The sequence below is a fragment of the Sphingomonas sp. genome, from assembly GCF_017304615.1.
Taxonomy (GTDB): Bacteria; Pseudomonadota; Alphaproteobacteria; order Sphingomonadales; family Sphingomonadaceae; genus Sphingomonas.
This window is the reverse complement of sequence record NZ_JAFKLZ010000003.1, coordinates 283,081-337,790: the sequence shown is the minus strand read 5'-3', so window position 1 is coordinate 337,790 and position 54,710 is coordinate 283,081. Positions and strand designations below refer to the sequence as shown.

Genomic DNA, 54,710 nt, shown 5'->3' with positions numbered 1-54,710 from the left:
TCTATTCGGCAGGCGCGACGTTCATGTCGGCGTTTCCCGTCGAGCACCGATTCCTAACCCACGGTACGCGCCTGCTGCTCCACGAGCGCCAGATCACCAAGACGATCAACCTCAACGGCCCGCTCAGGATGGTCGTCGCCTCGTTGCAGGCGGCGCTCAACGAAGTTGAAACGTCGGTGGCGATCGAGGAAGAGGGCTTTCGCGACCTGATCAAGGGCAGCAAGGTGCCGTTCGACGAGCTGCACGAAAAGGCGCCGAGCAATTGGTATATCGAGGCCGAGGAAGCGCGCTCCCTCGGCCTCGTGCTCGACATTATCTGATCAGGCCGCGATGCCGCCGTCGATGGTCAGCGTCGTGCCGGTGATGTAGCTCGCATCGGGTCCCGCCAGGAACGCGACCGCGCCGGCAATCTCCTCGACCGTGCCATAGCGCCCCAGCGGCACGAACGCGGTCATCTGCTTGGCGAATTCGCCGTCGGCTGGGTTCATGTCGGTGTCGATCGGGCCGGGCTGGACGGTGTTGACCAGGATGTTGCGGGCGGCGAGGTCCTTTGCCCAGCCGCGCGCCAGCGACGCCACCGCCGCCTTTGTCGCGCTATAGACCGAGGTCGCCGGGAACGAGATCTCGCCGGACACGCTGCCGATCAGGATGATCCGCCCGCCATCGGCGAGGTGCGGCAAAGCGGCGCGTGTACCGACATGCAGACCCTTCACGTTGACCGCGAACTGGCGGTCGTACGTCTCGTCGGTATCCTGATCGATCGGCGAAAATTCCGCGATCCCGGCATTGTGGACCAGGATGTCGATGCCGCCCAGCGCCGCGGCCGCCTGTTCGATCCCGGCGCGCTGCGACGCCGCGTCGGCGGCATCCGCCTGGAATGCGAAGGCCTTGCCACCCGCACCCTCGATCGCGGCGACGGCGGCGTCGGCCGCCGCCTTGTTGCCGGCATAGGTGATCGCGACGGTCGCGCCGTCCGCGGCGAGCCGCTTGGCGATGGCGGAACCGATCCCGCGCGATCCGCCGGTAACGATGGCCTTCTTGCCCTGAAGTGACATGTGAATTCTCCGAAAAATATTCCGCCCGCGATCACGCCATCGTGCGCTGCCAGCCGGACGCCATCTGGGATGCCGATTTAATAGTTCAATATTCCCGAACTATTAAATTGAAGAACCATTCCTATATCTGACCCATGCCCCGTTTTACCCACCCCCGGCTGGAAGACGTTCCGCTCGACCTCGCGCTTCACGCGCTGGCCGATCCGAACCGGTTGGGGATGGTCGCGCGGCTCGCCGAGGCGGAGGGATTGAGCTGCACCAACGCGGCGCCGTGCGACGCCATTCCCAAGAGCACGCTGTCCAACCACCTCAAGCTGCTGCGCGCCGCCGGGCTGATCGAGACGACGCAGGCGGGCCGCGAAATGATCAGCACGCTGCGCCGCGCCGAGTTCGACAAGCGTTTTCCGGGGCTGCTCGACGCCGTCCTTGCCAATAACCAAGTGTGACGGGGTTGCGCTCGGCTCGCGAAAGGCATAGCCGCACCGCAGCATTCCAACGGGGACGATAGTCGATGGCCGAGTTCCGCCTGCCCAAGAACAGCCGCATTCAGAACAAGGGCAAGGTCCACAAGGCAGCGCCGGGCGCGACCAACATCCGCAAGTTCAAGGTCTATCGCTACGATCCCGACGCGGGCGAAAACCCGCATTACGACATTTTCGAGATCGACCTCGACACGTGCGGCCCGATGGTGCTCGACGCGCTCATCAAGATGAAGTCGGAGCAGGATTCGTCGCTCACCTTCCGCCGTTCGTGCCGTGAGGGGATTTGCGGGTCGTGCTCGATGAACATGGACGGCAAGAACGGCCTCGCCTGCACGACAGCGATTGAGGATTGCAAGTCGGAGGTGACGATCACCCCGTTGCCGCACATGGAAGTGATCAAGGACCTGGTCCCCGATTTCACGCATTTCTACGCGCAATATTCGTCGATCAAGCCGTGGCTGCAGACCGTCACCCCGGCGCCTGCGGGCAAGGAGCGGCTGCAATCGCCAGCCGACCGCGAGAAGCTCGACGGCCTTTACGAATGCATCCTGTGCGCCTGCTGCTCGACCTCGTGCCCGAGCTATTGGTGGAACAGCGACAAGTTCCTGGGGCCGGCGATCCTGCTCCAGGCATATCGCTGGCTCGCCGACAGCCGCGACGAGATGACCGGCGAGCGGCTCGACCAGCTCGAAGATCCGTTCCGCCTCTATCGCTGCCACACCATCATGAACTGCGCCAACGCCTGCCCCAAGGGCCTCAACCCGGCGCGGGCGATCGCCGAGATCAAGAAGATGGAAGCCGAGCGGGTTGTCTGAGACGCCGCCAGTATCGCCGTTTTTCAGCTATGACGACGACCCCGATGCACCGGGGTGGAAGACATGGGCGTTCCGCGACAACACGCGGTTCAACGCGTTCCTCGAGCCGCTCCAGGTCCGGCTCGAAGGCGACATCGCCCGCGTGCGGATGATGCCGCGGCACGAGCATTCGAACATGCGCGACAATGTCCATGGCGGCGCCCTGCTTGGCTTCATGGACGTCGCCCTGTTCGCCGCGAGCCGTGCGTTCGGCGTATTGTCGGCGGGCGGCGCAGTGACGCTCGATTTGTCGGCGCAGTTTATCGGCGGCGGGATCATCGGCGAGCCGCTGGAGGCGCGGATCGAATTGCTGCGCGAGACCAGCCGGATGATCTTCCTGCGCGGGCTGATCGTTCAGGAAAACACCCCGACCATCGCCAGCTTCACCGGCACGCTGCGCAAATCGAGCCCGCCGCCCGGCCTCGCGTGACGAGCGTCCTTCCCCGCTATCACGCCCTCGTCGCGGCGGGCGAGCTCCGCGCCGACCCCGATCAGGAGGCCGCCGCCAGACGCCTCGACCGGCTTCAGCACGAACTCGAAGCCGTCCCGAAGCGTGGCTCGATCCTGTGGCGCGCGCTCGGCAAGCGGCCCGACAGTCCGCGCGGCGTCTATCTTTGGGGCGATGTCGGGCGCGGCAAGTCGATGCTGATGGACCTGTTCTTCGGGTGCCTGAACATCGGCCGGAAGCGCCGCGTCCACTTCAGCGAGTTCATGCTCGAAGTGCATCAGCGCATCGCGGAGGAACGCAAGAGGGAAGCCGGCGACCCGATCGCGCCGATCGCCGCCGCAATCGCCGACGAAGCGCGCTGCCTGGCGTTCGACGAGATGATGGTGACCAACTCGCCCGACGCGATGATCCTCTCACGGCTGTTCACTGCGCTAATCGAGGCGGGCGTGACGGTGGTGACGACGAGCAACCGTCCCCCGCAGGACCTCTACAAGAACGGCCTCAACCGCGAGCATTTCCTGCCGTTCATCGACTTGATCGAAAGCCGGCTCGACGTGCTGCCGCTCAACGGCCCGGTCGATTACCGCCGCGACCGGCTCGGCCAGCAGGAGACGTGGCTGGTCCCCAACGGCCCGGAAGCGACCGCGCAGCTTTCCGCCGCCTTCTTTCGCCTGACCGACTATCCGCCGGAGGACGCCGCGCACGTTCCGGCCGAGGATATTCCGGTGCAGGGCGGCCGCACGCTCCACGTCCCCAAATCTCTCAAGGGCGTCGCGGTGTTCAGCTTCAGGAAACTGTGCGGCGAAGCGCGCGGGAGCGCCGACTATCTCGCGGTCGCGCGGCGCTATCACACCGTCATCATTGTCGGCATCCCCAGGCTCGGCCCTGAAAATCGCAACGAGGCCGCGCGCTTCGTCGCGCTGATCGACGCGCTCTACGAACACAAGGTCAAGCTGCTTGCCGCGGCCGACGCGGAGCCTTCACACCTCTACGAAAAGGGCGACGGCCGCTTCGAATTCGAACGCACCGTCAGCCGCCTGGAAGAGATGCGATCCGACGAATATCTGGCACAAGGACACGGCCAGGCCTAAAGTCGAAGGATGACCGACGAAACGCGCGCCGTGCTGAGCAAGGTCCCGGCGGTCGCGCTCGGCTTCTGGATCGTCAAGATACTGGCCACCACGCTCGGCGAGACCGGCGGCGACGCCGTGAGCATGTCGTGGCTGGGCGAGACGACGCCGGAAGCGGGCGCGAGCGGAATCAACGGTTATCTGGTCGGCACCGCGATCTTCGGCGTGCTGTTGGTCGGGCTGGTCTGGGCCCAGATCGCCGCGAAGCGCTTCAACCCCTGGCTCTATTGGGCCACGATCATCGCTTCGACCACCGCGGGCACGACGCTGGCCGACTTCGCGACGCGCTCGCTCGGCATCGGTTACACCGGCGGGTCGGCGCTGCTGCTCGGTCTCGTGCTGGCGAGTCTCGGGGCCTGGAAGGCGGCGCTCGGCAGCGTCGACGTCAACGACGTGACGACACCGCGCGCCGAGGCCTTCTACTGGCTGACCATCACTTTCTCGCAGACGCTCGGCACCGCGCTCGGCGACTGGGCGGCGGACACCGGCGGGCTCGGTTATCTGGGGGGCGCGACGATGTTCGCGATCGCGCTGGCGGTGCTCGCGCTCCTTTATTTCACGACCCGCGCCAGCCGGGTGGTGCTGTTCTGGGCGGCCTTCATCCTGACACGCCCGCTGGGCGCGACGGTCGGCGATTTTCTCGACAAGCCGCTTGCGAAAGGCGGCCTCGATCTCAGCCGCCCGATCGCCTCGGCGGCACTGGTCGCGGCGATCCTGATCCTCATTCTGGTCGTGCCGCAACGCGCCGGCGGGCATCCGAAAAAGACCGGGTCATGACATTATTGCTTTTGCGAATTAGTCGCGTTACGAGATGTTAATTCTCGCCCTTTAGCGGTTGCCAGCGAGTAGCGAAGCGCCTAAGCGCCGTCGCGTCTCGCGCGCGCTTGTTCTTGTTTTCGACGGCCCGCGCTCACGCGCTCGAAGCTGAAGGAGAGCTCATGGCCCGCAAGAAGATCGCGCTGATCGGCGCCGGCAATATCGGCGGCACGCTCGCCCATCTCGCCGCGCAGAAGGAACTCGGCGACATCGTGCTGTTCGACGTCGTGGAGGGCGTGCCGCAGGGCAAGGCGCTCGATTTGTCGCAGTGCGGCCCGATCGAGGGCTTCGACGCGAAGATCACGGGCTCGAACGATTACAAGGACATCGCCGGGGCCGACGTGATCATCGTCACCGCCGGTGTCGCGCGCAAGCCCGGCATGAGCCGCGACGACCTGCTCGGCATCAACCTGAAGGTGATGAAGGCGGTCGGAGAGGGCATCAAGAACAACGCGCCCAACGCGTTCGTCATCTGCATCACCAACCCGCTCGACGCGATGGTGTGGGCGCTGCGCGAATTCTCCGGCCTGCCGCACAACATGGTGGTCGGCATGGCCGGCGTGCTCGATTCGGGCCGTTTCAGCCACTTCATCGCAGAGGAATTCGGCGTGTCGGCGCGCGACGTCACGACCTTCGTGCTCGGCGGCCATGGCGACACGATGGTGCCGGTGGTGCAATATTCGACGGTCGCGGGCATCCCCGTCCCCGACCTGATCAAGATGGGCAAGTCGACGCAGGAGCGCATCGACGCGATCGTGAAGCGCACCCGCGGCGGCGGCGGCGAGATCGTCGCGCTGCTCGGCACCGGCTCGGCCTATTACGCGCCCGCGACCAGCGGCATCGCGATGGCCGAAGCATATCTCGGCGACCAGAAGCGCGTCCTGCCCTGCGCCGCCTATGTCGAGGGCCAGTACGGCGTCGACGGCCTCTATGTCGGCGTGCCGGTCCGGATCGGCGCGGGCGGCGTCGAGGAAATCATCGAGATCGCGCTGGACGACGAAGCCAAGACCAACCTCGGCGTGTCCGTCGATGCGGTCAAGGAACTGCTGGTGGCGTGCAAGGGCATCGACTCAAGTCTCGCGTAATGCTGCTCGCCGCCGCCTTGCTTGCTTCCCAGGCTGTCGGGGGGAACCTCGCAGCGTTCGATAGCTATTGCGCAAAGCTTGACGGCATCGATCTAATGGCAGGTCGGCTGAAGGACGCGGGTCTGACGAGTTTCGCACCAGAGCGAGAAACTGAGTTGTCACGTCTCGTTACGGCTGTCGTTGGGCCTGATCCGAAATTCAATGTCGATGTCCGCACATTTCGCGGTGAAGCCGCTCCGGATACCGTTGTGCTGATCGCTCAAATGAAGGCGCCGGATGGGACTGGATCGATTGAATGCAAAGTGTTGGATGAGAAGGCGCCACAACCCAGTCTCGATGAGCTAGTTGCGTGGGCTAGTCGCTCACCCGCCAAGAAGTTTGTTCAAAAAGACGGGGTCATGCTCTGGGCGTTTCAGCCCGGCCAAAGCGCAGACCAGCGATTTGTCGCTATCACCTACACACCGGTCACCTCTCGGCCCCAATTTCCCGGGGTTGGATTGTCGATCAGCACCGTAAAATTCCTGCCTTAACTCGCACAAGGGATCGAAATGAGCATCCTCGTCGACAAGAACACCAAGGTCATCACGCAAGGGATGACCGGCAATACCGGCAGCTTCCACACTCAGGCGGCGCTCGATTACGGGACGCAGATGGTCGCGGGCGTGACCCCGGGGAAAGGCGGCACGACGCATCTCGGCCTGCCGAACTACGACACCGTCGCCGAAGCCGTCGCCGCGACCGGCGCGACCGCCAGCGTGATCTACGTCCCGCCCCCCTTCGCGGCGGATTCGATCCTGGAGGCGATCGACGCCGAAGTGCCGCTGATCGTCGCGATCACCGAGGGCATTCCGGTGCTCGACATGGTCAAGGTCAAGCGCGCACTGTCGGGCTCGAAATCGCGCCTCATCGGCCCGAACTGCCCCGGCGTGCTGACCCCTGGCGAGTGCAAGATCGGCATCATGCCGGGCAGCATCTTTTCCAAGGGGTCGGTCGGCGTTGTTTCGCGCTCCGGCACGCTGACCTATGAAGCGGTGTTCCAGACCACCAACGCCGGGCTCGGCCAGACCACCGCGGTCGGGATCGGCGGCGATCCGGTCAACGGCACCAACTTCATCGACGTGCTCGAACTGTTCCTGGCGGACGACGCGACCAAGTCGATCATCATGATCGGCGAAATCGGCGGCAGCGCCGAGGAAGAGGCCGCGCAGTTCCTGAAGGACGAGGCGAAGCGCGGCCGCAAGAAGCCGATGGCAGGCTTCATCGCCGGCCGCACCGCACCGCCGGGCCGCCGCATGGGCCATGCCGGCGCGATCGTGTCGGGCGGCCAGGGCGGCGCCGAGGACAAGATCGCGGCGATGGAAAGCGCCGGGATCAAGGTGTCGTCGAGCCCGTCGCTGCTCGGCGAAACGCTGGTCGAAGTTCTCAAGGGGTAACACGCGCCCGCCCAGCCGGGGCGGGACAACGCATCTCTTCTCCCCAGGGATGCCCGAGGAAAAAGCCGATGGGCTACGAAGGTCAGGATTTCAGCGAGATCGCCGGCGGCGTCAGCCCGGCGTTTGTCGAGACGCTCTACAAGCGGTTCCGCGAATCGCCCGACAGCGTCGAGCCGTCGTGGCGCGGCTGGTTCGAGGGGCTGGAGGCCGGTCCTTCGGGGGCGAGCTGGGCGAACCCCGCCTGGCCGCCGTCGTCGACCGACGACCTGACCGCCGCGCTCGACCCGACGCAGATGGAACCGGCGCCCAGGCCCGCCAAGGGCGGCGCCCCCGCCGCTGCCGCGCCCAAGCCCGCCGCCGCGCCGTCGCAGGACGCGATCGTCGCCGCCGCCGCGGACTCGATCCGCGCGATGATGCTGATCCGCACCTATCGTGTGCGCGGGCATCTGGCGGCACACCTCGATCCGCTCGGCCTCGCGCGCCAGGACCTGCCGGCCGACCTCACCACCGAATATCACGGCTTTTCCGACGCCGACATCGACCGCCCGGTCTATCTCGGCGGGCAACTCGGCATGCAATGGGCGACGATCCGCGAGCTGGTCGATACCCTGCGCGCCAATTATTGCGGCAATGTCGGCCTGGAATACATGCACATCGCCGATGTCGAGGAACGCCGCTTCCTGCAGGAACGCATGGAGGGCAAGGACAAGGCGATCGCCTTCACCCCCGACGGCAAGAAGGCGATCCTCAACAAGGTGATCGAGGCCGAGCAGTGGGAACGCTTCCTCGGCAAGAAATATGTCGGCACCAAGCGCTTCGGCCTGGACGGCGGCGAAGCGATGATCCCCGCGCTCGAAAGCGTGATCAAATATGGCGGCCAGATGGGCGTCAACGAGATCGTGTTCGGCATGGCGCATCGCGGGCGGTTGAACGTGCTCGCCAACGTGATGGCGAAGCCGCTGCGCGTCATCTTCCACGAATTCGGCGGCGGATCGGCAAACCCCGAGGATGTCGGCGGATCGGGCGACGTGAAGTATCACCTCGGCACCTCGACCGACCGCGAATTCGGCGGGCACAAGGTCCACATGTCGCTGGTCGCCAACCCCAGCCACCTCGAAGCCGCCGACCCGGTGGTGCTTGGCAAGGTTCGCGCGATTCAGACGATGGCGCAGGATTTGGTGAATCATACCGGCTCGCTCCCCGTGCTGATCCATGGCGACGCCGCGTTTGCGGGCCAGGGGATCGTGTGGGAGTGCCTCGGCTTTTCGGGCATCCGCGGCTACAATACCGGCGGCTGCATCCATTTCGTCATCAACAACCAGATCGGCTTCACGACCAGCCCGCAATTCGCGCGCTCGTCGCCCTATCCGTCCGATGTGGCGAAGGGCGTCCAGGCGCCGATCTTCCACGTCAACGGCGACGATCCCGAAGCGGTGACCTTCGCGTGCAAGATGGCGATCGAATTCCGCCAGACCTTCCATCGCGACATCGTGATCGACATGTGGTGCTATCGCCGCTTCGGCCATAACGAAGGCGACGAGCCGAGCTTCACCCAGCCGCTGATGTACAAGGCGATCAAGGGCCATCCCGGCGTCAGCGAAGTCTACGGCAAGCGACTGGTCGCGGAGGGCGTGGTCGATCAGGCGTGGATCGACAAGACTACGCACGAATTCGAAACCCTGCTCGAAGGCGAGTTCGAGGCGGGCGCATCGTACAAGGCGAACAAGGCCGACTGGTTCGCGGGCCGCTGGTCGGGGCTGCACGCCCCCGCCGACGCCGAAACCGCGCGCCGCAACGTCGAGACCGGCATCGAAAAGAAGCTGTTCGACAGCCTCGGCCGCACGCTGACGACGGTCCCGGACGATCTGACCGTCCACAAGGCCCTGACTCGCGTCATCGACGCCAAGCGCAACATGTTCGCGACGGGCGAGAATTTCGACTGGGCGACCGGCGAGGCGCTGGCCTTCGGGTCGCTGCTGTCGGAAGGCTATGGCGTGCGCCTGTCCGGCCAGGATTCGGGCCGCGGTACGTTCAGCCAGCGTCATGCGGTCTGGGTCGACCAGAATGACGAGCACAAATACGTGCCGCTGTGGAATGTCGAACATGGCGAGTTCGAGGTACTCGACTCGCCGCTTAGCGAATATGGCGTGCTCGGCTTCGAATATGGCTATGCGCTCGCCGACCCCAAGACGCTGGTGATCTGGGAAGCGCAGTTCGGCGATTTCGCCAACGGCGCCCAGATCATGATCGACCAGTTCATCGCGGCGGGCGAGGCCAAGTGGCTGCGCGCCAACGGCCTGGTGATGATGCTGCCCCACGGCTACGAAGGCCAGGGGCCGGAGCATTCGTCGGCGCGGCCCGAACGCTTCCTGCAACTGTGCGCGGGCGACAATATCCAGGTCGCGAACTGCACGACGCCGGCCAACATCTTCCACCTGTTGCGCCGCCAGATGCATCGCACGTTCCGCAAGCCTCTGGTGATCTTCACGCCCAAGTCGCTGCTGCGTCACAAGCGCGCCGTGTCGAAGGCGGCGGACTTCCTGGGCGAGAGCCATTTCATGCGGATCCTGAGTGATCCCGATGCGGCGGCGGACGAGCAGACCAAGCGGCTGGTGCTGTGCACCGGAAAGGTCGCCTACGACCTGTTCGACGCGCGCGACGCGGCGGGCGACACTACGACGCAGATCGTCCGCATCGAACAACTCTACCCCTTCCCGACCGAGGCGCTGGCCACCCGCATCGCGCGGATGACCAACCTCGAACACGTGGTCTGGGCGCAGGAAGAACCGAAGAATAACGGCGCGTGGTTCTTCGTCGAGCCGATGATCGAGGAAGCGCTGGCGCAGGCCAAGGCGAAGGTCGCGCGTGCGCGCTATGCCGGTCGCGCCGCGGCGGCGTCCCCCGCCACCGGCCTCGCCAAGCGCCACCAGATGGAACAGGCCGCGCTCGTCGCCGACGCGCTCGGTCACAATGTCCGCGAAGAAATCCGCCGGACGCGGAAGAACTAAGGGAAGACCATGGCAACCGAAGTTACCGTCCCCGTTCTGGGTGAATCGATCGTCGAAGCGACCGTCGGCGAATGGCTCAAGCAGCCGGGCGACCCGGTCAAGCAGGACGAGCCGATCGTCTCCCTCGAAACCGACAAGGTCGCGGTCGAGGTGCCCTCGCCCGTCGCGGGCGTGATGGGCGCGCATGCGGTGCAGGTCGGCGACAATGTCGCGGTCGGCGCGCTGCTCGCCACGGTCGAGGCCGGTGGCGGCGCGGCCGCCCCCTCGCCCGCTCCGGCACCTGCACCCGCCGCGGCCCCTGCCCCAACGCCGGCCCCCGCCGAAGCCGCGCCGGCCGCGCTGTCGCCCAGCGTTCGCCGCGCGGTGCTCGAAACCGGCGTCGATCCCGCGACCGTCACCGGCACCGGCAAGGACGGCCGCCTGACCAAGGACGACGTGCTCGCCGCCGCCGCCAGCCCGGCGCCTGCCCCTGCCGCCACCGCGCCGGTCCCGACTCCCTCGGTCGCTGCGTCGACCGGCCGCAAGGAAGAGCGCGTCCGCATGACGCGCCTGCGCCAGACCGTCGCCAAGCGGCTCAAGGACGCGCAGAACACCGCGGCGATGCTGACGACGTTCAACGACGTGGACATGTCGGCGGTCATCGAGGCACGGACCAAGTACAAGGACCTGTTCGAAAAGAAGCATGGCGTCCGGCTCGGCTTCATGGGCTTCTTCGTGAAGGCCGCGTGCATGGCGCTGAAGGACGTACCGAGCGTCAACGCGCAGATCGACGGCGAGGAAATCGTCTATCACGATTATGCCGACATTTCGGTCGCCGTCTCCGCGCCGCAGGGCCTGGTCGTGCCGGTGATCCGCGACGCCGACCAGCTTTCGGTTGCGGGCATCGAAAAGACGATCGGCGATTTCGGCAAGCGCGCCAAGGACGGCACGCTCAAGATGGAAGAAATGAAGGGCGGCACCTTCACCATCTCCAACGGCGGCGTGTTCGGTTCGCTGATGTCGACCCCGATCATCAACCCGCCGCAGTCGGCGGTGCTGGGCCTCCACCGTATCGAGGACCGCCCGGTGGTCCGCGACGGCCAGGTCGTCGTGCGCCCGATGATGTACCTCGCGCTCAGCTACGACCACCGCCTGATCGACGGCCGCGAGGCGGTGACGTTCCTCGTCGCGCTGAAAAATGCTATCGAGGACCCGACGCGGATTTTGATCGACCTGTAATCCGATGCTGCGGCCGGACATCCAGGCGCGTGAGAATCGCAAGACGCTCGATCTTCTCGGCTTCGCGCTCCGGCGGGCGGGGGTCGACCAGCGCGCGTGGCAGATCGCGGCGTCGTTCGACGCACTAGCGGCCTGTGACGATTGTGTCTGCCTGTACGCCGCCGACGGGGTATGGGTGGTCGCCTATACCGAACGCGGTCAGTGGCGCGAGACAGGCCGCTTTCAGAATACGTCCGACGCGAGCAAATTTTTCTATGCTCAATTTCTTCCCGGCCCCTCCCCATATGACGTGCGGAACGAGTGGGAAACGGCGACCGGGCAACAGTTTTCGATGATGGATTGAACGGCCCAATGGCCGCGGAGCAGAAACATGGCTGACTATGATTTCGACGTCCTGGTGATCGGTGCCGGCCCCGGCGGGTATGTCGCGGCGATCCGTGCGGCGCAGCTGGGGCTGAAGACCGCGTGCGCGGAAAGCCGTGAAACGCTGGGCGGCACCTGCCTCAACGTCGGGTGCATTCCGTCCAAGGCGATGCTCCACGCGTCGGAATATTTCGACCACGCCGCCAACGGCACTTTCGCCAAGATGGGCATCAAGGTCACGCCTGAGCTCGACCTCGACACGATGCACGGCCAACGCAAGGACGCGGTCAAGCAGCTGACCGGCGGGATCGAATTCCTGTTCAAGAAGAACAAGGTCGAGTGGCTGAAGGGCCATGCCGCCTTCACGGGCAAGGACAGCGTCAAGGTCGGCGACCGCACCGTCCGCGCGAAGAACATCGTCATCGCGACCGGCTCCAGCGTCACCCCGCTGCCCGGTGTCACGATCGACGAGAAGACCATCGTTTCCTCGACCGGCGCGCTCGAACTGCCCAAGGTGCCGGGCCACATGGTCGTGATCGGCGGCGGCGTGATCGGGCTGGAGCTCGGCAGCGTGTGGCGGCGGCTCGGCGCGAAGGTCACCGTGGTCGAATTCCTCGACCAGATCCTGCCCGGCTTCGACGGCGAGGTCCGCAAGGAATCGAACAAGATCATGAAGAAGCAGGGTCTGGAGTTCAAACTCTCGACCAAGGTGACGGGCGTGACCGTCAGCGGCGGCAAGGCGACGCTGACCGTCGAGCCGTCGGCCGGCGGCGCGGCGGAAACGATCGAGGCCGACACCGTCCTCGTCTCGATCGGCCGCAAGCCCAACACCGACGGCCTCGCGCTCGACAAGGCGGGGCTTGCGACCAACCAGCGCGGCCAGATCGAGATCGACCACGATTTCCGCACCGCCGTCCCCGGCATCTGGGCGATCGGCGACGTCGTCCCCGGCCCGATGCTGGCGCACAAGGCCGAGGATGAGGGCATCGCGGTGGCCGAGAACATCGCCGGCCAGCACGGCATCGTGAACCACGACGTGATCCCCTCGGTCGTCTACACATGGCCGGAAATCGCCGGCGTCGGCCTGACCGAGGAAGCGGCCAAGGAGCGCGGCGACGTGAAGGTCGGCAAGTTCCCGATGCTCGCCAACAGCCGCGCCAAGACCAACCACGAACCCGACGGTTTCGTGAAGGTGATCGCCGACGCGAAGACCGACCGCGTGCTCGGCGTGTGGATCATCGCCAGCGTCGCGGGCACGATGATCGCCCAGGCAGCCCAAGCGATGGAGTTCGGCGCGACCAGCGAGGACATCGCCTATACCTGCCACGCCCACCCGACGCACTCGGAGGCGATCAAGGAAGCGGCGATGGCGGTGACGGGCAAACCCATTCACATTTAGCCGAGCCGGCGAAGCGATTAGCGTATGCTAATCGCAAGCGAACCAGGCTCGGCCGGCCGACGCGGCTTTGCCGCGGCGGGGGCCTGTTGATCTCTCGATCGACAGCTTGCGACCCAATTGCTGACGTCGCCGTATTGTGTTTAGTTGCTCGAGGGCGTCGTCGCGGCTGCAGGGGGATGAAGGATATGAAGACTTTTGGATCGGCGAGCATACCAGTGGTCGGTTTCCTGATGCTGGCGGTGGCAGGATACAGTTCTCAGGCCAAGGTCCCAGCCATGCCGTCGTCGGATGTGGTCACCGCTGAGGTCAAGCGGGCCATTCACACGCAGGTCGAAGCCTATGTTTCGCGAGACCAAACGAAGGCAGCCAGCATCTTGGCGCCTGACGTCAAGACATTTTTCCACGGCGAACCTAACGTCGTCGGCATAGCGGCAGCTAAAGCCGCGATTCAGGCACAGTTTGCGCTTCCGGACGTCAAACTAGAAGTTTCGGAGGAGACCGTGGATGTTGCCGCATCTGGCGATCTGGCGATCTATCATGCAACGTATCGGTTCAGCTTCACCAACCCCGCGACCAAGAAGCCGTTTATTGAGGTCGGCAATTGGGTCGCAATATTCAAGCGTCAGCCGGATGGTGTGATGCGGCTAACCACGGATATCGTTGCAGACACGCCCCCGCCAGCAAGCTCCGCGTCTTAGCGCGGCTATCTACGGCTATGCTGCCGATGCCCGCAATCCACCCAAAAAGCAGCCCCCTTCAACACCTTCCACCGCGCGCGGCCGTCCTCCGGCCACACGCCATCGCTTGACGGGTAAAACGCCTCGAACGCCTTCGCGCCCTCAGGCAGCTTTGCCGGTGCTAGACGCCCATCATCCGCTCTGCGGCCGCATGCCACCACGGCTTGTCCCAGGCAAAGGCGACCAGCGCCGCCACCGGTAAGTAAATCGCCAGCCACACCGTGTAAGCTTCGTGCACGCGTCGGTTGCGGACGAGGTCCCACACGAACATCGGCGACACCGCTAACAGGATGTAGAGGTCCGTCGCCCAAGGCGATGCCGGCATGCTCGAAGGCAGCCACTCCATCCGATCGATCGCCGCACCAAGCGGCACGGCGGTCGCCAAGAACATCATCCTCTTGTGCACCCCCGGCGCGGTCGCCCGCGCATTCAACGCGATGCCGATGAACACGGCAAACAACACGCCGGCGCTGATCTGCAACAATAAGATATTCTCGAGTATCGGCACGATCGGCGCCAGCGCCATTCTAACTGCTGGCGGCCCGAAATGCGCCCCACCCCACGCCTGGTGAAACATCGTAGGAGCCAAGATAAGCCCGGCAACGACGAGCGCCGGCACCAGGATGAACGCGGCGATGCCGACTTGCTTATGAAGAGCGCACCGCCCCGTCGCGACCATCAATGTCTGGGCCAGCAACAGCAGCAGAAATGATCCCATCAGGACCGCATGGACGTGAAGGATTGTCGGGAATGGCGGTCGCATGCCGGCCTTAACAATCGCCACCTTCATCATCGAATCCGGCACGAAGCCAACGAGAACGATAAGGATGAACCAAACGGCCATCCCCACAAAAATCCAGCGATCGATCGGTTGCGCTCGCTCCGTTCCGGACAGATTGTCCAACTTATGCAGGCGCGCGAAGCCACTTTCGGCAACTGAAGCCATTTGAATTCCCCCTTCTCAGCCGGCGCCCCCGCGTCGACCAACCAAATACACAATATCATGCAGCGCGTTTGCGCGGGAGTCCCCACGCCAAAAGGCCAACGCCGTCGTTCGAACGGCAGGTGCGAGTTCCGTGGAAATGCATGGGGATGATCGCGGTGCGCAGCGCCCGCTTCCGCGAGCGATCCGCTAGATTATTGCGAAGCGGTGGGCCTGCTGACGACCCAATAGCGAACGTCGCCTGCTGAAGCTAAGACGCAGCATGGACGATATTCATGATTTGAAGGCTCTGTTGGCGTCGCTCGTGGCGTTTCGTGACAATGTGGGCTTCCAGTTGATGGAAGAGGTCCCGCTCCCGACGGACCTATCAGAACCGCTATGGCCAGCGCTCAAAGCAGTATGCAGCACCATTGAGCTACTAGCGGTCGGCTACGGCGTCACCGAAAGCTGGACGTGCTGACGATCTACGCACCCGAACGTCAATGCGGTGATGATTGACTTCAACGGCCAATAGCGGACCGTGCGCTTTGCCACTTTTGCACTCCCCGCTATGGTCAAGGTATGAAAACGCCTTGGCTTCGGCTTCTTCGGGTAGGCGACAGGCTAGATGATAGCCTTGATCGTGCTGGTGTGGGGTCGATCGCATCGAACAAGCTGGTCGGCCTACTCTATTGCGCCGTCATCTTCGTGGCGGTTGCTCTCGCCGCAGGCGCGCTTCATTTGATCGCGCCGAGCTCTTTTGCGGATCGTTACGTCCAAGCTCACTTCGACACAATCTTGTATGTCACGGGAGGTGGGTTCGCTGTTTACATACTGGCGAGAGGCTTTTGGGATGCTTTTTGGGATGCCGGGAATAGGTAATCCCTGAGCGCAGGATTGATCCCGGACAAGCGGCAGCTTCCCACCCAAACACCGACATCAGTTCCCCTTCAATACCTTCCACCGCACGCGGCCGTCCTCCGGCCACACGGCTGCGCTTGACGCGTAAAACGCGTCGAACGCCTTCGCGCCCTCGGGCAGCGCGACCCAGGGCAGTTTCGATCGCGCGAAGATATGGACGTCGGGCGGCATCGCGCCCGGATCGTCGAGCGTGCCGACGCGGATGAACGAGGTCGCGCGGCCCGACCCGGCATAGTGGCTCCACAATGCGACGCGGCACTCGGGGCAGCGCGCGATCTCCTGCCCCTTGCCACTCGCCGACGGCGTCATGACGTAGGCGGGCTCGCCCTTCAGCACCGCGACACGATCGCTTTCGATCACCGCGTTGACGGCGAACGCGCTGCCCGTCTCGGTCTGGCAGTCGGTACAATGGCAGCAGTGCACCACCATGGGCGCGGTGGCCAAGGCATAGCGCAGCGCGCCGCACGTGCAGCCGCCCTCACTCACCTTTCTTCGGATCCGGCACGGCTTCGATCGTGCCCGGCTCTGGCGCCGCTGCGGGCGGCGGTGGCGGTGGCGGAGGCGGCGGCGGAGGCGGAGGAGGTGGTGGTGGTGGTGGAGCTGCCACCGGCGCGGGCGCAGGCGCAGGCGCGACATATACCGGCGCGGGCGGGGGCGGCGGAGCTGCCAGCGGCTCCGGCGGCGCGGACGGCGTTTCGGCCGGACGGCTGGGTCCGCGCGACGGACGATCACCGTCGCCACCATAGCTCGGCCGCGGCGTGCCCTCGCGCCAGCCCGGCGCTGGCGCTGGCGCTGGCGGTGGAGGCGGTGCGGCGACGCTCGGCGACTCCTCGGGCGGGTTCACGTCGCGCGGCCGATCCAGCCCACCCCCGGCACGCTTGCCGTTCCAGTCGCCGCCCGGCCGTCGGCGCGGCTCCGGCGATGTCGGCGGTGGAGGTGATGCAGGCGGCGCGACATAAACCGGCGGCGGCAGCGGAGCGGTCGACGGCGGAGGCGAAGGCGGCGGCGAAACCGTCGGCCCGTCATTGCCGCGCCAGTTGCCGCGCGAAGGACCGCCACGCCCTGGTGCAGGCGTCGGCGCTGTGGGTTGCGGCGGCGTGGCGGCGGGCGGCGGCGCGCCGCGACCGGGCCAGCGTCCAGCGCCACCCGGCCGACCATCGCCACGCGGCGGCTGTGGCGGCGCGCCGGGAACCGCGCCCGGCGGTAGCGGTGCCGCAGGACGTCCCCCGTTCCAGCCGCCGGGGCGGTTGCCCGGCGATCCCGACCAACCGCCCGGACTGCGCCCGGGCGACACGTTCCATCCGCCCCGGTTCTGTGGCGGCGCGCCGCGATAGCCGTCGCGCCGCCACTGGTCGAACCGGTCGGCGCGATCACGGCGGACATTGCCCTCGTCGCCCAGCCGCGTGCGCCAGTCGCGGCGATGGCGCGATCCGGTCCCGGTGCGATAGCGCGACCAGCCCGGCGCGCTTCGCCAGTCGCCGAAGCGCAATTCCACATCGATGAACCAGCCTTGCCCGATCGCCCAGTCGCTCGCGGTGACGGACGCGCGCCGCACGCTCGCCTCCCGCATCGCTCGACCCCGCTCGGCGAGGCCCCTGGCATAATCCTCGATCGCAAGACCCGCGATGCGGGCTCCGGCGGTCCAGGGGACCAGCCGAGCGTCATTGTCATAGACCGCCGCCAGCGCGCGGCCGGCGAAACCGTAGGAATACGCATCGTCGCCGACGAAGAACGGATACAAGTCGCCCGGCCCGAACGCGTAGAAGCGATAGCGGTCGCCGACCGGCTCGGCGAGCACCATGTCGCCGCCGCTCAATTCCCACGCCCAGCAATCCATGCCGTCGAAGCGGAATGCGTAATCGGGCGGCGATGCACCGACCGTGTCGAGTAGCGAGTCCGCATCGTCGATGAAGCGATAGCGCGACACGTCGCTATACCCGCCGGTCGGCGGCGGGGTCGGTAGCGTGTCGAAGCCGAGGTTGCCGTCATATTCGGGTGGCGCGGGCGGCGCCGGGGGCGCGGCGGGCACCGGCGTCGGGACATAGACGATCACCGTCTTGACCGCGGGCTTCTTCGCCGCGGCTTTCTTCGCCGGCTTCTTGGCGGGCTTCTTGACCGCCTTCTTCGCCACCGCCTTCTTGGCGGCGGGCGGCGCGGCCGATGCCGTCGTCGCGCTCATTCCCGCCAGCGCCAGCAACGCCGCAATCGCGCTCGATCCCGCCAAACCCCGCTTGTGCTCGCTCATCCTCGTCCCCCAGACCGGGTTGATCCCGACGCGGTCGTTCCACATCCGAGATGAACCCTTCGTGTCGCGCGCGTTCAGCCGCCGTTGCCGGGACTCAACCGGCCTCTGACGGGCCGCCCCACGCGACATCGTGGCGGATCACGAAGCCAAGTCAATCGAGAGCGTCGGTTGCGACGGCCACTTTTCGCCGCCGCGGGAGAGGCTTGTCGGGCGGGAACTCGCTCGACGCCGCAGTCGACAATGGTCGATCGCCGGGATCATCGTATTGAAATGACAGTAATTGGAACCGATCCGACGTTGAATAGTATTTATCATCGTGAATGCGAAAGGAATGCGCACAGATATTAACAAAATATTACCGCCATTCTTTGACTATCTTAACAGAGGGGAAGGTAATGACTTTCATCGCGCATCACGGATTCAAGGCCCGTGACCCACGGGTGAAGGTGTTTCTACCGTCGCGAATGCGCGTCAATTCAGCCTGGGCGGACGCCTGTATTCATAACGTGTCGGCGCGCGGAATGCTCGTCACGTCCGATGCCGCACCCGAACCTGGCGATTATATCGAGATCCGGCGCGGCCGGAACGTGATCATCGGTCGTGCGGTCTGGCGAAAGAACCAGTTCTTCGGCGTCCGCACCCAGGACCGGATCGATCTTGGCGCACTGCAAACAGCGCCGGCGCAAGCGGGCGGCAGCCCGGCAACCGGGATCGAACGCCGCAGCGAAGACCGGTTCAGGCAGGACGCCGTCGTGGCTCGCACGATGGAGCGCAACCGCGCGCTTTCGCGCCTCTTCCAGTTCGGCTTCCTGGCGCTTGCGGTCGGCGTCGCAGCGGTGATGGTCGCGAGCACCGTTTATGACGTGCTGTCGACGCCCGCCGATCGCATTGCGGACGCGATGAACAGTGCTCTGTAGGCGCCACCAGGCAACGCCCGCCGCGCGTTGAATCGAGCTGCACCCATCCCCATTTCGATGCTTCGCCGCGGCTATTGTCAGCGGAACATCAATGGAACATAACCAACCTTATGCTGACTCATATAAGCGTGAAGGGTGCGCGCGAGCACAACCTGAAGGACGTCTCGATCGACATCCCGCGCGACACGCTGACGGTGATCACCGGGCTGTCGGGATCGGGCAAGTCGAGCCTGGCGTTCGATACGATCTATGCCGAGGGGCAGCGCCGCTATGTCGAGAGCTTGAGCGCCTATGCGCGCCAGTTCCTCGAGCTGATGCAGAAGCCCGACGTCGATCATATCGACGGTCTGTCGCCCGCCATCTCGATCGAGCAGAAGACGACGTCGCGCAACCCGCGCTCGACCGTCGCGACGGTCACCGAAATCTACGACTACATGCGGCTCCTGTGGGCGCGTGTCGGCATCCCCTATTCGCCCGCGACCGGCCTGCCGATCGAGGCGCAGCAGGTCAGCCAGATGGTCGACCGCGTGATGGCGCTGCCCGAGGGCACGCGGCTCTACCTGCTCGCCCCGGTCGTGCGCGGGCGCAAGGGTGAGTATCGCAAGGAACTCGCCGAGTGGCAGAAGGCCGGTTTCACCCGCGTCCGCATCGACGGCGAATTGTACGAGATCGACGAGGCCCCCGCGCTCGACAAGAAGTACAAGCATGACATCGAGGTGGTGGTCGACCGGTTGGTGGTCGGGCCGGACCTCGCGACGCGCCTCGCCGACAGTTTCGAGACCGCGCTGAAGCTGGCCGAGGGGCTGGCGTACGTCGATCTGGTCGATACGACCGTAGAAGCCGCCACATCCGCCGTTCGCCCTGAGCCTGTCGAAGGGCGTGATCCGGGCGATCCGCTCGCAACACGTGCTTCGACAAGCTCAGCACGAACGGAAGGGGGAAATCTCAAAGGCGCGGGCGTCCCCGCCAACCGCATCGTCTTCTCCGAAAAGTTCGCCTGCCCCGTCTCCGGGTTCACCATCGCCGAAATCGAGCCGCGTCTCTTCTCGTTCAACGCCCCGCAGGGCGCGTGCCCGGCGTGCGACGGCCTGGGCGAAAAGATGATCTTCGACGAGGACCTCGTCGTCCCCAACCACGACCTCACGATCAAGAAGGGCGCGATCGTCCCTTGGGCGAAATCCAACCCGCCCAGCCCTTACTACATGCAGGTGCTGGGCTCACTCGCGCGCGAATTCGGCTTCAGCCTCGACACCAAGTGGGAAGACCTGTCCGGCGAGGTGAAGCTCATCATCCTCCACGGCACCGGCGGCAAGCCCGTTACTTTGACCTTCGTCGACGGCCGCAAGTCGTACGACGTCCGCAAGCCGTTCGAGGGCGTGATCGGCAACCTCAACCGCCGCCTGCTTCAGACCGAGAGCGCATGGATGCGCGAGGAACTGTCGAAGTATCAGTCGTCGCAACCCTGCGAAGTCTGCCACGGCGCGCGCCTCAAGCCCGAAGCGCTCGCGGTCAAGGTCGCGATGCGCGACATCTCCTACGCGACGCATCTGTCGGTCGTGGACGCGCTCGCCTGGTTCACCGACCTGCCCGCGCACCTCAACGCCCAGCAGAACGAGATCGCCGGGCGCATCCTCAAGGAAATCCTCGAACGGCTCGGCTTCCTCAACAATGTCGGCCTCGATTACCTCAACCTCGACCGCACCAGCGGCACGCTATCCGGCGGCGAGAGCCAGCGCATCCGCCTCGCCTCCCAGATCGGCAGCGGCCTGTCGGGCGTGCTCTATGTCCTCGACGAGCCGTCGATCGGCCTGCACCAGCGCGACAACGACATGCTGCTCGCGACGCTGCGCCGTCTCCGCGATCTCGGCAACACCGTGCTGGTGGTCGAGCATGACGAGGACGCGATCCGCACCGCCGATTACGTCATCGACATGGGCCCCGGCGCGGGCGTCCATGGCGGCGCGATCGTCGCGCACGGCACGCTCGACCAGGTGCTCGCGAGCAAGCAGAGCATCACTGCCGACTATCTCAACGGCACGCGCGAAGTCCCCGTCCCCCTCGTCCGCCGCAGCGGCACCGGCAAGAAGCTCACCGTCACCGGCGCCACCGCCAACAACCTGCGCGACGTTACCGCCAGCATCCCGCTCGGCACCTTCACCTGCATCACCGGCGTCAGCGGATCGGGCAAGTCGAGCCTCACGATCGACACGCTCTACGCCGCCGCCGCGCGCCAGCTGAACGGCGCGCGCATCCTGGCCGGCAAGTATGAGAAGATCGCGGGGCTGCAATATCTCGACAAGGTCATCGACATCGACCAGTCGCCGATCGGCCGCACCCCGCGCTCGAACCCCGCCACCTACACCGGCGCCTTCACCCAGATCCGCGACTGGTTCGCGGGCCTGCCGGAGGCGCAGGCGCGCGGCTACAAGCCCGGGCGGTTCTCGTTCAACGTCAAGGGCGGCCGGTGCGAGGCGTGCCAGGGCGACGGCGTGCTCAAGATCGAGATGCACTTCCTCCCCGACGTCTACGTCACGTGCGACGTGTGCCACGGCGCGCGCTACAACCGCGAGACGCTGGAGGTGAAGTTCAAGGGCCATTCGATCGCCGACGTGCTCGACATGACGGTCGAGGACGCCGCCGAGTTCTTCAAGGCCGTCCCCGGCATCCGCGACAAGATGGCGATGCTGGTCGAGGTCGGGCTGGGCTACGTCAAGGTCGGGCAACAGGCGACGACGCTGTCCGGCGGCGAGGCGCAGCGCGTGAAGCTGGCCAAGGAACTGAGCCGCCGCGCGACCGGCCAGACGCTCTACATCCTCGACGAGCCCACCACCGGCCTGCATTTCGAGGACGTCCGCAAACTGCTCGAAGTGCTCCACGCGTTGGTCGAACAGGGCAATACGGTGGTGGTGATCGAGCATAACCTCGACGTCATCAAGACCGCCGACTGGGTGATCGACCTGGGGCCGGAGGGCGGCGTCAAGGGCGGCGAGATCGTCGCCGTCGGCACGCCCGAGGACGTCGCGAAGGAACCGCGGAGCTTTACCGGGCGGTATCTGGCGCCGTTGTTGGGGGCCAAGGGCGAGAAGGCTCAAGGGAAGCGGGAGGTTGAGCGGGTGGAGTAGCTCAACTCCCGCCCCTGCTGTGTCAGGTTATCTCGCTAGCGATCTTTTGGATAAGCGATTTAAGCGAGCCGCCTGAGCTATCCTCAAGTTCTCCAGTCACTAGATCGCTAATTTTGAGAGCACCACCCCGACCGCTGTAACCCTGAAAATCGCCGCCTTTCGACCAATCCCAATCCGATCCGGAGCGCAAGATAGCCGTCATGTCAGACGTTTTGTACTTTCCTCTGCCCAAAGCACGGTCAATCACGTTTGCACCCAAGAAACACACGCCCCACAAGCCTGCTCCTCGGAGCATTAAGTAATCCTTCGGGCTGGCCCAAGCCTCAGGTTCCCACGCTTTAAGAGCTGCAAAATAGTTCTTAATTACGGCCGCCTGTATATCAACATCATCGAGCGAAGTGAGCCTCGTGGGTCGAGACAACATATACTCCAAACCAGTCTTTAAAGTTCGCAAAGGAATAAATTTTGTTACGTCAGTTCGGCCACCATCATAAACTTTGCCGCGCAATACGCTGTCGTTATCATCCCTCAGCTTCCTAGCGATGTATAGTGCAGGGTCACGTCGCGCAATCACTTGAGCGCCGGCCAACCTAAGGTCTATATTATCTAAGTGACTTGTATTCATTCGCCTTTGATTATTATTTATATCTCTAAAGAGCTTTATTTCTTGTTCTTTAGATATTTCCAAAGCGAGACAAAACGACACTACTTTTTCGAGACGTGGAAATCCATCAGATTTTCCGTCTGCGAACTGGAGACGATGATTTCCATCGACCCTTGATATTTTAATATCCGGACTATTACGGATTGCGGATATGTGAACTTCTAACGCACCAAAACCATTGGCTGTATTAGTCAATTTTAAAGACACGGCGCTTGGATCTCGAAGTGCGAGAAACACTTCCGGAAAGAAGCCTACATCTTCTTCCTTCACGTATTCATATGCGTCTCGCGCGTGCTTGGGACTTAGGTCGCGCTGAGTGCCTGTCGGATTTTTTACAGCATCGTAGATGTCCGGGCGGGACATATCGGCAAGATCACAAATGCGCGCGTAGCCGCGGGCGACGCGCAAACCCATGACCGTCGCAACCACGACGGGTACAGTAATTTTCGATCGCGAAACTTTGATGTTTTTTGCGCTCGCCATTATATTATTCCTAAAGCCAATTCTTCCAAATTCGCCTTCCACTCGTCGTGAGTTTTATTGGCGAGAAATTCTATTTTCTGCAAAACTGATGTTTTTGCTATCGACAACAATCTAGGAAGATTGTCTTCACACCATTTCTCATCGGCATCCTTATTACCGTGAACAATATTACTCCGCTGACCGTATAGCTTCTTCAACAATGCAAATACTTCTCGTCTTTTGTATTTATCGCCTTCAGATAGTAAAGAGTTATATAGTGCAAATTGAAAGGAAATTTCAGTTTGCGACTGAAAAACTGACTCTAATGCTATGCAAAGGTCGATAATCTTTTCGTCAATCGCCGACCGTCCGATAGCGGAATTAAGCCGGTTAACCGTCAACCTAAGCGGTGGATACTTTGCTATCGCTGTCGATACGGCTTTATATAAATCACGGGCATATTTGACACTACTTGCAGACTGTATCTTAAAATCCGCCTGTTGAGCATGGTTATAACCCGACCAGCTTTCCGTTTTCTCGATTTTTGTAATACGATGGCTTTTCAGGATGAATGCCCGCTCCACCGCCAACGCAGAGCCCGATGAAATAGTGTTCAGCGAAAAAAGGGCGCATATGAGCGCGTTACCCAACTGGTCCTTGGACCATGCCATGTCGTAATCGTCGAAAGTTATTGTGAATTTTCCGCCGTGCAGGTAGCTCGCGGCTTCCGTATCGTGCTCTGTGATCGCAACTAAGTCGTCGCCTCGTACTTTGCGGATCGAGACAGAATCCGAAAGCGATACTGGGAAACTGTTGGGCAGAGAGCATTTCCGGTTCAGAACCGGAACCACAACAGAATAGGTCGCAGCCTTTTTCGCCATTTTCGACGGCTAGCAGTTTGCATCGTAGGCATCAAATTGACCGGGCAACGGCAATCGGCCCCGGCTAGTCCGCTTGTGATTAGCTGGCGCTAATCACCTCGCCGCCGGGGCTTTCCTACAGCGCCCTTTCCGGCATATCTGACTCTCCTCTTCGCCCACCGCCAGAGAGGATCACCCGATGCCCAGCCCCCTCGCCCGCCAGCACGTCGCGCTCGATCCTGGCCGCGTCGTCCGTCCCCGCGCGACGCCCGATCGCGACCAGCCCGACGCCGTCCGCGACTGGCTGGCGCATCTGGAGGCCGGGCGGCTCGTCCCCGCCCCGCGCCCGCCCGCCGACGATGCGCGATTGGCCTGACGTTCGCCTGACCTGCCGCAAGGACCCGCCGCGGCAAAGCCGCGTCGTCGGTCGCGGCTTGCGGCCGCGCCGGCCGGCCCCGGCTAATCCGCTCGTGATCAGCTTGCGCTAATCGCCTCGCCGCCGGGGCGGAACAGCCAGCGGCCACGACCGTTGACTCCGGACCGTATCCCAACCCGGAGACTCGCCATGTCGAACCCCAGCCAGCGCCGCGACAGCAGCGGCCGTTTCAAGCCCGACCACCGCACCCGCAACACCGCGATTGGCGCGACCGCCGTCGCCGGGATCGCCGTCGCCGCGGTCGGCGCCGCGTTCCGCTTCGGCTGGTTCGACCGGTTCCTGCCCGCGACCGAGGGCCATGACGCCCCCGACCTCGCGCTCGACGCCACGACGCCCGGCACCGATCGCGCGCCCGACGCCTTCCGCCCCGACCCCACCGCCATCCCGACCGCCGGCGAGCGCGAAGGCCTCCGCCCCCCGCCCCCGGTCGCCACCGGCTTCACGACCGACGACGCCCGGTCGGAGGAACTGACCGCCGCCTGATCGATTCGTCCGCGCAACCATCCACCCCGTCGCGCATTGTAGCGGCGGGGGAACAACAGGAGAGGTGTCTATGCGTGCCCTAACCCTTGGCCTCGTCGCCGCGACCGCGCTGACCGGGCTTTCCGGCTGCACCGACGACGGTCGGCCCGGCTATGCGAGCGATTACCGCAGCTATCGCAACTACGACTATAACCGGCCCGATCCGCAGTATAAGGGCTATTATGCCGACCGGTATTACGTCGACAATCCGCGCTATCGCGAACGTCGCCTGAGCCGCAACGACCGCATCTATCAGGGGCAGGACGGCCGCTATTACTGCCGCCGCTCGGACGGCACGACCGGGCTGATCGTCGGCGGCATCGCGGGCGGCGCGCTGGGCGCGGCCTTGACCTCCGGCCGGTCGGAGCCGCTCGGCATCCTGCTCGGCGCGGCGGCGGGCGCGGCCGTCGGGACCGCGGTCGATAAAGACAATGTGAGGTGCCGTTAAGCTGACGCGGGCGGCTTCGGTTTCGGCCGGAGCCGCCTGACGAACTTGCGCAGCGCCAGGATCGCCCACACCGCAATCCCCGCCAGCACGAGCGCCACGACGCCCGCGACCGCCGGATGCGACAGCACCAGCGCGAGCAGCCCCGCGGTGACCACGTCCTCGCCGCTCGACACCGCGATGTTGCTGAACGGCTCCGGGCTGACATTGACCGCCGCCCGCGCCCCCGCCTTGGACCAATGGGTTAGCATCGCCGCCCCACCGCCGAGCAGCAGGGCCGCGACCTGCCACGCCCCGTCCTTGGGATCGACGATCGCGAGCGCCAGCAACGCCCCGCCCACCGGCCGCACGAGCGTGTGGATCGCGTCCCATACGCTGTCGATCCACATCACCTTGTCGGCCAGGAACTCGGCCAGCGCACCGACGCCCGCGACGCCGATCACCCACCAATTGGCGAGCACGTCGAGTCCGTGAAGCTGCGCCGGCATCGCCACCCAGCCGAACCGCATCGCCAGCCCCACCGCGAACACGGTGAGGTACAGCCGCCAGCCGCTCAACAGGCTGATGCTCGCCGCCAGCCCTATTATCCCCACCGCGTCCATGCCGTCAGCCTAGCATGAAGCCGGACGACCGGGAAATGCGCGCCTACCCGACGGGCTCGAGCGCCGGATAGTCGGTATAGCCCTCCGGCCCCGGCGTGTACCATGTCTTGAAATTGTCCGGCGTCAGGTCGGCCCCGGTGCGGAAGCGTTCGACCAAATCGGGGTTGGAGATGAACTTGCGGCCCCAGGCGATGCCGTCGGCCAGCCCGATTTCGACATCGGCCTCGCCAGCTTCGAAGCTATATTCCTGGTTGAGGATCAGCGGGCGTTTGAACACCTCGCGGATCTTGGGGCTGAGCTTGGGCACGTCGCTCGTGCCGAACGTGCCGGTGGTACCCAGTTCGCGCAGTTCGAGGAACGCGATGCCCAAATCGTTGAGCACCTTCGCCGCGGGAACGAACACCGCTTCTGGGTTGCTGTCGTCGGCGCCCTGCGTCTCGCCATTGGGCGACAGACGGATCGCGGTGCGGCCCGCGCCGATTTCCGCAATCACCGCCGCGACCGCTTCCTTCATGAAGCGGATGCGGTTTTCCGGGCTGCCGCCATAATCGTCGTCGCGCAGGTTGGTGTTGTCGCGCAGGAACTGGTCGATCAGGTAGCCGTTCGCGCCGTGGAGCTGGACCCCGTCGAACCCGGCGGCGATCGCGTTGCGCGCGGCACTCGCATATTCGTCCTGCGCCTGCTTGATATCGTCGAGCGTCGCGGCGCGCGCTTCGGCATAAGGGTTTTCGGGCTTGTGATAGGGCGCGCGCGTCTGCGACGACGACAGCGGCGTCAGCCCGGTCACGTCGGGCCGCGCGAGCCGCCCCATATGCCAGATTTGCGCGACGATCTTGCCGCCGGCCTTGTGGACGGACTCGGTGACGGGCTTCCACGCCTCGACCTGTTCGGGGGTCCACAGCCCCGGCGCATTGGGCCAGCCCAACCCAAGCCGGCTGACCCCCGTGCCTTCGGTGATGATCAGGCCCGCTCCTGCGCGCTGCGTGTAATAGTCGATCATGATTCCGGTCGGCACATGCTCGTTCGTCGAGCGGCCGCGCGTGAGCGGCGCCATCAGGATGCGGTTCTTCGCGGCGATGTCGCCGAGCTGGATAGGATCGAACAACGTGGGCAAGCGAGCCTCCCTTTGTAAATGACGCGACGGAGATAGGTGTTATGGGGCGGCATGCACCAGGACGGAGACCCAAGAAAAGCTTCCTCCGGGAAAAGCGTGACCGCACATCCGCTGGCGTTCCTTGCGCTGGTGATGGCGAACGTCCTGTTGGCGTTCGGGCCGGTATTCGTGCGGATCAGCGACGTAGGACCGGTCGCGGCGGGGTTCTGGCGAATCGCACTCGCAGCGCCGATCCTGTTGGCGGTCGCTCTCGGCGGCGGCTGGCGACCCGCGGGTCTTGGCCGCGGGGTGTGGATCGCGCTCGTGATCGGCGGTCTGTGCTTCGCGGCGGATCTGGCGAGCTGGCACCTCGGCATCAAGAAGACGCAACTTGCGAACGCCACCCTGTTCGGCAATTCCGCGACCCTGTTCTTCCCGGTCTATGGCTTCCTCCTCGCGCGGGCGTGGCCGTCCAGGTCACAGGGGTTCGCCCTGCTGCTGGCGCTGCTCGGTGCGGGATTGCTGATGGGCCGCTCGCTGCAGGTTCGGGCCGATCAATTCTACGGCGACTTGCTCTGCCTGACCGCCGGCATCCTCTACACGATCTATTTCGTTGCGATGGCCAAGGCCCGCGACACGATGGCGCCGGTCCCCGCGCTCGCTATGTCGACGCTCGCCAGCCTGTTGCCGCTGCTGATCTTCGCCTGGACGCTGGGCGAAAAGATTCTGCCGACCGATTGGTGGCCGTTGATCGGGCTAGCGCTGGCGAGTCAGGTGTTCGGGCAGGGGCTCATGACCTTCGTGCTCGGCCAGCTTTCGCCGATGGTGATCGGAATTGCGCTGCTCACCCAGCCGGTGATCGCCGCTACGGTCGGCTGGCTTTGGTATAACGAGAAGCTCGACGGTTGGGACTTGCTCGGCGCAGCCGCGGTGGCGGTCGCCCTGGTGCTGGTGCGGCGCGAACGGAAGGATGCCGCCCCGCTTGCCCCCGACGGCACGGTGGGAGCATAAGCACGCCATGACCTTGCCCGCCGATCCGACCATCCCTGAACTCCGCGCCGCGCTGGCGCCGTTGGTCGCCGACAATGCCGCCTTCGACGGGTGGAAGGCGGCGGCGCGCGACATGGCGGCGGACGCGCTGGGCGTGGACCGCGACGTGGCATTGCTGGCGCTGCCCGACGCGGCGACGATGATCGACGCCTGGTTCGCCCATATCGACCGCAGCATGGCCGAGGCGCTGCCGCCCGAAAAACTTGGCCCGATGAAGGTCCGTGACAAGATCACCGCCCTGATAGAAGCCCGGCTCGACCTGCTCGCCGCGCATCGTGAGACGCTGCGCCGTGCGCTCGCCATCCTCGCCATGCCGCAGAATGTCGCACACGGTGCCAAGCTCGGATGGCGCGCCGCCGACGCGATGTGGCGCGCAGCCGGCGACACGGCGACCGATTACAACCACTATACCAAGCGCGCGATGCTGGGCGCGGTCTATGCGGCGACGATTACCGTCTTCCTTGACGACGAAAGCGAGGGGCAGGCAGACACCCGCGCGTTCCTCGCCCGGCGGATCGCCGGGATCATGGCGTTTGAAAAGGCGAAGGGCCAGTTCATCGCCCGCACCAGCCACCGGCCCAGCCTGTCGCGCTTCGTCGGGCGGCTGCGCTACCCGGCGGTTTGATACAATTGCGTTATTGATAATCAGTCGCATTTCGCTTAGCTGACAGCTATGGCGACTCCGATCAGCCTCGAACAATTGCCGCACCGCACCCACGCGACCGTGGCCGACATCGCCTGGGACCAGCTTGCCGTCCCCGAGGCGCGCCGACTGCGCGAACTCGGCTTCGATCAGGGTGTGGACGTCGAGGTGCTGCATCGCGCCCGGCTCGGCGGCGGGCCGATCGCGTGCCGGATCGGGCGAATGACCGTCGCGCTTCGCCGCCGCGTCGCCGGCGCGGTTCACGTCTCCATCGTGCAACCCGCCGAATAGGATGCACCCCGCTCCGCTGGTTGCGCTGGTCGGCAACCCCAATGCCGGCAAGAGCGCGCTGTTCAACGCGCTGACCGGCGCGCGGCAGAAGGTCGGCAATTATCCGGGTGTCACCGTCGAGCGGCACGCCGGGCGGATGGTGCTGAACGATGGGCGGCCGGTCGAATTGCTTGATCTGCCCGGCACCTACAGCCTCGAACCCTCCAGCCCCGACGAACGCGTCACCCGCGACGTCGTGACCGGCGCGCAGGACGGCGAACGGTTGCCCGACGCGATCGTCGTCGTCGTGGACGCATCGAACCTCGACAATCACCTGCGCTTCACGCTCCAGCTCATCGCCCTCGGCTTGCCCGTCGTGGTAGCGCTCAACATGATCGACATGGCGGAGCGCGACGGGCTGGTACTCGACCCCTTGGTGCTGGAACGCGAACTCGGCGTGCGGGTCGTCCCCACCGTCGCGGTGCGCAAGCGCGGGATCGAAGAATTGAAGGAGGCGCTGGGCGGCCTGATCGGCCCCGGCGCGACTGTACTGCGGCGGAGCGATCCCGTCCTCCACGCCGACATCGCTACGCTGCAACGCCGCGCGCGCCAGATCGCGGTGGCGGCGACGGTGTCGGAAAACCCCGTGCGGCGCTGGACGCACGCCTTCGATTCGATCGCGCTGCATCCGGTGTTGGGGATGGTGATGCTGTTCGCCATCCTGTTCCTGATGTTCCAGGCGGTGTTCACCTGGGCGACGATCCCGGCCGACGCGATCGAGGCGGGAATCGGCTGGCTGCAGGCGCAGGTCAACGCGATCCTGCCCGACGGCATCCTTCGCTCGCTGATAACCGACGGCGTGCTCGCGGGTGTCGGCGCCGTCGTCGTGTTCCTGCCGCAGATCGCGATCCTGTTCTTCTTCATCCTGCTGCTGGAGGCGTCGGGCTACATGGTCCGCGCCGCCTTCCTGATGGACCGGCTGATGGCGACGGTCGGTTTATCCGGCCGCGCGTTCATTCCCCTGCTCTCGAGCTTCGCCTGCGCGGTGCCCGGCATCATGTCGACGCGGACGATCGAGGATGAGAAGGACCGCCTGACCACGATCCTGATCGCGCCGCTGATGACCTGTTCGGCGCGCTGGCCGGTTTATATCCTGATCACCGGCGCGTTCATTCCCAACCGCGATGTCTTTGGCTTTATCGGGCTGCGGGGACTGGTCATGTTCGGCCTCCTGCTGACCGGGATCGTCGGCGCCTATGGCGTCGCGCTCGTCCTGCGCCGCACCGTGACGAAGGGCGCTTCATCCGGGTTCATGATGGAAATGCCGCGCTATCAGATGCCGATCTGGCGCGATGTCGCGATCGGGCTGTGGACCCGCTGCTGGATATTCCTGAAGCGCGCGGGCACGATCATCGCGACGACCACGGTGGTCCTCTGGGCGCTGCTGACCTTCCCACAAGCGCCCAAGGACTCGCCGGTCAGCCAGGTCAATTATTCGGTCGCCGGCCGCATCGCCAACACGATCGAGCCAGTGTTCCGCCCGATCGGCTTCAACCGCGACATCGTGCTGGCGCTGATCCCGGCGATGGCGGCGCGCGAGGTCGCGGTATCGGCGCTCGCCACCACCTATGCGGTCGATGCGCCCGAAGGCGACGCCGGCGACAAGGCGATGCGCGAGCAACTCCGCGGCCGGTGGAGCCTGGCGACGGCGCTCGCCTTCCTGATGTGGTTCGTTTTCGCCCCGCAATGCATTTCGACCATCGCCATCACGCGACGCGAGACGAACGGCTGGCGATGGCCGGCATTCATGGTGACCTACCTGTTCGCGCTGGCATACGCGGCGGCGGGCGCTACATACTGGATCGCAACAGGATTCGGTTTGTAGGAACAGGAAATATGGCGGGCAGCGTCAACAAGGTAATTCTCGTCGGCAATCTGGGGCGCGACCCCGAAAGCCGGTCTTTCCAGAACGGTGGCAAGGTCGTCGAATTGCGCATCGCGACGTCGGACACATGGAAGGACCGCAACACCGGCGAGCGCAAGGAACGCACCGAGTGGCACACCGTAAAGGTGTTCAGCGAGGGTCTGGCCAACGTCGCCGAGCGCTATCTGCGCAAGGGCAGCAAGGTCTATATCGAGGGCGCTCTCCAGACCCGCAAATGGCAGGACCAGCAGGGCCAGGACCGCTATTCGACCGAAATCGTGCTGCAGGGCTTCAACGCCGTCCTGACGATGCTCGACGGCGCGCCCGGCCAGGGCGGCGGCGGCGGTGGCGGCAACGTGTCGAGCGGCCGCGACGATTGGGGCGGGTCGTCAGGCGGCGGCCGTGACGAGTTCGCCGGTGCGTCTAGCGGCGGCGGAAGCAAGGGCGGCTTCGGCGGGGGCTATTCGGACGATCTCGACGACGACGTGCCGTTCTAGGGAGCGAAACCAGTTCCCGCCCGTTATCCCGACGTGACTGACACGCCGATACACGCCGATTCCGACCGGAAGGTGGATGAGGCAACGCGCGCCGCGATCATCGCGGCGTATGAGCCGGAAACACTGCGCGACACTATCGCGCTGAAAAAGATCACCGATTTCGCCGCGGCCTTATGCGGGTGCCCGGTTTCCCTCGTCAGCCTGGTCGAGGAAAAGCGCCAGACCTTCATTTCGCGCAGCGGGTTCGACGCGACTGAGACACCGCGCGACGTCTCGTTCTGCGCCCACGCGATGCTCGGCGATAAGGTCATGGTGGTGCCGGACGCCACGGAAGACTCGCGCTTCGCCTGCAACGCGCTGGTGACCGGCGAGGAGAATATTCGCTTCTACGCTGGCGCGCCGCTGAAGGCCGATAATGGCGTGCCGCTCGGCGCGCTGTGCGTGATCGACACCGTGCCGCATCCGGAGGGACTCAGCGACCTGCAGCGCCAGGGGCTCGAGACGCTGGCGGACAACGTCATGGCGCGTCTACGCGAAAATCGGGATGCCGCCGCGTGGCGCAGTGCCGAGGGCGACGCCCGCCGCGCGCTGACCGACAGCGAGGGCCGATTCCGCACGCTTGCCGACACCATGCCCCAGATGGTGTGGTCGACGCTGCCGGACGGCTACCATGATTACTACAATGCGCGCTGGTACGAATTCACGGGTGTGCCAGACGGATCGACGGACGGCGAGGGCTGGAACGGCATGTTTCACCCCGACGATCAGGATCGTGCCTGGGCACGATGGCGGCAATCCCTGACCAGCGGCGACCCGTATGAGATCGAATATCGCTTGCGCTATCGCGACGGCACCTATCGCTGGGTGCTCGGCCGCGCTCTGCCGATCCGCGATGAGGAGGGCCGGATCGTCCGCTGGTTCGGCACCTGCACCGACATTCACGAGCAGAAACTGACGATCGAGGAGCGCGAGGTGATCAGCCAGGAGCTGAGCCACCGGATCAAGAACATCTTCTCGGTCGTGTCCGGCCTCGTCGCATTTTCAGCGCGCGCGCATCCGGAATTCCGCGACATCGCCGCCGACCTGCGCGACCGTATCACCGCGCTCGGCCGCGCCCACGATTTCGTCCGTCCGCACAGTCCGGCGTCAATGCCGACGACTCAACCGAACAGCCTTACCGGACTGCTCAGCGAACTGTTCGAACCGTATCAAGTCGAAGGGCTGGCGCGCGTCGCGGTGACGGGCGACGACATTGCGATCGACGATCGCTCGGCGACTCCCTTGGCACTGCTGTTCCACGAACTCGCGACCAATGCGACCAAGTACGGCGCGCTGTCGGTACAGGACGGCTGGGTCACCGTCACCATGAACAGCGACGGTCATGCGGTGATGCTGGACTGGCAAGAGCAAGGCGGCCCTGCAGTCACGCCGCCCCACGGTAGCGGGTTCGGCACGCAATTGATGGAGCTGAGCGCCGTGCGTCAACTCGGCGGAGCAATTGCGCGCGACTGGAAAACCGACGGACTCAACGTGAAAGTGACGGTGCCGCTGGCGGCGTTCAGGCGTCGCTGACGCGGTTCAACAGCACCAAGTCGTCGTTCGCGGCAGCCGGATGCTCCTGCCCAATAGCCAGCGCAGCCGCCGCGAGGATTGCCCGCTCGCTGAACGGTTTGCGGATATATCCGAGCGCATCGCAAGGAATGCCGATCTGCGCCGGATTGGCAGTAACGAACACGACCTTTACCCCATAATCGCGCGTCAGCACCGCGCCGATCTCCGGCCCGGTCGGTCCATCGCGCAGATTGATGTCGACGAACGCAAATTCAGCCTCGCTCGCGGCGGACAGCGCGCTCGCACGATCGGCCGCGATCGCCGTCACCTGGTAGCCGGCGTCGGTGAGTATTCTTTCCAAATCTAGTGCGACGAAGATCTCATCTTCGACGATCAATGCATTTGGCAATTTAATCTAACCCATATCAATGTCGGTCAAAAAACTCGGTGTTGTCCGATTCGGTTCCAATACCCGTTCACCCAAAATGGGCGGTGTGTGGCTGATTGGCAACGAGTCACCTGCGCAACAGGAATACCGCATGTTCGCCAAGCAGGTTCGCCATCAATTCGCTGGTCTGTTTGTCGCCAGAGAGGAACCAGGCGCCTTCGATCGTGATCCCCCGCTCTTTCAGCAAGGCGCGGAAATCGTCGATCGTGACATGGTGAATGTTGGGGGTCGCATACCATGCCACCGGCAACAATCGCGTAACCGGCATCCGCCCGCCCCACAGCAGCGACGCGCGCACGCGCCAATGCGCGAAGTTGGGAAACGACACGAAGGCGCGCCGGCCGATCCTGAGCAGATGTTCGAGCACCACATCGGGCGCGCGTGTGGTCTGCAGCGTCTGGCTGAGGATCGCATAATCGAAGCTCTGGTCGGGATAGCCCGCCAGATCGACGTCGGCGTCGCCCTGCACGACCGACAGGCCGCGTCCAACCGCGCTCGCGACATCATCGGGATCCAGTTCGAGTCCGCGTGCATCCACGCCTTTCTCGTCGCGCAACGCCGCCATCAGCGCGCCGTCGCCGCAGCCCACGTCAAGCACACGACTGCCCCTGGCGACGTTGGCGGCGATCACCGCGAGGTCGGGACGCAGACTCACGGTGCGACCTTTAGCATCTGCGCGAAGTCCGACGACAACCGCTCCATGTAGCGTTCGGGTCGCAATAACGTGTGGAACCCCAGACTCTCGTAAACCCCATGCGCGTCCGCCGTGACCAACGCCATCCGACGCAAGCCCTGAAAATCGGGATGGTCGAGGAACCAGCCGACGAGCTTGTGCCCGATCCCCTGCCCGCGCACATTTTCCTCGACCCACACGTCCGCCAGCCACGCGAAAGTCGCGTGGTCGGTGATCATCCGCGCGAAGCCGACCTGCTCCGCGCCGTCATACGCGCCCAGGCAATGCGACCCGAAGATCGCGCGCTCGACGGTGTCGCGGTCGATCCCCGGCGACCAGTAGCTCGACGCGAGCCACTGGTGAACGCGATCGATCTGCAGCCGTGCCTTGTCGTCGTCTAGCTCGATCATGCCGCCCTCAGAAAACCGTCGACCACCCGGTTCAGGTCGGGCGAATCGAGCAGGAACGCGTCATGGCCGAACGGTGACTTGAGTTCGACGAAGCTGACCGCAGCGCCGGCCGCGTTGAGCGCATGGACGATGATCCGTGATTCCGCGGTCGGATAGAGCCAGTCGGTATCGAAGCTGACCAGGGCGAAACGCGTCGCTGTGCCCTGGAACGCGTTCGCCAGCAGCCCGCCATGCTCCTCAGCGAGGTCAAAATAGTCCATTGCGCGCGTGATATAGAGGTAGCTGTTTGCGTCGAACCGGTCGGTGAAGCTCAGCCCCTGGTGCCGCAGATAGCTTTCGACCTGGAAATCGGCGTCGAACCCGAACGACTTCGCCTCGCGCGCCTGCAGCCGCCGCCCGAACTTCTCGGTGAGTCCGGCCTCCGACAGATAGGTGATGTGCGCCGCCATCCGCGCCACCGCCAGGCCCGCCGCGGGCGGCTCGCCCTTGCCGTAATAGTCGCCGCCCGCCCATTTCGGATCGGCCATGATCGCCTGGCGCCCGACCTCGTGGAACGCGATGTTCTGCGCCGTGTGGCGCGCGGTCGAGGCGATGATGACCGCCTTGGTCACGCGCTCCGGATAGGTCGCGGCCCAGCTCAGCGCCTGCATCCCGCCCATCGACCCGCCCACGACGATGACCTTGCCCACGCCGAGATGGTCGAGCAGCATCGCCTGCGCACGCACCATGTCGCGGATCGTGATGACGGGAAACGCCATCGCATAGGGACATGCGGTCATCGGATTGACCGTCGCCGGCCCCGACGAACCCATGCAGCTGCCGAGCACGTTCGCGCACACGATGAAATACCGCGCGGGGTCGATCGGCTTGCCTGGGCCCACCATTCGCTCCCACCAGCCGGGCTTGCCGGTGACGGGATGCTCGCTCGCGACATGCTGGTCGCCGGTCAGCGCGTGGCAGATCAGGATCGCCGGATTGGCCGGATCGCCATAGGTTTCGTAGGCGATATCGACCGGCGACAGCAGCGCACCCCCGTCGAGGCGGAGCGGGCCCGGCAAGCTCACGTGGCGCGACAGGCCGAAGCGCTGATCGTCGGTCATGCGAACGCGGTTAGAGGAAATTTGCGGCGCATCAACTCTTCACGCTCCCCCAACGTTGGATAACTTGCCAAGCCGAGCGCCGCCAGCAATAGGCGCGCGCATGTCCGCACCAGAACCCAAGCCCTGGATCATGGCGATCGCCCCCTATGTGCCGGGGCGCTCGACGACCGACGACGGCCGTAAGGTCGCGAAACTCTCGTCGAACGAGAACCCGCTCGGCACCAGCCAGAAGGCGCGCGACGCGTTCCTGACCGCCGCGACCAACCTGGAACGCTATCCCGACGCGAGCGGCACCGAACTGCGCGACGTGCTCGCCGCCAAGCATGGCCTCGACCCCGCACGGATCATCTACGGCAACGGTTCGGACGAAGTGCTCCATCTGGCCGCCGGCGCGTTCGCCGGGTCGGGCGACGAGGTGATCTTCGTAAAGTACGGCTTCGCGGTATACGAGATCGCGGCGCGGCGGGTCGGCGCGGTCCCAGTGATCGCCCCCGATAACGACTATGCGACCGACATCGATGCGATCCTCGCCTGCGTCACTGATCGGACGAAGATCGTCTATATCGCCAACCCCAACAATCCGACCGGCACTTATGCCAGCCGCGAGGAGATCGCGCGGTTGCACGCAGGATTGCGGTCCGACATCCTGCTCGTCCTCGATCATGCCTATGCCGAATATATCGAGGGCGATGCCGAGGACGGCGGCATGGCACTGGCCGAAACCGCCCCTAACGTGCTGGTCACCCGCACCTTCTCCAAGATGTACGGGCTAGCCGCCGAACGGATCGGCTGGGGATATGCGTCGGCGGAGATCGTCGCCGCGATGCACCGAATCCGCCTGCCCTTCTCGATCACCATCGCCGGCACGGCGGCGGCGATCGCGGCGCTGGGCGACACCGACTTTGTCGAGCACACGCGGGCCCACAACGCCGAGTGGCGCGCCTGGTTCACAGCCGAGATCGCCAAGATGGGGAACGCGAGCCTGCGCGCCGTACCCAGCCAGGCGAACTTCGTGCTGGTGCTGTTCGAAGGCGCACTGACCGCCGAGGCGGCGTACAAGGGCCTGATGGACGCAGGCTACATCGTCCGCTGGCTGCCGGGCCAGGGGCTGCCGCATGGCCTGCGCATCACGATCGGCACCGCCGACGAGTGCCGGGGCGTCATCGCCGCTTTGCGCGCGCTAATCGAGAAGGCCGGCTGATGCTGCCCTTCGCGCGCGTCGCGATCATCGGGCTGGGCCTGATCGGCTCGTCGATCGCGCGCGCGGTGAAGGCGCAGATGCCGAGCGTCCGCGTCACCGGCCACGACGCCGATCCGGGCGTGCGCGCGGCGGCGACCGCGCTAGGCTTCTGCGACGACGTGACCGACACGCCCGGCGCCGCCGTCACCGACGCCGACTTCGCCATCCTGTGCGTGCCGGTCGGCGCGATGGGCATGGCGGCGGACGCGATCGCGGTGGACCTGCCGACCGATGCGATCGTCAGCGATGTCGGGTCGTCCAAGGGCAGCGTGCTGGCCGCGCTTCAGGCAGCTCTCCCTGGCGTCACGATCGTCCCCGCGCACCCCGTCGCCGGCACCGAACGCAGCGGCCCCGAGGCGGGCTTCGCGAGTTTGTTCCACGGCCGCTGGTGCATCCTGACCCCGCCCGCCGACGCGCCCGAAGCCGCGGTCGAACGCGTCGCCGAATTCTGGCGACGGCTGGGCGCAGACGTCGAGACGATGGCCGCCGACCACCACGACCGCGTGCTCGCGATCACCAGCCACCTCCCCCACCTGATCGCCTACACGATCGTCGGCACCGCGAGCGACATGGAAGAGGTCACGCGTTCCGAAGTGATCAAATACTCCGCCGGCGGCTTCCGCGACTTCACCCGCATCGCCGCCTCCGACCCGACGATGTGGCGCGACGTGTTCCTGTCGAACAAGGAAGCCGTGCTCGACATGCTCCAGCGCTTCTCGGAAGACCTGACCGCGCTCCAGCGCGCGATCCGCTGGGGCAAGGGCGACGAATTGTTCGACCTGTTCACCCGCACCCGCGCCGTGCGCCGGTCGATCATCGAACAGGGCCAGGACGACGCCGCGCCCGATTTCGGCCGCACGCATGACTGATCGGGGGCAAAGCGATCACCGTCATCGCCCTTGTTCGTTGGGAATCGTTACGCCGCCTCCCCATATGTCCGCTATGACGAGCGACATGCCAACCGCCCCCGTCCCCGCCACCGGGCAGGAGAAGTTCCGCTGGATCATGCATTGCGGCTGGAACGGACTGTGCCCGCGCTGCGGCAAGGGCAAGATGTTCAAGTCGTGGCTCAAGATCGTCGATACCTGCGATCATTGCGGGCTCGACTACCGCTTTGCCGCCCCCGACGACGGCCCGGCCTTCTTCTCATTGTGCATCATCGCGCTGCCGCTGATCGCAATAGTGGTGTGGCTGCAGGTCGCGTTCGATCCGCCGATCTGGGTGCATCTGGTGACGTCGGTGCCGTTGATGATCGCCGGCACGCTCGCGCCGCTGCGCCCGATCAAGGGCTGGCTGGTCGCGTCGCAATTCGTCAACCGCGCGCAGGAAGCGGGGACGCAGGGGCTGTGGTCGCAACTCCACGGCACGGATAAGGGTCGCAGCGACTTCGATCAGTAAGCGGGATCGCGCTCCAGCGCGTTGATCGCCGCGTGGACGCGCGCCTCGATCTCGGCGCGCGGCAGGCCCGGGGCGATCGGCTCGCCGAAGCGGAAGGTCGCGACGCCCGCGCGCTTCCACCCGCCCTTCGGCCATAACCGTCCGACATCGGTCGCGATCGGCACCACGGGCAAATCGAGCATCTTGTAGAGGCCGGCAAACCCCGACTTGAGCGGCGGCGTCTCGCCCGGCTTCACGCGCGTGCCTTCGGGGAACAGGATCACCGACCGCCCGGTCTCGCGCGCCGCCCTGGTCTCGCGCATCAGCGTGCGAAGCGCCGTCGCCGACGCCGCGCGATCGACCAGGATGATGCCATAGACTTGCGTCGCCCACCCCCAGATCGGGATGCGTGCGAACTCGCGACGCATGATGACGACCGGCGATTCGATCTCGACGATCAGGTCGAGCGTCTCGAACATCGACTGGTGCTTGGCGGCATAGAACACCTGCCCCTCCGGCCGTGGCCCTTCGTAGCGAGTGCGGATGCCGAGCAGCCAGCGGACGCACCAGCGGTGGAATCTCGCCCACCCGACCGCATAGGCGATCAGCGCGCGCTGCCCGAAAAACGCCGAAAGCGGCACGAACAGCACGATCGGGACGGTCAGGCCGTAAAACACCAGCACGAACGCAACGTTGCGCAGGAAAGTCACACGCCGATCCCGGTCCACAACGCAACGCGGCGCAGCAGCAGTTTGTTATATTCGACGATCAGCAGGCCGAGCGGCGCTTCGCTGGTCACGCCGTCCGCGACGATCGTTACGTCGTTGTCGAGCGCCGCGCGCAATTCCATCGACGCGCGCGCCATGTGCCAGTCGGACGTCACCAGCCGCACCGATTTGTAGCCGTGGACCTTGACCCAGTCGGCGGTTTCCATGGCGTTGGATCGCGTATCGACCGCTTCGTGGCCGAGGTCGACGCAGCACGCGAACAAGGCGATCGGCGCGCGGTTGGTCTTCGCCAGCTCGATCGGCCGCACGTTCGGCCCGACACCGGTGATTAGCATGCGTTTGGCCTGGTGCTTCGCGATCAGATCGAGCCCGCGGTCGATCCGCCCCGGCCCGCCGGTCGGCACCACGATCGCGTCGGTCGCGACGCCCTCGACCGGGCGCGGCAGCAACAACATGAACACCGCAAAGCCCAGGATATAGGCAAGCACCAGAAAACCGATCAGACGACGGAAGATCATTGCACTTGCCTCAGCCGCCGCAGCACCGCGAGCCGTGCCGCCCCGGTCGCGACGACGGCAAACAACAACGGCAACAGCGCGAGGATCAGCCAGTCGCGCAGGCCCAGTGCCGCGCCGCCAACCAGTTCGGACCCCAGCCCGTTCACTTCGCGCGTGATCAGCCACACCACGATGATCGCCGCCACCGCGCCGCCCGCGCCGCCGATCACCGTATCGAGCGCGATTCGCCGCTGGAACAATCGCGCCACCTGCACGTCAGTCGACCCCAGCATGTGCAGGATCGCGATCGTGTCGCGATGCGTTTCCAGCCCGGCGCGCGCCGCCAGCAGTACCACGGCGGTGGTCGCCAGTGCCATCAGGACCACCAGCGCCGCCGCCCCCGCGATCATCGTCCGCATGAAGCTCGCCACCGGCGACAGCCATCTCGACTGCGAATCGACTCGCGCGCTCGCCGCCGCGCCGCGCACGCCCTTCGCCACCAAAGCCGCCGATTCTTCGCTCGGCACGCTCATATCGACGTCGATCAAGGTCGGAATCGGCACGTCGGCGTCGCTCGACGTGTCGCCGAGCCACGGCTTGAGCAGTTCGCCGAGCCGCTCGGCATCGACCGGCACGGCACGCCTGACCGCCGGCATGTTGTTGAGCGCCGCCATCACCGCCGCCGTATCGCGATCACGTTGCGCGGCGTCTGCGGTTACGATCTGCACCGTAAGCCGCCCGGCGAGCTGGCGGTCCAGCGCGCCCGCCGCATTGACCATGCCCAGCCCCAGCGCGGCGGCGAGCACGGTCAGGAACAGCATGATCGCCATGATCCATGTCATCGCGCGCGTGCCGCCGCGCTCATCGAGGATGCGGCGGTCGGCGGCGCCGGTGACGACACCCATGCTCATGCCTGCGGCCTTGCCGGCGGGTTACGCAATGCGCCCGTCGGATCCATCAGCCGCCCCGCCTCCAGCCGCATCATGTGCGCGTTCTGGATGCGGCCGAGCAGGTGGAAATCGTGCGTCGCTACCACCACCGTCGTACCGAGCCGATTCAAGGACTCGAACAGATGCAGCAACCGCGCCGCCATGTCGGGATCGACGTTGCCGGTCGGTTCGTCGGCGACCAGGATTTCGGGTCGGCCGATCACCGCGCGGGCGATCGCGACGCGTTGCTGCTCGCCGCCCGACAAGGTCGGCGGGGTCGAATCACCGCGCTCCGCCAGCCCGACCCATTCGAGCATCTCGCGCACCGGCGTCTCGATGTCGCCCTCGGGGACGCCCGACAGCCGCAGCGGCAGCGCGATATTGTCGAACACCGACAGATGCGGGACCAGCCGGAAATCCTGGAACACCACGCCAATCCGCCGCCGGAACCCGGGCAGCCGTACGCGCGGCAACGTCCCGGCATCTTCACCGAACAAGCGGATCGTCCCGGACGTCGGGCGCTGCGCCAGATAAAGCAGCTTGAGCAGCGACGTCTTTCCCGCCCCGCTGGCCCCGGTCAGGAAATAGAACCCGCCCGACACCAAGGTGAAATGGACGCCCGACAGCGTCTCGCCCTCGCTGTTGGGATAGCGCAGCCCCACATCCTCGAACTGCACGATATTGGCCATCGCGCGAAGCCATCGCATGTAACCCGGCGGTACATCAAGGCAGGACACTTGCCGCGAGTCGGCGGCTTGCCTAGGACTTGGTAAACGGGCCCTAGGGGAAGCGGCCCGACCGGGATGCCGACATGATCCTCGAATGCAGCCAGTGCCACACGCGTTACCTCGTTCCCGACACAGCGGTCGGGCCGACCGGGCGCACCGTGCGCTGCGCCAATTGCCGTCATAGCTGGTTCCAGCAGCCTGCCGGCGCACCGCCAGTCGAACGCGATACGTCGCTTGCGGTGTCCACGCCAGTCGCCATCCCGAAGCCCGAACCGGCGCCCGCTTATGCCGGGGCAGATCACGATTACGACGCCTTCGCGCACGAGCCGCCGTTCCGCCCGCGCCGCAATCCCGCGCGACGCTGGACGATCGCCGCGATCACCGCTGGCGCGCTGATGCTGATCGCGACGCTTGCTTTGGTGTTCGGCAATCTGCCCAATTTCGCGACGATGCTCGGAATCCCGCTCGGCGGCGGCGACACGCCGCTCAAGTTCGTCAACTTGAAGAAGCCCGATCGTCGCGACTTGCCCAACGGCAGCGAATTGTTCGCGATCGGCGGGCAGATCAGGAATCCGACCGCGCAGCGCCAGTCGGTGCCCGACATCCGCGCCGAATTGCGCGATGCGTCCGACCGGCTGGTTTACAGCTGGACGATCAAGCCCGACCAGCGCACGCTCGCGCCCGGCGGCACGATGAACTTCGACAGCGCCAAGCTGGACGTGCCGAGCAGTTCCAAGACAGTGAAGCTCAGCTTCACCGCGACGTCGCCCGCCAACTGATCAACAACCATTTGCGTTCGGGGAAACCCACTGCTAGGGGCGCTCGCCTGCCAGCCGCCGGCCTCGCCCTGCGGCATCTCTCACAGCGTGCGGCCGTGGCGGAACTGGTAGACGCGCAACGTTGAGGTCGTTGTGGGCGAAAGCCCGTGGAAGTTCGAGTCTTCTCGGCCGCACCACTCCCGATCAAGAGAGGGCACCATCGGTGCCGATTGATCGGGAGCGCCGCCAGCGGCTAATTCCAGCGCTTTGACCGGGCCGGTGATCGTAATGAGGTTGGGCGCCACGACAACCTTGGTAACGAATCGGCGAGCATAGCCCTGCCGCGTAGCCGAGTCCTTGGATCGCAGCTTTTCCAGGATGACTTGGCCAAGCCGGTCGACTGCTTCCGCGGTCACGCGGCGGTCGGCCGCGGACAGCTGCCGCTCGACCAGCAGGATTTCCTGTTCGAGGTCGGCGCGGCGCGTGCGCTGCGCGGCCAGGCGGGCGGTGAAGTCGGTATCGCGCGGACTGACGATGCCCTGCTCGATAAAATCGAACATGTTCTGGATCGCGCCTTCGATCCGCGTGCGCTCTGTACGAAGTGCCTTGAGATGCGCCTGCCGTTCGCGCACGGCGGCCGAGCTATCGTCGAGAAGATTGGCAAGTAGCGCTTGCAACCGCGCCGGCTGCAACAATCGCGCGGCCATCGCGTCGATGACGATCGCCTCGAGCTTTTGGTCGCGAATACTAGTGCCCTGGCACGCCGATTCGCCCCGGCGCAGATTGCGTGAGCAGCGGTAGTAGCGATACCGTCCCCCTTTGCCGGTAGCGATGGTTAGGGCATGACCACATTCGGGATGCCCGCACTTAGCGATACCGGCCAGCATCGTCGGGCCCGATACGAACGTCGGCGGCGTTATGTGACTGGCGTTCCGCGCGATGCCGGCCTGCACCTGGAGCCATTCTGCTTCCGGGATGATGACGGGTGCCGGAATTTCCTGCCACTCTTCTTCGGGTCGCTTGATGCCGTTGCGAATATCATGGACGCCGTAGAGATGCTTCCCACGATAGGTCGAGCGGGTCAGGATGTCGCGGACGTTGGACACGTGGAACTTACGTCCGCGGTAGGTCGCACCGCTGGCATTGAGGTGCAGGACGATCTTCTTGTAACCCATCGGACCGCGGCCGATGCCGATCCGCTTCATCCGGTAGATCTGCTGGACCAGCAATGCCTCGGACGGTTCTATCACCAGCCGCATCTTGGCTTTGGACCCGCGCATTTCGGCGATCTCGGTCGTGTAGCCGATCGGCGGAATCCCGCCATTCCAGAAGCCGGCTTGTGCGTTACGCTTCATCGTATCGCGCGTGAATTTCGCGGTCTGGCGCGACTGATACTCGTCGAAGTTGGAGAGCACCGAGCGGACGAGATCGCCCTCGGCGTCGTGACCGACCTCCTGCGTGATGGCGACCAGTCGGACGCCGGCGCGCTTCAGCTTGCGGCGGTAATGTTCTAGCAGATAATGGTCTCTGAAGAGACGTGAGAAGCTGTAGACGCCGATCTCGGTGATGCCGGCGCCCGGCCGTAACGCATGCTCGAACAATGCCTGGAGCCCAGGCCGAGCATCGGTCGTACCGCTGAGCCCCCCATCGCGGTAGGTGTCCACATACTCGACGCCTCGTTGCGCATAGTGAGCGGTTAGCCGGTCTTCCTGATTGTCGAGGCTGATCCCGCCTTCCGCCTGTCGTTGTGTAGAGACCCGGACGTATCCCAGCGCGCGTTCAATCCGAGTTTTCGCCATTGCTGAGGCCTTCGAAGATGTAGCGCAGTTCATCCGCGCTCAAGAGGGTGAGCAACCACTCTGACTCCGATCGTTCGAGCGGGAAAGAGTCCGCGAGACGATCGACGATCGTTCGTTCGCTCGGTGCTGCGGTTGGCACCGCCGCGCGGGCAGCGAGCGAGTCGCCAGAAGTGTCGCGCGGGAGGGGATCGAAATGGTCCACCGACCAGCGTGTGCCGCGGGCGAACCGGCGCGACGATGTAACCGTCGCAAAAAATCAGACTGAGAAGTGGAGAGATGGGCCAGCTTGAGCTGGTGAAAAATAGGGAGACTGAAGGTGCTCGCAATCACGTTGCTGCTATGCTCGCTGGCCGCTCTGAAGATCGGCCAATTGCTGGTCATCTTGCTGGTCGACGGACTCGCGACCATGATGGCCGCTTATTATCGCTGGTGTTCGCTGCGCATCAGCCGCGAACTGCTGGCGGCACGCCCGGTGCCCGGTTCTACAAACGACATGGCTTTCTGTGCTCCGTCTCGCCGCGTGCGACGACTGATGGCGCGTCATCTGCGGCTGTCGGTCGCGATGACCACGCATTACAGCCTGTTTCCCGCCTCAAGCCACCGCGGCTACGCCATCGCAGACGCGCTCATGACCAACCCGGCTTGACGACCATCAGTTATCCGGTTCCGTCGCCTGTTCCATCAGTGCGACCTCGCGGTCGTCGCACAGCGTGATCATCTTCTGGTTGGTCGTCCATGATACGTAGCGCCGTGCTTCACAATGGCAGAAGGGGCGCTCCTCCTCGTCGAGATACCAACTGCCTAGTGGGCAGGTCGTGCAGCCGAGGAGCGGCACGGGCCGTGCCGCTTCCGGCAGCGCGAGCAGGGTCGGACTCGTGACGGCCGCGTGGATGCGTTTCACCTTGAGGGACCCGAAGGTCAGCGTTTCATATTCAAGCATTTGCTTGCTCCTAAATTCCGTGGGGTTTGAGCGGTCGAACAGCGAATGCTCAGCCATCACCGAACCAATCCTTGAGGACGTCGACGAAGACCGTGTGGATCAGCTTGGCGTGATCGAGGCGGAAGCTCGGGTGCTGCTCGGCCATCGATTTCACGCGGATCACGAACGCCCCGCGGTGGTCGGGCGCGACGGTGGCGATGACCCTGCCATGTCGGTTCCTGACTTCGACCGGCCTGATTTCGTCCTTACCCGCCGCGGCAGCCGTGAGCTTTTTGGTCAGCGCGGTAAAACCAAACGTCTGGCCCGCATGGAGCGCCGCGCATTCGAGCACGCGCGCGCGTGATTCGTCATCCTCGAGCAATGGGGCGACCAATGCCCACTGGCTCATTGAGATCGCGCGTTTGTCGGCGACGAGATCGAGGATGACGGCTGGCGCTTTCTGCAACGCCAGTCCGCGATTGATCGCCGACTTGTCTTCGCCGACCGCGTCGGCGAGGCGCGCCTCGTTCGTGACGATCTTGCCGTCGAGCATTCTGGCCCATGATGCCGACCGATCCCACAGGCTGACCTCGAGCGCGCCACGATCCTCGCGGTTGGCGATCTTCAGTGCCTGCTCGGGGGTCAGGGAACCTTCGTCATACACGCGCGCGCGCAACGGGGTACCAAGGATGCGACAGCCTTCACGACGGCGCGAGCCGGCGAGGATCTCGACGATACCGCCCGGTCCTCGTTCGCCGATCGCATCGTGCGCCTGACCGACCGCCTTTAATTCGGCGACGAGCGGCGCGACGCTCTCGTCCGTGATAATATAGCCGAACCGCGGGTTCTTGGGCGAGACCGTCGTCTGGTCGTAGGCAAGCAGCTCGACGACATATTGCGCCTTCTGGCCGCGCTTGGAGGGAGCGGCGCTGTCCAGTGGCAGTTCGGTCGGGTCCATGCGTCACATCCTCGATTACTGACGAATCGAGGATGCCGACGACAAAGTGCGGCGACGATGTAACCGCCGTTATGTCTTGAACAAAGAACTTACGATCGACCATCCGCCGCGCGCGCGGCTCGTTCGAGTTCGGCAATGAGGGCCTCGTGCTTCAGTTGGGCGGCATGGTCGCGTTTGTGCCCGCTTCCCGACGTCCAATGATCCGCCGGGCCGGGGTAATGCTGGCTGAAATCCTCGCCACCGGCCGGCGTGTTGAACCAACCATACCCCATGAACTCGTCCATGCCGTGGATGCAGTCGCAGTCGAATGCGAGCGCCGGGAACGCGGTCGCGATGCGCTCGAACAGATCGACCGGAAATCCGATTTCCGTGTCGAAGTTGAACGAGTAGCGGTTGCTCCCCGGGACATCCTCATGATGGAAATTCCAGACATAGCCAGAATGTTGATTGCGGCTCTGCTCGTTCGCCGGGACGTTGATAACGCAATCACATCCGTTCCACCCGTCGTGATCGCAGGTATTGCTAGCCTGGGACGGTTCGATGCAGAGCCGCTTGAAGCGTGCGATCTCCGACGACGGACCGTACACCCTCACGCTGTTCCAGACCTCGCTCATCGACGCAGCCTTCCGCCTACGCAGCGCCCGAGTCGGGGGGAGAAGGCCAGCGGTTCGTCGCGTACGTCGCCGAGCACACCGCGTGTGATCAAAGCCTCGACCCGGTCTGCAGCCTGCCGCAGTTCATCCGAGCCGGCGGGCGTGGGAAAGCCATCACCCCGCCTCAGTTTCACGCCCGGCCGGAACGTGAAATGACAGTTCAGGTCGGGCTCGTCCTCGACCCCGTACAATCTGACGCAACGGTCTTTCGCGACCCAGACCAGCGAAGTGCGCGAATGCAGCCGGACCGTATCGCCATCCCGATAAGCGACCACGATCAAGCCCGTAGGCGTGAACGGCTCCCTGGTGCGGAAGCAGATATGGACGATATCGCGCCCGTCACGGCGCACGGTTTCGCAAATGAGGTCGCGTTCGTCATCGGACGGCGTGAACCCGCCCTCGATAAACGGCTCGGGGGCGATCAGATCGCTGCTCTTGCGGTTCGTGAGCGCGATCGAGATGGCAGCAACGAACTTCTGCATCTGCGTGGTCAGCACGGGATTCGCGCTGATGAACGCACGTCTGACCGCATCCGCGAATGCGGCTTCCCCGTTGCTCTCTTGCCAGTCGGTGCCGTCCCAAAGCCACATACTTGGTCCTTGTTCGTCGATTGGTAAACGGTGCTGGAGTGCGGTGATCAGCGCGGGTCGTCAGCCACGTTTCGCAGTGTCGCCCCGCGCCCGCCACGTTCTTCGTCGCGCAGCCGCTGCCGGAGCGCGTCGACCACCATCATGTGCCGCCGCAGTTCGGGCTCGGCGCGCTTACCGATACCACCGTTCCAATAGTCTTCGGGCACGTTGTAATCGTCGCGGAAATCCTGGCCGCCCGGCGGCGTGTTGAACCAGCCATATCCCATGCGGTGATCGTCATCGGCGATGCACTCGCAGTCGAAATGCAGCCTCGGGAAGATCCCGGTCAGCTCCTCGAAAGCATAATCCGGGAAATTCGCCAGGGTATCGAACGCGAACGAGTACATGCCGTGCTCATGCGGCCCCAGCTCCCTGAAGTTCCAGGCATACTCGGCGCTGAGGTCTTCCAGCTTGAACGCCATCGTGCTGCGCGACCGATTGCCGGCGGGTGCCGGCCCAATGAAGAGCCGCTTGAAGCGATCGATTTCGCCTTGCGGACCGTAGATGTCCACGCTGTTCCACATCTCATCGCAAATCGCGTACATGGTGCAAGCCTCCATCGGTCGGTTGGTTGGAAAGGGTGTGGGCTCGCGCCTTCTTATCGGGCATGACCGAGATCCCAGGTGATCGGGGAGCTGCCGGTGAACAGGTGGCAGGCGATCCGGTCGTCGCGACCGTGCAGGAACGGATAAGCGTAAAGCGACGGCGCCCAAGCATGGGCACGTCCGACCTCGACGCTGACCGCGGCATGGCCGCCACACCAGCCACGCGCGGCCGGCGCACCCGCTCCGATCCAGCCGAGCAACGGCTGGTCTATGTATGGCGCAAACCACAATATCGGCAGGAACAGGTCCGAGACCGGTTGTGCGAGCGGGTGCGGCGCCCGCCCGCGCAGGACGTCCTCGAGCAGATCGTCGCAAGGGGCGCGACGGTCGCTGCGCTTGTCGGGCTCGCTCCAGCGTCGGGTCTCGTCGATCAACGCGCGCAGCAATTCGCCGCGCGGATCGCTGTTGACGGGTTCGTTGAACGCGACGCGCCGGCGCCCCTGACCGACGTGATGGCCGTCGAATGCGGACGATGTGCGCGTCGGCCCCGATTGTAGATTTTGCGCTCGGACCACTTCGTGGAAGCGATCGTCGTCGGGGATCGCGTTATCGGCGATGCCGTCGTGAAGCGGTGCGTCCGGCGCGGGATCGCGATCGAGGCTTGCGAGCATCGCGTCCTGCATCGCGACACGTGCTTCATCCGGCTTGATCGTAAAGGCGCGAGGACGGCCCGCCTTGCGCGCCGCATCCTCGGCGAGCGCACGATGCGGCTCGAGCGCCATCGTCGGGAAGATCGAGCAGATACCGGCATTGATCAGGCGCAAGACCGTCATCCCCATGTGACGGGATACGTCGTCGTCATGGTCCCGGCGGGCGAACGGCAGGCTGTCACCGACCGCCTCCGTCGCGGTGACGGTGCGGGCGCAATCGCGATAGGCGGCAGCGTCGTTCCAGCCGAGGCGCGCCTGCTGCGCGTGGGTCAGCGCGGCATGCGGGCCAAAAATCGAGCCGGCGAGCGCGCTCTGGACGGTGGCGTGGCTGAATCCTTGTCGCACCAATTCGGCGCCCGCCGCGTGGCCGCGATCGACCGCGACGAACGTCGCGGTGGACGAGGCGAGGATGACGCGCATCTCGCTAAACGTCAGCCGCGCGACCGTGGAGCAACCGGCCTCGGCATCGTTCAGTCGCCGTTTGAGGTCGCGCGCTAGCTGCATCATCCGGCCGCATTCGAACAGCGATGCGAGCGCACCGAGCGCGCCGCCGGCACAACCCGAGAACGCGCCGTGCGGCGCTGCCAACCACGGGAACAGATCGTATAGTCGCTCGAGCCGCCCGGTGATCGCGAGGGTGTAGATGAGGTCGCCGCGGACACGGTCGAGCCGCGCCATCCGGACGGCGACGTCGGGTTCGCCGAGCCGGTGGAGCGTGCGCCGGATGTGCGCACGCCATCCAGTCGCCTGCAGCCGCGACCCCAAATTGGCACAGCCGAGTTCTTCGAGATCGGCGGCGATCCGGGCGAGCAGGGGCTCGAGCGGCCCCGCATGGTCACTCGGTGTGACCTTCTTCAACGCCGCGTTCAGCCGATACCAGCGCTGGCGAAGCGGCTCGGGACCGACCGAAAACACCGCGACGGCGTCGAGCAGGATTTTCGCCCATTTTATCGTCCGCCGCAGCTTGCGCCCGATGGTGTCGGGCGAATTGCTGTTGTCGGCTGCCTTCAGATGGCGCAGGACGTGCTGCAGCCCGGCGACCAGCCGGGCGATCGCCTGGTCGGTGTATGTCGTGGTCCCGCCGTCGTCCCGGGCGGCGCGGCGCAGGCGCTCGATGACCGCGATCACGTCGATCAGCGCCCGGCCGACGGCGACGGCGCCCGATGTCGCTGCGAGATGGCCGGATACCGGGCGGCTGGGTGCGTTCCAGACCACCGCCAGCCACATCTTGCGCAATGCCAGCATCGCTTGCGCGTGCGCGATGATCAGCCGCGCCTCGAGCCCGTCTTCGCGCAACCGGTCGGCCCACGCCGCGACCCACTCGTCCTCCCAGCCGACCAATGCGTATAGCGCACCCGGCGCCCAGGCGAGACCAGCCGACATACGCAGTTCGCGCAGGATCGCGTCGCGGGTCATCGGGATCGGACGCAACGTGACCTGTAACGGGCCGATCGACGCGGACGCGTCCGCGTCGAGGAAGGGCGCGAACCGTGACAAGCGTCCCCCGACGAACCCGCCACCGGGGCGCTCGTCGGTCACGTCGTCGAAGTCGACGCCGGGCATCAGGGCGAACCGGGCGCCGATCCCGGGTGGCACAATCGCGTACCGGCTCGGCGCGGAGCGGCCGGTCGCGGTGATCAGATGAGGTCGACCGATCGCCTCGTTGGCGATCAGCGCGGCGCTCAGCATACGGACGTCGGCGTCGAGCAGGGCGCGGATCATGCGCCGTCAGCCCGGTGCTGCTTCACGATCTCCCAGCCGGCAAGGATGTTGGCGCGGCGCGTTGTCGCCTCGTCGAACCGCTCGATGAGGTCGGTGAGTTCGTTGTAACGATTGGCGAGATCGACGATTTCCTCCTCGCGCGATGCGAGTGCGTCGACCGGACCCTTTTCGAACCCGTCGTAGATGGGTGCGAGCTTCGCCAACACCGCCTTGCGCTCGGCGCGGTACGGTGCGATGTCGGTAACGATCTTCTCACGGCCGTCCTCGGTGATGATGATGCGCGCCACGATCAGCGTTCCCGGAACCGTGGGTTGGCGCCGTTGTCGTCGAGCCAGTTGGCCGCGTGGCCGCGGGTGCGCTCGGCGGGCATGGGAACTTCGTTGAGGTCAGCGATGGTCCGGGCGTGGTGCCCCTGGCGCGAGAGAGGCGGTTTCCACCGCCAGCGGCGATCACCGGTCGCGCGCTGGTGTGCGGCGAAGCTGGCGCAGTTTGCCCGATAGCGATCGGCGGCGTCCGCTTCACTCGCCGCGCCACCGATCGCCGCCAGCGCCGCGCCGCCGGCCGCGATCACCATCGGTAGCAGATCACCGAACGTGTCGTCGGGCGTATCGGTGGCCGCGGCGAAGCGATCGCGCAGGTCGGACGGGGTCAGCGTATAGAGGCCACGATGCGGCTCAGCGTCCGCTGCGGTCAGCGCATGGAGCTTCGCCGGATATCCCAAGCCTAATTTAGGCCGCTTGACCCAAAACGGGTCGAGACCACCGCGTTTGAGCAGATCCTGTTCTTCCAGCCAGGCGAGGCCCGTGATCTCAAGCAATGGATCACTCTCGCAGACGTACTTCAATGCGATGATCAGACAGTCGTGATCGACTTCGTGGCGCGCATCGGCCAGTCGCGCGATCGCCTCTTCATATGGCAGCCGGTAGAAGCCGGCATGCGCGAAAATGTGCGCGACACCCATGTCGCGCACGGCGGCGATGCCGCCATGACGATAGATCGCATAATGAGGGTGATGCCCGAGCGCCGCCTGTTCGTCATCGAGCGCGAGGATTTGCGCTTTCGCACCGGCAACGAGTCCGCGCGCCTGGGCGATTTCGTCGTCGATCGCCGCGATCAATGCTGGATAGTTTTTAGGAACGTCATCTGCCATGGCTGCCTCCGAAAGACAGCGTGACGCGGCAAAACTGCCGTGACGATGTAACCGCGTCGATTTCGGCAAATATCCGACGATGGTGGGCAACGACCGTGCGACCGCGCTATGGCCATGCGCGATGGCCGAGGTCACCCCGAAATGAGCGGCAAACCCGAGACGCCGCACGCGATCGTCGAGGCGATGATAGCGATGGTCGATCCGACGGGCGTCGCGATCATTGACGATCAAGACCGTATTGACGCAAGCATCGGCGGCACGACCATCGCGATTAGCGACGGATCGCCTCACGCCTTCGAGCAACTCGCTTCGGCGATCGAAGCGCGTATCGCGTTCGAGCGCGCCACCGCGATGGTCGACGCCGCGGGCGAGACCGGCGTGCCGCTGTGGCTGGTATCGGGATCGTCGGTGCTCGCCAAATGGCTCGCCTGGTCGCGGACCGACCGCGCCCTGGCCAAGACCTTGAGCCTCACTGATCAAGTGGGCACCGCCCCGATCTTCGGCCGTTTCGCGCGGCGGGCGCGGCGCGAACTCGGTCACATGGCGGTCAAGATCCGCGTAAGTGGGGGCCAGGCCGTGGCCGAACGGATCGAGCTGTCGCATCGGGTGCCAGCCGTCGCGGTGCTGGGAGACAAAGCGACGATTAGGCTCCGGCGGCAGCATTTGCCGGAGACGATCGTCACCGCGCTGGAAAAAGACCCGACCCGGAACGATCGCCGGCGCGCCGCAGAGATCATCGAACATCCGTTCTTGGCAGACTTCGATGTCATGGTCGAAGGGGTGCGCAACGACGGCGACGACGCGATCGTCAAACTCGAAACCGTCTGGCAGCCGCTCGCGCCGGTCCCAGAAGCCGCCTGGGCCTCCGTGCCACGCGGCGCCGATCCTCGGTTCCCGTGGCGCGCGACGGAACGCGAGGTCGCCGACATCTACCGTCTCGCCGCCAGCGGTGCGCTCCTGTTGCAACAGCGGTAGCATCGCATCGTCATCGCGGCGCCGACTGGTCCGCGTTGACGATGGTGTTACCGTCGACCGAATAAACGCAGGTATATTCAGCCTGCGTGTCGGCGTAGAAGCCTCTCAATTGCTTGTACTGAATGACCGCCAGCGTGGCTGCAAGCCGGTTGAGGCAGGCGACCTGGATGTTGCTGCGATAGAGTTCATCGTCGTCGCTGCCCGTCATCGGGATGCGTCCGTTGTCGCGGACGTGCGCGCGCATCGTCGGCGTGCTGGTCGTCACGCGAACCTGTCCCAATATGCGATCGTCGACCAACCGGAGCCCGAGGCCGCAGTCGATGAACGGCAGATCGCGTTGCTCGAGCTCGGGGATGATGACCGCGCGGGCGCGGACGCTGTCGACGCAGACGAACACGAAATCCACGTCGTCGAGCAAATAGGCGTTATCCGGGTTGAGATCTTCCGCATATCGGCGGATGCCTTTGTGCATACGACCGTACACTTCGGCGTAGTGTTCGACCTTGTGCCGTTCGGCCACGGTATCGATGTACGACATCGCGCCGGGCGCGCGCCACGCAGTGTGTTGTTCGACGCGGTCGCTATCGAATAGCAGGATGCGTTCGCACGGCGTCTTGCTGATCAGGTCGAGCACTTCGGAGCCGGTGCCGCCCAACCCGATGATCGCGATCCTCCCGCCCGCAAGCCGCGCCGACACCGCCGCGATCCCGGCCCGGGTCGCGGCAGTGTCCTCGTAGACGAATGGACTCGTCACGACGGTCTGGATGTTATCGGCGGCCATATCAGCTGGCGTAGGTCGCGTCGGCGTTGACCACGAGGCCATCGGCAATCTCGATAACATCGCCCGGGGTCATCAGCCCGCTCCGGCGCAGGCCGATCCCGCTGCGGAACGACACGGTGGCCGCACCGGGCGTCGCCAGCGGGCGGGTCGGGAATGCCAATCGCAACAGTTGCTCGAACGTCGCAGTGCGGCCGCGCAGCGCATGCCATTGCCCGTTGATCTGGATCGAGGTCCGTCCGGCCGGCGCGGCCGGCGCCTGGGTGGAGCGTTCGGCTTCGCCGACGAGATAGAGATTCGACGCGTGCGGGGCACCGGATCGTGCATGGGACGGTCAGCAGACAGGCGATGGTCGGCGAGGGATTTGGCAAGCGTCGTCATCGTTGTTCTCCTTCGAGTTGATCAGTACGGTACGTCGAAATCGGGGTCGGGTTCTTCGCCGCGCGCGGCCCAGCGAACGGCGTCGGTCATCTCCCGGTAGAGTTGCTTGGCGCTGCCGTGATAACCGCCAAGACGCCGCTCGACCTGCGGCCAGTTGAGCGCCGGATTGGCCGGGTCGAGTCCGAGATCATGGACCACTTCGAGCATGATCGACAGCGCGGCCGTGGTCGCTGTCCCGCGTGGGAAGTTCGTGAAGGCGATGTGCGCCGCTTGTTCGCACAAGGATGGCGGCACCTTGGTGAGACTATCGCACTGGATGACCCAACTGACCTCACCGTAATCCATCATGATCTCGAGCTGGTCCTCGCTCCACGATCGGCAGGTCGCCGGATCGACCATCGCGGCGAACCCGTTGGCGACATCGTCGCCGACCCGGTCGAGGCCGATGACGGTGGCGACCGGATTGGCACAACGTGTCGCCGCCATCGCGACGGTGACTGGCGTCGCCCATAGCGCCTCGCCGACGTCGCCGGACGACGCGATGCTGCCCGCGATGAGCGGGTCGCTCAGGTTGAGCACGACGTGCGGCACACCCGCCTTCTGCGCCAACCAGCGTGCGGCATGGGTCCGGCCCGACCCTTGCGGGCCGGTGAGTAACATCGGTGCAGCACGGAACCAAGTACCGCCTGAAGCGACGAGCGCTTGGCACGTCGCGGTCACCGAGCGCAGGAACGCCGGCTGATGCTCGTGCATGAGTTCGAACGGAATGCCGTCTGGGCCCAGCCGGTCGCCGCCGAGCAACGCGAACGGCTCGCTCAAGCCCAAGGGTGCCGGGCCATCGTCGATTGAACGGCCGACGATCATCGCGGGGGTGGCGGGGCGGAAGGGCGTGAGATCGTTCATCAGTCGCCTCGCCACATCCGCAACGGCCGCATGCCACCGGCGCCGCGACCTTCCTTCTTTACGCGCCGCTCGGTCTCGAACATCTCGTCGGTCAACAGGCGGGTCAGCGCTTCGCCGCCACGCTTCTCGGCATGTTTGAGAAACTCGGCAAAGCGCGGCACCTGCCACCGCACCCAATCGCACAGGCGATCGCGCTCGATAGCGCGGTCGTAACGCACCGACCATTCGGCGTCCGGCTCGCCCTTGCGCCGGAGCTCGAGTTTATAGCCGCGCTTGGTATTGGGCGCGTACAGATTGATGATGTGCCGGTCACGCTGCCGCCGCGCAGCGGCCTCAGCCGCCTCGCGTCGGGATTCGCTGGCCTCTTCGACGAGCTTGTCGACGGCGGCGTTGATCGTGGTCGGTCCGAAGATGGCGGTGACGCGCCCAAGAAAAACCAGATCGAACCCGCCGTTGACGAATCGGCCGAGCACTGCGTCGCGGTCAGCGAGGTCGCCGAAGTGTCTGGTCCACAGCATACGTGTCC

The 54,710-nt window shown here is 65.1% G+C and carries 62 protein-coding genes, 1 tRNA gene and 1 pseudogene (2 of these 64 only partly in view); 34 read left to right on the top strand and 30 right to left on the bottom strand.

Annotated features, from left to right (window positions below; all coding sequences use genetic code 11):
* Positions 1-320, top strand: partial view of an ATP-dependent Clp protease proteolytic subunit gene (locus J0J06_RS14320; protein WP_294043175.1) — the 3' portion only. The gene continues 250 nt to the left of window position 1, outside the view; only the last 320 of its 570 coding nucleotides appear in the window; the start codon falls outside the window, past its left edge; its stop codon occupies positions 318-320.
* On the opposite strand, the gene J0J06_RS14315 is transcribed toward J0J06_RS14320, so the two are convergent.
* Positions 321-1,055, bottom strand: coding sequence for an SDR family oxidoreductase (locus J0J06_RS14315; protein ID WP_294043174.1), 735 nt, complete (start codon positions 1,053-1,055; stop codon positions 321-323).
* Between the two features lie 134 nt (positions 1,056-1,189).
* On the opposite strand from J0J06_RS14315, the gene J0J06_RS14310 reads away from it, so the two are divergent.
* The 13 genes from J0J06_RS14310 to J0J06_RS14250 all read left to right on the top strand — a co-directional run bounded on the left by J0J06_RS14310 (position 1,190) and on the right by J0J06_RS14250 (position 13,989).
* Positions 1,190-1,501, top strand: coding sequence for a helix-turn-helix domain-containing protein (locus tag J0J06_RS14310; protein WP_294043173.1), 312 nt, complete (start codon positions 1,190-1,192; stop codon positions 1,499-1,501).
* Between the two features lie 65 nt (positions 1,502-1,566).
* Positions 1,567-2,352, top strand: a complete 786-nt coding sequence (locus tag J0J06_RS14305; protein WP_294043172.1) for a succinate dehydrogenase iron-sulfur subunit — start codon at positions 1,567-1,569, stop codon at positions 2,350-2,352.
* On the top strand, positions 2,345-2,821 hold the full coding sequence (locus J0J06_RS14300) for a PaaI family thioesterase (protein ID WP_294043171.1): 477 nt from the start codon (positions 2,345-2,347) through the stop codon (positions 2,819-2,821). Before J0J06_RS14305 ends, J0J06_RS14300 begins: the two co-directional genes overlap by 8 nt.
* Positions 2,818-3,930: a cell division protein ZapE gene (zapE, locus tag J0J06_RS14295; RefSeq protein WP_294043170.1), complete on the top strand. Its 1,113-nt coding sequence runs from the start codon at positions 2,818-2,820 to the stop codon at positions 3,928-3,930. The genes J0J06_RS14300 and zapE overlap by 4 nt, the downstream gene beginning before the upstream one ends.
* A gap of 9 nt (positions 3,931-3,939) precedes the next feature.
* Complete coding sequence (locus J0J06_RS14290; protein ID WP_294043168.1) at positions 3,940-4,746, top strand: hypothetical protein; 807 nt, start codon at positions 3,940-3,942, stop codon at positions 4,744-4,746.
* A gap of 161 nt (positions 4,747-4,907) precedes the next feature.
* A complete protein-coding gene (mdh, locus tag J0J06_RS14285) occupies positions 4,908-5,870 on the top strand; it encodes a malate dehydrogenase (RefSeq protein ID WP_294043166.1) in 963 nt (320 codons plus the stop codon).
* Positions 5,870-6,400 carry a hypothetical protein gene (locus tag J0J06_RS14280; RefSeq protein WP_294043164.1) on the top strand — a complete coding sequence of 177 codons (531 nt, stop codon included), beginning with the start codon at positions 5,870-5,872 and terminating at the stop codon, positions 6,398-6,400. The genes mdh and J0J06_RS14280 overlap by 1 nt, the downstream gene beginning before the upstream one ends.
* A gap of 18 nt (positions 6,401-6,418) precedes the next feature.
* Positions 6,419-7,303, top strand: coding sequence for a succinate--CoA ligase subunit alpha (gene sucD, locus J0J06_RS14275; RefSeq protein WP_294043162.1), 885 nt, complete (start codon positions 6,419-6,421; stop codon positions 7,301-7,303).
* Positions 7,304-7,371: 68 nt separating this feature from the next.
* Entirely contained in the window at positions 7,372-10,311 is a 2,940-nt protein-coding gene (locus tag J0J06_RS14270; protein WP_294043160.1) for a 2-oxoglutarate dehydrogenase E1 component, read from the top strand.
* Between the two features lie 9 nt (positions 10,312-10,320).
* Positions 10,321-11,529 carry a 2-oxoglutarate dehydrogenase complex dihydrolipoyllysine-residue succinyltransferase gene (odhB, locus tag J0J06_RS14265; RefSeq protein WP_294043158.1) on the top strand — a complete coding sequence of 403 codons (1,209 nt, stop codon included), beginning with the start codon at positions 10,321-10,323 and terminating at the stop codon, positions 11,527-11,529.
* A 4-nt stretch (positions 11,530-11,533) separates the two neighbouring features.
* Positions 11,534-11,872: a hypothetical protein gene (locus tag J0J06_RS14260; RefSeq protein ID WP_294043156.1), complete on the top strand. Its 339-nt coding sequence runs from the start codon at positions 11,534-11,536 to the stop codon at positions 11,870-11,872.
* Positions 11,873-11,899: 27 nt separating this feature from the next.
* On the top strand, positions 11,900-13,291 hold the full coding sequence (gene lpdA, locus J0J06_RS14255; RefSeq protein ID WP_294043154.1) for a dihydrolipoyl dehydrogenase: 1,392 nt from the start codon (positions 11,900-11,902) through the stop codon (positions 13,289-13,291).
* Between the two features lie 185 nt (positions 13,292-13,476).
* Complete coding sequence (locus J0J06_RS14250) at positions 13,477-13,989, top strand: nuclear transport factor 2 family protein (protein ID WP_294043153.1); 513 nt, start codon at positions 13,477-13,479, stop codon at positions 13,987-13,989.
* 160 nt (positions 13,990-14,149) lie between these two features.
* Here J0J06_RS14250 and J0J06_RS14245 read toward each other — a convergent pair whose 3' ends face one another.
* Positions 14,150-14,974, bottom strand: coding sequence for a hypothetical protein (locus J0J06_RS14245; RefSeq protein WP_294043151.1), 825 nt, complete (start codon positions 14,972-14,974; stop codon positions 14,150-14,152).
* Positions 14,975-15,233: 259 nt separating this feature from the next.
* Between J0J06_RS14245 and J0J06_RS14240 the strand changes: the two genes are divergently transcribed.
* Positions 15,234-15,431 carry a hypothetical protein gene (locus J0J06_RS14240; RefSeq protein WP_294043149.1) on the top strand — a complete coding sequence of 66 codons (198 nt, stop codon included), beginning with the start codon at positions 15,234-15,236 and terminating at the stop codon, positions 15,429-15,431.
* Between the two features lie 458 nt (positions 15,432-15,889).
* Here J0J06_RS14240 and J0J06_RS14235 read toward each other — a convergent pair whose 3' ends face one another.
* Together J0J06_RS14235 and J0J06_RS14230 are read right to left on the bottom strand one after the other, a co-directional pair.
* Positions 15,890-16,357: a GFA family protein gene (locus J0J06_RS14235; RefSeq protein ID WP_294043147.1), complete on the bottom strand. Its 468-nt coding sequence runs from the start codon at positions 16,355-16,357 to the stop codon at positions 15,890-15,892.
* The gene (locus J0J06_RS14230) at positions 16,350-18,161 is read right to left on the bottom strand and encodes a hypothetical protein (RefSeq protein WP_294043145.1); all 1,812 of its coding nucleotides are present in this window, start codon (positions 18,159-18,161) and stop codon (positions 16,350-16,352) included. The genes J0J06_RS14235 and J0J06_RS14230 overlap by 8 nt, the downstream gene beginning before the upstream one ends.
* Positions 18,162-18,580: 419 nt before the next feature.
* Between J0J06_RS14230 and J0J06_RS14225 the strand changes: the two genes are divergently transcribed.
* Both J0J06_RS14225 and uvrA read left to right on the top strand, forming a co-directional pair.
* A complete protein-coding gene (locus J0J06_RS14225) occupies positions 18,581-19,033 on the top strand; it encodes a PilZ domain-containing protein (RefSeq protein ID WP_294043143.1) in 453 nt (150 codons plus the stop codon).
* 110 nt (positions 19,034-19,143) lie between these two features.
* Positions 19,144-22,155, top strand: a complete 3,012-nt coding sequence (gene uvrA / locus J0J06_RS14220; protein ID WP_294043141.1) for an excinuclease ABC subunit UvrA — start codon at positions 19,144-19,146, stop codon at positions 22,153-22,155.
* A gap of 22 nt (positions 22,156-22,177) precedes the next feature.
* Here uvrA and J0J06_RS14215 read toward each other — a convergent pair whose 3' ends face one another.
* Both J0J06_RS14215 and J0J06_RS14210 read right to left on the bottom strand, forming a co-directional pair.
* A complete protein-coding gene (locus tag J0J06_RS14215) occupies positions 22,178-23,302 on the bottom strand; it encodes a DGQHR domain-containing protein (protein ID WP_294043139.1) in 1,125 nt (374 codons plus the stop codon).
* Entirely contained in the window at positions 23,302-24,162 is an 861-nt protein-coding gene (locus J0J06_RS14210; RefSeq protein ID WP_294043137.1) for a HEPN domain-containing protein, read from the bottom strand. The genes J0J06_RS14215 and J0J06_RS14210 overlap by 1 nt, the downstream gene beginning before the upstream one ends.
* A 178-nt stretch (positions 24,163-24,340) precedes the next feature.
* On the opposite strand from J0J06_RS14210, the gene J0J06_RS14205 reads away from it, so the two are divergent.
* From J0J06_RS14205 to J0J06_RS14195, 3 genes are all read left to right on the top strand, one after another.
* Positions 24,341-24,517: a hypothetical protein gene (locus J0J06_RS14205; RefSeq protein ID WP_294043135.1), complete on the top strand. Its 177-nt coding sequence runs from the start codon at positions 24,341-24,343 to the stop codon at positions 24,515-24,517.
* A 189-nt stretch (positions 24,518-24,706) separates the two neighbouring features.
* The gene (locus tag J0J06_RS14200) at positions 24,707-25,060 is read left to right on the top strand and encodes a hypothetical protein (RefSeq protein ID WP_294043133.1); all 354 of its coding nucleotides are present in this window, start codon (positions 24,707-24,709) and stop codon (positions 25,058-25,060) included.
* 70 nt (positions 25,061-25,130) lie between these two features.
* Positions 25,131-25,547 (top strand): glycine zipper 2TM domain-containing protein, encoded by a 417-nt coding sequence (locus J0J06_RS14195; RefSeq protein WP_294043131.1) that lies wholly within the window; start codon positions 25,131-25,133, stop codon positions 25,545-25,547.
* Here J0J06_RS14195 and J0J06_RS14190 read toward each other — a convergent pair.
* The gene (locus J0J06_RS14190; protein WP_294043129.1) at positions 25,544-26,146 is read right to left on the bottom strand and encodes a DUF4126 domain-containing protein; all 603 of its coding nucleotides are present in this window, start codon (positions 26,144-26,146) and stop codon (positions 25,544-25,546) included. The two genes, J0J06_RS14195 and J0J06_RS14190, sit on opposite strands and share 4 nt — an antisense overlap.
* Before the next feature lie 43 nt (positions 26,147-26,189).
* A complete protein-coding gene (locus J0J06_RS14185) occupies positions 26,190-27,260 on the bottom strand; it encodes an alkene reductase (RefSeq protein ID WP_294043127.1) in 1,071 nt (356 codons plus the stop codon).
* A gap of 51 nt (positions 27,261-27,311) precedes the next feature.
* On the opposite strand from J0J06_RS14185, the gene J0J06_RS14180 reads away from it, so the two are divergent.
* The 6 genes from J0J06_RS14180 to J0J06_RS14155 are packed head-to-tail and all read left to right on the top strand — an operon-like array spanning position 27,312 to position 33,195.
* Complete coding sequence (locus J0J06_RS14180; RefSeq protein WP_294043125.1) at positions 27,312-28,250, top strand: DMT family transporter; 939 nt, start codon at positions 27,312-27,314, stop codon at positions 28,248-28,250.
* A 7-nt stretch (positions 28,251-28,257) separates the two neighbouring features.
* A complete protein-coding gene (locus J0J06_RS14175; RefSeq protein WP_294043122.1) occupies positions 28,258-28,914 on the top strand; it encodes a COQ9 family protein in 657 nt (218 codons plus the stop codon).
* A gap of 48 nt (positions 28,915-28,962) precedes the next feature.
* Positions 28,963-29,223, top strand: coding sequence for a FeoA family protein (locus J0J06_RS14170; protein ID WP_294043120.1), 261 nt, complete (start codon positions 28,963-28,965; stop codon positions 29,221-29,223).
* A gap of 1 nt (position 29,224) precedes the next feature.
* Entirely contained in the window at positions 29,225-31,087 is a 1,863-nt protein-coding gene (locus J0J06_RS14165; RefSeq protein WP_294043118.1) for a ferrous iron transporter B, read from the top strand.
* Positions 31,088-31,098: 11 nt separating this feature from the next.
* Entirely contained in the window at positions 31,099-31,623 is a 525-nt protein-coding gene (gene ssb, locus J0J06_RS14160) for a single-stranded DNA-binding protein (RefSeq protein WP_294043116.1), read from the top strand.
* 33 nt (positions 31,624-31,656) lie between these two features.
* On the top strand, positions 31,657-33,195 hold the full coding sequence (locus J0J06_RS14155) for a PAS domain-containing protein (RefSeq protein ID WP_294043114.1): 1,539 nt from the start codon (positions 31,657-31,659) through the stop codon (positions 33,193-33,195).
* Here J0J06_RS14155 and J0J06_RS14150 read toward each other — a convergent pair.
* The 4 genes from J0J06_RS14150 to J0J06_RS14135 form a co-directional block, all read right to left on the bottom strand.
* Positions 33,182-33,583: a response regulator gene (locus J0J06_RS14150; protein ID WP_294043112.1), complete on the bottom strand. Its 402-nt coding sequence runs from the start codon at positions 33,581-33,583 to the stop codon at positions 33,182-33,184. The two genes, J0J06_RS14155 and J0J06_RS14150, sit on opposite strands and share 14 nt — an antisense overlap.
* Before the next feature lie 106 nt (positions 33,584-33,689).
* Positions 33,690-34,277 (bottom strand): methionine biosynthesis protein MetW, encoded by a 588-nt coding sequence (metW, locus tag J0J06_RS14145; protein WP_294043110.1) that lies wholly within the window; start codon positions 34,275-34,277, stop codon positions 33,690-33,692.
* Positions 34,274-34,705: a GNAT family N-acetyltransferase gene (locus J0J06_RS14140; RefSeq protein ID WP_294043108.1), complete on the bottom strand. Its 432-nt coding sequence runs from the start codon at positions 34,703-34,705 to the stop codon at positions 34,274-34,276. Before J0J06_RS14140 ends, metW begins: the two co-directional genes overlap by 4 nt.
* Positions 34,702-35,805 (bottom strand): homoserine O-acetyltransferase, encoded by a 1,104-nt coding sequence (locus J0J06_RS14135; RefSeq protein WP_294043106.1) that lies wholly within the window; start codon positions 35,803-35,805, stop codon positions 34,702-34,704. The genes J0J06_RS14140 and J0J06_RS14135 overlap by 4 nt, the downstream gene beginning before the upstream one ends.
* Positions 35,806-35,905: 100 nt before the next feature.
* Here J0J06_RS14135 and hisC point away from each other — a divergent pair, with 100 nt between their 5' ends.
* From hisC to J0J06_RS14120, 3 genes are all read left to right on the top strand, one after another.
* The gene (gene hisC, locus J0J06_RS14130; protein ID WP_294043104.1) at positions 35,906-37,006 is read left to right on the top strand and encodes a histidinol-phosphate transaminase; all 1,101 of its coding nucleotides are present in this window, start codon (positions 35,906-35,908) and stop codon (positions 37,004-37,006) included.
* On the top strand, positions 37,006-37,914 hold the full coding sequence (locus J0J06_RS14125; RefSeq protein ID WP_294043102.1) for a prephenate/arogenate dehydrogenase family protein: 909 nt from the start codon (positions 37,006-37,008) through the stop codon (positions 37,912-37,914). The genes hisC and J0J06_RS14125 overlap by 1 nt, the downstream gene beginning before the upstream one ends.
* A 73-nt stretch (positions 37,915-37,987) precedes the next feature.
* Entirely contained in the window at positions 37,988-38,443 is a 456-nt protein-coding gene (locus J0J06_RS14120) for a DUF983 domain-containing protein (protein ID WP_294043100.1), read from the top strand.
* Here J0J06_RS14120 and J0J06_RS14115 read toward each other — a convergent pair.
* Genes J0J06_RS14115 through ftsE form a run of 4 tightly spaced genes read right to left on the bottom strand, consistent with a single transcriptional unit; the run spans position 38,437 to position 41,265 of the window.
* On the bottom strand, positions 38,437-39,132 hold the full coding sequence (locus J0J06_RS14115; RefSeq protein ID WP_294043098.1) for a 1-acyl-sn-glycerol-3-phosphate acyltransferase: 696 nt from the start codon (positions 39,130-39,132) through the stop codon (positions 38,437-38,439). The genes J0J06_RS14120 and J0J06_RS14115 overlap by 7 nt on opposite strands.
* Positions 39,129-39,665 carry a YdcF family protein gene (locus J0J06_RS14110; protein ID WP_294043389.1) on the bottom strand — a complete coding sequence of 179 codons (537 nt, stop codon included), beginning with the start codon at positions 39,663-39,665 and terminating at the stop codon, positions 39,129-39,131. The genes J0J06_RS14115 and J0J06_RS14110 overlap by 4 nt, the downstream gene beginning before the upstream one ends.
* Entirely contained in the window at positions 39,665-40,558 is an 894-nt protein-coding gene (locus J0J06_RS14105) for an FtsX-like permease family protein (RefSeq protein ID WP_294043096.1), read from the bottom strand. Before J0J06_RS14105 ends, J0J06_RS14110 begins: the two co-directional genes overlap by 1 nt.
* A complete protein-coding gene (gene ftsE / locus J0J06_RS14100) occupies positions 40,555-41,265 on the bottom strand; it encodes a cell division ATP-binding protein FtsE (RefSeq protein WP_294043387.1) in 711 nt (236 codons plus the stop codon). Before ftsE ends, J0J06_RS14105 begins: the two co-directional genes overlap by 4 nt.
* Positions 41,266-41,387: 122 nt before the next feature.
* Here ftsE and J0J06_RS14095 point away from each other — a divergent pair, with 122 nt between their 5' ends.
* The 3 genes from J0J06_RS14095 (at position 41,388) to J0J06_RS14085 (ending at position 42,730) form a co-directional block, all read left to right on the top strand.
* Positions 41,388-42,083: a zinc-ribbon domain-containing protein gene (locus J0J06_RS14095; RefSeq protein WP_294043094.1), complete on the top strand. Its 696-nt coding sequence runs from the start codon at positions 41,388-41,390 to the stop codon at positions 42,081-42,083.
* Positions 42,084-42,172: 89 nt separating this feature from the next.
* Positions 42,173-42,259: transfer RNA gene (locus tag J0J06_RS14090), tRNA-Leu, on the top strand.
* A gap of 186 nt (positions 42,260-42,445) precedes the next feature.
* Positions 42,446-42,730, top strand: coding sequence for a hypothetical protein (locus J0J06_RS14085; RefSeq protein ID WP_294043092.1), 285 nt, complete (start codon positions 42,446-42,448; stop codon positions 42,728-42,730).
* 96 nt (positions 42,731-42,826) lie between these two features.
* Here J0J06_RS14085 and J0J06_RS16880 read toward each other — a convergent pair.
* Positions 42,827-43,861 (bottom strand): annotated as a pseudogene (locus tag J0J06_RS16880) (recombinase family protein); the annotation flags it as partial.
* Positions 43,842-44,063, bottom strand: coding sequence for a hypothetical protein (locus tag J0J06_RS14070; protein WP_294043088.1), 222 nt, complete (start codon positions 44,061-44,063; stop codon positions 43,842-43,844). The gene J0J06_RS14070 and the pseudogene J0J06_RS16880, both read right to left, overlap by 20 nt.
* Before the next feature lie 114 nt (positions 44,064-44,177).
* Here J0J06_RS14070 and J0J06_RS14065 point away from each other — a divergent pair, with 114 nt between their 5' ends.
* Positions 44,178-44,507 (top strand): hypothetical protein, encoded by a 330-nt coding sequence (locus J0J06_RS14065; protein ID WP_294043087.1) that lies wholly within the window; start codon positions 44,178-44,180, stop codon positions 44,505-44,507.
* A gap of 6 nt (positions 44,508-44,513) precedes the next feature.
* Here J0J06_RS14065 and J0J06_RS14060 read toward each other — a convergent pair whose 3' ends face one another.
* From J0J06_RS14060 to J0J06_RS14025, 8 genes are all read right to left on the bottom strand, one after another.
* Positions 44,514-44,801 carry a hypothetical protein gene (locus tag J0J06_RS14060; protein ID WP_294043085.1) on the bottom strand — a complete coding sequence of 96 codons (288 nt, stop codon included), beginning with the start codon at positions 44,799-44,801 and terminating at the stop codon, positions 44,514-44,516.
* Between the two features lie 49 nt (positions 44,802-44,850).
* Positions 44,851-45,738, bottom strand: a complete 888-nt coding sequence (locus J0J06_RS14055; RefSeq protein ID WP_294043083.1) for a ParB N-terminal domain-containing protein — start codon at positions 45,736-45,738, stop codon at positions 44,851-44,853.
* 89 nt (positions 45,739-45,827) lie between these two features.
* Positions 45,828-46,352, bottom strand: a complete 525-nt coding sequence (locus J0J06_RS14050) for a hypothetical protein (protein ID WP_294043081.1) — start codon at positions 46,350-46,352, stop codon at positions 45,828-45,830.
* Complete coding sequence (locus J0J06_RS14045; RefSeq protein WP_294043079.1) at positions 46,349-46,981, bottom strand: hypothetical protein; 633 nt, start codon at positions 46,979-46,981, stop codon at positions 46,349-46,351. The genes J0J06_RS14050 and J0J06_RS14045 overlap by 4 nt, the downstream gene beginning before the upstream one ends.
* A gap of 47 nt (positions 46,982-47,028) precedes the next feature.
* On the bottom strand, positions 47,029-47,565 hold the full coding sequence (locus tag J0J06_RS14040) for a hypothetical protein (RefSeq protein ID WP_294043077.1): 537 nt from the start codon (positions 47,563-47,565) through the stop codon (positions 47,029-47,031).
* Between the two features lie 53 nt (positions 47,566-47,618).
* Positions 47,619-49,997, bottom strand: a complete 2,379-nt coding sequence (locus J0J06_RS14035; RefSeq protein ID WP_294043075.1) for a hypothetical protein — start codon at positions 49,995-49,997, stop codon at positions 47,619-47,621.
* Complete coding sequence (locus tag J0J06_RS14030; RefSeq protein ID WP_294043073.1) at positions 49,994-50,284, bottom strand: hypothetical protein; 291 nt, start codon at positions 50,282-50,284, stop codon at positions 49,994-49,996. Before J0J06_RS14030 ends, J0J06_RS14035 begins: the two co-directional genes overlap by 4 nt.
* A 2-nt stretch (positions 50,285-50,286) precedes the next feature.
* Positions 50,287-51,810: a hypothetical protein gene (locus J0J06_RS14025; RefSeq protein ID WP_294043071.1), complete on the bottom strand. Its 1,524-nt coding sequence runs from the start codon at positions 51,808-51,810 to the stop codon at positions 50,287-50,289.
* Between J0J06_RS14025 and J0J06_RS14020 the strand changes: the two genes are divergently transcribed.
* A complete protein-coding gene (locus J0J06_RS14020; RefSeq protein WP_294043069.1) occupies positions 51,811-52,122 on the top strand; it encodes a hypothetical protein in 312 nt (103 codons plus the stop codon).
* A gap of 10 nt (positions 52,123-52,132) precedes the next feature.
* Here the strand turns inward: J0J06_RS14020 and J0J06_RS14015 are convergent, their stop codons facing one another.
* The 4 genes from J0J06_RS14015 to J0J06_RS14000 all read right to left on the bottom strand — a co-directional run.
* Positions 52,133-52,903 carry a ThiF family adenylyltransferase gene (locus tag J0J06_RS14015; RefSeq protein WP_294043067.1) on the bottom strand — a complete coding sequence of 257 codons (771 nt, stop codon included), beginning with the start codon at positions 52,901-52,903 and terminating at the stop codon, positions 52,133-52,135.
* Position 52,904: 1 nt separating this feature from the next.
* On the bottom strand, positions 52,905-53,063 hold the full coding sequence (locus J0J06_RS14010; RefSeq protein ID WP_294043065.1) for a hypothetical protein: 159 nt from the start codon (positions 53,061-53,063) through the stop codon (positions 52,905-52,907).
* 239 nt (positions 53,064-53,302) lie between these two features.
* A complete protein-coding gene (locus J0J06_RS14005; protein ID WP_294043064.1) occupies positions 53,303-54,184 on the bottom strand; it encodes a hypothetical protein in 882 nt (293 codons plus the stop codon).
* Positions 54,184-54,710 carry the 3' portion of a hypothetical protein gene (locus tag J0J06_RS14000; RefSeq protein ID WP_294043062.1) on the bottom strand. Its footprint extends 115 nt past the window's final position, so the window shows 527 of its 642 coding nt (coding positions 116-642); its start codon lies beyond the right edge, outside the window; its stop codon occupies positions 54,184-54,186. Before J0J06_RS14000 ends, J0J06_RS14005 begins: the two co-directional genes overlap by 1 nt.

What these genes read in the sequence shown, in the direction of transcription:
- J0J06_RS14050 (WP_294043081.1), bottom strand. Translation starts at nt 46,352, where the DNA reads ATGAGCGAGGTCTGGAACAGCGTGAGGGTGTACGGTCCGTCGTCGGAG.
- J0J06_RS14210 (WP_294043137.1), bottom strand. Translation starts at nt 24,162, where the DNA reads ATGGCGAAAAAGGCTGCGACCTATTCTGTTGTGGTTCCGGTTCTGAAC.
- hisC (WP_294043104.1), top strand. Translation starts at nt 35,906, where the DNA reads ATGTCCGCACCAGAACCCAAGCCCTGGATCATGGCGATCGCCCCCTAT.
- J0J06_RS14005 (WP_294043064.1), bottom strand. Translation starts at nt 54,184, where the DNA reads ATGAACGATCTCACGCCCTTCCGCCCCGCCACCCCCGCGATGATCGTC.
- J0J06_RS14175 (WP_294043122.1), top strand. Translation starts at nt 28,258, where the DNA reads ATGACCTTGCCCGCCGATCCGACCATCCCTGAACTCCGCGCCGCGCTG.
- uvrA (WP_294043141.1), top strand. Translation starts at nt 19,144, where the DNA reads ATGCTGACTCATATAAGCGTGAAGGGTGCGCGCGAGCACAACCTGAAG.
- J0J06_RS14245 (WP_294043151.1), bottom strand. Translation starts at nt 14,974, where the DNA reads ATGGCTTCAGTTGCCGAAAGTGGCTTCGCGCGCCTGCATAAGTTGGAC.
- J0J06_RS14040 (WP_294043077.1), bottom strand. Translation starts at nt 47,565, where the DNA reads ATGTACGCGATTTGCGATGAGATGTGGAACAGCGTGGACATCTACGGT.
- ftsE (WP_294043387.1), bottom strand. Translation starts at nt 41,265, where the DNA reads ATGGCCAATATCGTGCAGTTCGAGGATGTGGGGCTGCGCTATCCCAAC.
- J0J06_RS14305 (WP_294043172.1), top strand. Translation starts at nt 1,567, where the DNA reads ATGGCCGAGTTCCGCCTGCCCAAGAACAGCCGCATTCAGAACAAGGGC.
- J0J06_RS14190 (WP_294043129.1), bottom strand. Translation starts at nt 26,146, where the DNA reads ATGGACGCGGTGGGGATAATAGGGCTGGCGGCGAGCATCAGCCTGTTG.
- J0J06_RS14045 (WP_294043079.1), bottom strand. Translation starts at nt 46,981, where the DNA reads ATGTGGCTTTGGGACGGCACCGACTGGCAAGAGAGCAACGGGGAAGCC.
- J0J06_RS14195 (WP_294043131.1), top strand. Translation starts at nt 25,131, where the DNA reads ATGCGTGCCCTAACCCTTGGCCTCGTCGCCGCGACCGCGCTGACCGGG.
- J0J06_RS14025 (WP_294043071.1), bottom strand. Translation starts at nt 51,810, where the DNA reads ATGCTGCCGCCGGAGCCTAATCGTCGCTTTGTCTCCCAGCACCGCGAC.
- J0J06_RS14230 (WP_294043145.1), bottom strand. Translation starts at nt 18,161, where the DNA reads ATGTGGAACGACCGCGTCGGGATCAACCCGGTCTGGGGGACGAGGATG.
- J0J06_RS14215 (WP_294043139.1), bottom strand. Translation starts at nt 23,302, where the DNA reads ATGGCGAGCGCAAAAAACATCAAAGTTTCGCGATCGAAAATTACTGTA.
- J0J06_RS14240 (WP_294043149.1), top strand. Translation starts at nt 15,234, where the DNA reads ATGGACGATATTCATGATTTGAAGGCTCTGTTGGCGTCGCTCGTGGCG.
- J0J06_RS14170 (WP_294043120.1), top strand. Translation starts at nt 28,963, where the DNA reads ATGGCGACTCCGATCAGCCTCGAACAATTGCCGCACCGCACCCACGCG.
- J0J06_RS14250 (WP_294043153.1), top strand. Translation starts at nt 13,477, where the DNA reads ATGAAGACTTTTGGATCGGCGAGCATACCAGTGGTCGGTTTCCTGATG.
- lpdA (WP_294043154.1), top strand. Translation starts at nt 11,900, where the DNA reads ATGGCTGACTATGATTTCGACGTCCTGGTGATCGGTGCCGGCCCCGGC.
- J0J06_RS14135 (WP_294043106.1), bottom strand. Translation starts at nt 35,805, where the DNA reads ATGACCGACGATCAGCGCTTCGGCCTGTCGCGCCACGTGAGCTTGCCG.
- J0J06_RS14260 (WP_294043156.1), top strand. Translation starts at nt 11,534, where the DNA reads ATGCTGCGGCCGGACATCCAGGCGCGTGAGAATCGCAAGACGCTCGAT.
- J0J06_RS14310 (WP_294043173.1), top strand. Translation starts at nt 1,190, where the DNA reads ATGCCCCGTTTTACCCACCCCCGGCTGGAAGACGTTCCGCTCGACCTC.
- J0J06_RS14205 (WP_294043135.1), top strand. Translation starts at nt 24,341, where the DNA reads ATGCCCAGCCCCCTCGCCCGCCAGCACGTCGCGCTCGATCCTGGCCGC.
- mdh (WP_294043166.1), top strand. Translation starts at nt 4,908, where the DNA reads ATGGCCCGCAAGAAGATCGCGCTGATCGGCGCCGGCAATATCGGCGGC.
- J0J06_RS14105 (WP_294043096.1), bottom strand. Translation starts at nt 40,558, where the DNA reads ATGAGCATGGGTGTCGTCACCGGCGCCGCCGACCGCCGCATCCTCGAT.
- J0J06_RS14095 (WP_294043094.1), top strand. Translation starts at nt 41,388, where the DNA reads ATGATCCTCGAATGCAGCCAGTGCCACACGCGTTACCTCGTTCCCGAC.
- J0J06_RS14015 (WP_294043067.1), bottom strand. Translation starts at nt 52,903, where the DNA reads ATGGCCGCCGATAACATCCAGACCGTCGTGACGAGTCCATTCGTCTAC.
- sucD (WP_294043162.1), top strand. Translation starts at nt 6,419, where the DNA reads ATGAGCATCCTCGTCGACAAGAACACCAAGGTCATCACGCAAGGGATG.
- J0J06_RS14125 (WP_294043102.1), top strand. Translation starts at nt 37,006, where the DNA reads ATGCTGCCCTTCGCGCGCGTCGCGATCATCGGGCTGGGCCTGATCGGC.
- J0J06_RS14120 (WP_294043100.1), top strand. Translation starts at nt 37,988, where the DNA reads ATGACGAGCGACATGCCAACCGCCCCCGTCCCCGCCACCGGGCAGGAG.
- J0J06_RS14165 (WP_294043118.1), top strand. Translation starts at nt 29,225, where the DNA reads ATGCACCCCGCTCCGCTGGTTGCGCTGGTCGGCAACCCCAATGCCGGC.
- odhB (WP_294043158.1), top strand. Translation starts at nt 10,321, where the DNA reads ATGGCAACCGAAGTTACCGTCCCCGTTCTGGGTGAATCGATCGTCGAA.
- J0J06_RS14055 (WP_294043083.1), bottom strand. Translation starts at nt 45,738, where the DNA reads ATGGACCCGACCGAACTGCCACTGGACAGCGCCGCTCCCTCCAAGCGC.
- J0J06_RS14270 (WP_294043160.1), top strand. Translation starts at nt 7,372, where the DNA reads ATGGGCTACGAAGGTCAGGATTTCAGCGAGATCGCCGGCGGCGTCAGC.
- J0J06_RS14035 (WP_294043075.1), bottom strand. Translation starts at nt 49,997, where the DNA reads ATGATCCGCGCCCTGCTCGACGCCGACGTCCGTATGCTGAGCGCCGCG.
- J0J06_RS14225 (WP_294043143.1), top strand. Translation starts at nt 18,581, where the DNA reads ATGCGCGTCAATTCAGCCTGGGCGGACGCCTGTATTCATAACGTGTCG.
- ssb (WP_294043116.1), top strand. Translation starts at nt 31,099, where the DNA reads ATGGCGGGCAGCGTCAACAAGGTAATTCTCGTCGGCAATCTGGGGCGC.
- J0J06_RS14140 (WP_294043108.1), bottom strand. Translation starts at nt 34,705, where the DNA reads ATGATCGAGCTAGACGACGACAAGGCACGGCTGCAGATCGATCGCGTT.
- J0J06_RS14280 (WP_294043164.1), top strand. Translation starts at nt 5,870, where the DNA reads ATGCTGCTCGCCGCCGCCTTGCTTGCTTCCCAGGCTGTCGGGGGGAAC.
- J0J06_RS14290 (WP_294043168.1), top strand. Translation starts at nt 3,940, where the DNA reads ATGACCGACGAAACGCGCGCCGTGCTGAGCAAGGTCCCGGCGGTCGCG.
- J0J06_RS14180 (WP_294043125.1), top strand. Translation starts at nt 27,312, where the DNA reads ATGCACCAGGACGGAGACCCAAGAAAAGCTTCCTCCGGGAAAAGCGTG.
- J0J06_RS14200 (WP_294043133.1), top strand. Translation starts at nt 24,707, where the DNA reads ATGTCGAACCCCAGCCAGCGCCGCGACAGCAGCGGCCGTTTCAAGCCC.
- J0J06_RS14060 (WP_294043085.1), bottom strand. Translation starts at nt 44,801, where the DNA reads ATGCTTGAATATGAAACGCTGACCTTCGGGTCCCTCAAGGTGAAACGC.
- J0J06_RS14315 (WP_294043174.1), bottom strand. Translation starts at nt 1,055, where the DNA reads ATGTCACTTCAGGGCAAGAAGGCCATCGTTACCGGCGGATCGCGCGGG.